The organism is Anaeromyxobacter sp. PSR-1 (assembly GCF_000964525.1).
Taxonomy (GTDB): domain Bacteria; phylum Myxococcota; class Myxococcia; order Myxococcales; family Anaeromyxobacteraceae; genus Anaeromyxobacter.
In genome coordinates, this window is sequence record NZ_BAZG01000013.1 from 1 (window position 1) to 53,013 (window position 53,013).

Annotated in this window: 53 protein-coding genes, 1 tRNA gene and 1 pseudogene; 40 read left to right on the forward strand and 15 right to left on the reverse strand. The window is 71.5% G+C overall.

What is annotated here, in order from left to right; all coding sequences use genetic code 11:
- The 3 genes and pseudogenes from PSR1_RS04090 to PSR1_RS04100 all read left to right on the forward strand — a co-directional run.
- A pseudogene (locus PSR1_RS04090) lies at nucleotides 1-207 on the forward strand (hypothetical protein); the annotation flags it as partial.
- A 16-nt stretch (nucleotides 208-223) separates the two neighbouring features.
- Nucleotides 224-295, forward strand: a tRNA-Cys gene (locus PSR1_RS04095).
- 385 nt (nucleotides 296-680) lie between these two features.
- The gene (locus tag PSR1_RS04100; RefSeq protein ID WP_152643295.1) at nucleotides 681-1,619 is read left to right on the forward strand and encodes a tyrosine-type recombinase/integrase; all 939 of its coding nucleotides are present in this window, start codon (nucleotides 681-683) and stop codon (nucleotides 1,617-1,619) included.
- A 73-nt stretch (nucleotides 1,620-1,692) separates the two neighbouring features.
- Here the strand turns inward: PSR1_RS04100 and PSR1_RS04105 are convergent, their stop codons facing one another.
- Complete coding sequence (locus PSR1_RS04105) at nucleotides 1,693-1,977, reverse strand: hypothetical protein (protein ID WP_059436364.1); 285 nt, start codon at nucleotides 1,975-1,977, stop codon at nucleotides 1,693-1,695.
- 240 nt (nucleotides 1,978-2,217) lie between these two features.
- On the opposite strand from PSR1_RS04105, the gene PSR1_RS04110 reads away from it, so the two are divergent.
- Nucleotides 2,218-3,627, forward strand: coding sequence for a DUF4041 domain-containing protein (locus tag PSR1_RS04110; RefSeq protein ID WP_059436365.1), 1,410 nt, complete (start codon nucleotides 2,218-2,220; stop codon nucleotides 3,625-3,627).
- Here PSR1_RS04110 and PSR1_RS24285 read toward each other — a convergent pair.
- The 6 genes from PSR1_RS24285 to PSR1_RS04125 all read right to left on the reverse strand — a co-directional run bounded on the left by PSR1_RS24285 (nucleotide 3,624) and on the right by PSR1_RS04125 (nucleotide 6,118).
- Entirely contained in the window at nucleotides 3,624-4,076 is a 453-nt protein-coding gene (locus tag PSR1_RS24285; protein WP_202813220.1) for a DUF4177 domain-containing protein, read from the reverse strand. The two genes, PSR1_RS04110 and PSR1_RS24285, sit on opposite strands and share 4 nt — an antisense overlap.
- On the reverse strand, nucleotides 4,073-4,231 hold the full coding sequence (locus PSR1_RS24050) for a hypothetical protein (RefSeq protein WP_160309004.1): 159 nt from the start codon (nucleotides 4,229-4,231) through the stop codon (nucleotides 4,073-4,075). Before PSR1_RS24050 ends, PSR1_RS24285 begins: the two co-directional genes overlap by 4 nt.
- 324 nt (nucleotides 4,232-4,555) lie before the next feature.
- Nucleotides 4,556-4,681, reverse strand: a complete 126-nt coding sequence (locus PSR1_RS24790) for a hypothetical protein (protein WP_272946325.1) — start codon at nucleotides 4,679-4,681, stop codon at nucleotides 4,556-4,558.
- Between the two features lie 11 nt (nucleotides 4,682-4,692).
- Entirely contained in the window at nucleotides 4,693-5,277 is a 585-nt protein-coding gene (locus PSR1_RS04120) for a hypothetical protein (RefSeq protein ID WP_059436366.1), read from the reverse strand.
- A gap of 3 nt (nucleotides 5,278-5,280) precedes the next feature.
- Entirely contained in the window at nucleotides 5,281-5,454 is a 174-nt protein-coding gene (locus tag PSR1_RS24055; RefSeq protein ID WP_160309005.1) for a hypothetical protein, read from the reverse strand.
- 403 nt (nucleotides 5,455-5,857) lie between these two features.
- Entirely contained in the window at nucleotides 5,858-6,118 is a 261-nt protein-coding gene (locus PSR1_RS04125; protein WP_059436367.1) for a hypothetical protein, read from the reverse strand.
- Between the two features lie 207 nt (nucleotides 6,119-6,325).
- On the opposite strand from PSR1_RS04125, the gene PSR1_RS04130 reads away from it, so the two are divergent.
- Nucleotides 6,326-6,679 (forward strand): hypothetical protein, encoded by a 354-nt coding sequence (locus tag PSR1_RS04130; RefSeq protein ID WP_059436368.1) that lies wholly within the window; start codon nucleotides 6,326-6,328, stop codon nucleotides 6,677-6,679.
- A gap of 1 nt (nucleotide 6,680) precedes the next feature.
- Here the strand turns inward: PSR1_RS04130 and PSR1_RS04135 are convergent, their stop codons facing one another.
- On the reverse strand, nucleotides 6,681-7,364 hold the full coding sequence (locus PSR1_RS04135; protein WP_059436369.1) for a hypothetical protein: 684 nt from the start codon (nucleotides 7,362-7,364) through the stop codon (nucleotides 6,681-6,683).
- A gap of 347 nt (nucleotides 7,365-7,711) precedes the next feature.
- Between PSR1_RS04135 and PSR1_RS04140 the strand changes: the two genes are divergently transcribed.
- From PSR1_RS04140 to PSR1_RS04225, 18 genes are all read left to right on the forward strand, one after another.
- A complete protein-coding gene (locus tag PSR1_RS04140) occupies nucleotides 7,712-8,020 on the forward strand; it encodes a hypothetical protein (protein WP_059436370.1) in 309 nt (102 codons plus the stop codon).
- Entirely contained in the window at nucleotides 8,020-9,690 is a 1,671-nt protein-coding gene (locus PSR1_RS04145) for a terminase large subunit (protein ID WP_059436371.1), read from the forward strand. Before PSR1_RS04140 ends, PSR1_RS04145 begins: the two co-directional genes overlap by 1 nt.
- A gap of 57 nt (nucleotides 9,691-9,747) precedes the next feature.
- The gene (locus tag PSR1_RS04150) at nucleotides 9,748-11,328 is read left to right on the forward strand and encodes a phage portal protein (protein ID WP_059436372.1); all 1,581 of its coding nucleotides are present in this window, start codon (nucleotides 9,748-9,750) and stop codon (nucleotides 11,326-11,328) included.
- Nucleotides 11,328-12,002, forward strand: a complete 675-nt coding sequence (locus tag PSR1_RS04155) for a head maturation protease, ClpP-related (protein ID WP_059436373.1) — start codon at nucleotides 11,328-11,330, stop codon at nucleotides 12,000-12,002. The genes PSR1_RS04150 and PSR1_RS04155 overlap by 1 nt, the downstream gene beginning before the upstream one ends.
- 72 nt (nucleotides 12,003-12,074) lie before the next feature.
- Nucleotides 12,075-13,343, forward strand: coding sequence for a phage major capsid protein (locus tag PSR1_RS04160; RefSeq protein WP_059436374.1), 1,269 nt, complete (start codon nucleotides 12,075-12,077; stop codon nucleotides 13,341-13,343).
- A 72-nt stretch (nucleotides 13,344-13,415) separates the two neighbouring features.
- Complete coding sequence (locus PSR1_RS04165; RefSeq protein WP_059436375.1) at nucleotides 13,416-13,958, forward strand: phage head-tail connector protein; 543 nt, start codon at nucleotides 13,416-13,418, stop codon at nucleotides 13,956-13,958.
- A gap of 91 nt (nucleotides 13,959-14,049) precedes the next feature.
- Nucleotides 14,050-14,460 (forward strand): hypothetical protein, encoded by a 411-nt coding sequence (locus PSR1_RS04170; RefSeq protein ID WP_059436376.1) that lies wholly within the window; start codon nucleotides 14,050-14,052, stop codon nucleotides 14,458-14,460.
- Complete coding sequence (locus PSR1_RS04175; protein WP_059436377.1) at nucleotides 14,457-14,879, forward strand: hypothetical protein; 423 nt, start codon at nucleotides 14,457-14,459, stop codon at nucleotides 14,877-14,879. Before PSR1_RS04170 ends, PSR1_RS04175 begins: the two co-directional genes overlap by 4 nt.
- 60 nt (nucleotides 14,880-14,939) lie before the next feature.
- Nucleotides 14,940-15,650: a hypothetical protein gene (locus PSR1_RS04180; RefSeq protein ID WP_059436378.1), complete on the forward strand. Its 711-nt coding sequence runs from the start codon at nucleotides 14,940-14,942 to the stop codon at nucleotides 15,648-15,650.
- 5 nt (nucleotides 15,651-15,655) lie between these two features.
- Nucleotides 15,656-15,964, forward strand: coding sequence for a hypothetical protein (locus tag PSR1_RS04185; RefSeq protein ID WP_152643296.1), 309 nt, complete (start codon nucleotides 15,656-15,658; stop codon nucleotides 15,962-15,964).
- A gap of 11 nt (nucleotides 15,965-15,975) precedes the next feature.
- Nucleotides 15,976-16,161: a hypothetical protein gene (locus tag PSR1_RS04190; RefSeq protein ID WP_059436380.1), complete on the forward strand. Its 186-nt coding sequence runs from the start codon at nucleotides 15,976-15,978 to the stop codon at nucleotides 16,159-16,161.
- Nucleotides 16,162-16,165: 4 nt separating this feature from the next.
- Entirely contained in the window at nucleotides 16,166-17,584 is a 1,419-nt protein-coding gene (locus tag PSR1_RS04195; protein ID WP_059436381.1) for a hypothetical protein, read from the forward strand.
- A gap of 3 nt (nucleotides 17,585-17,587) precedes the next feature.
- On the forward strand, nucleotides 17,588-17,971 hold the full coding sequence (locus PSR1_RS04200) for a DUF2460 domain-containing protein (RefSeq protein ID WP_059436382.1): 384 nt from the start codon (nucleotides 17,588-17,590) through the stop codon (nucleotides 17,969-17,971).
- Nucleotides 17,972-18,073: 102 nt separating this feature from the next.
- Entirely contained in the window at nucleotides 18,074-18,940 is an 867-nt protein-coding gene (locus PSR1_RS04205) for a DUF2163 domain-containing protein (RefSeq protein ID WP_059436383.1), read from the forward strand.
- Between the two features lie 3 nt (nucleotides 18,941-18,943).
- Complete coding sequence (locus PSR1_RS04210) at nucleotides 18,944-22,309, forward strand: phage tail protein (RefSeq protein ID WP_059436384.1); 3,366 nt, start codon at nucleotides 18,944-18,946, stop codon at nucleotides 22,307-22,309.
- A gap of 14 nt (nucleotides 22,310-22,323) precedes the next feature.
- Nucleotides 22,324-22,569: a hypothetical protein gene (locus PSR1_RS04215; protein WP_152643297.1), complete on the forward strand. Its 246-nt coding sequence runs from the start codon at nucleotides 22,324-22,326 to the stop codon at nucleotides 22,567-22,569.
- Nucleotides 22,570-22,579: 10 nt separating this feature from the next.
- Nucleotides 22,580-22,969 carry a hypothetical protein gene (locus PSR1_RS04220; RefSeq protein ID WP_059436386.1) on the forward strand — a complete coding sequence of 130 codons (390 nt, stop codon included), beginning with the start codon at nucleotides 22,580-22,582 and terminating at the stop codon, nucleotides 22,967-22,969.
- 116 nt (nucleotides 22,970-23,085) lie between these two features.
- Nucleotides 23,086-23,646 (forward strand): hypothetical protein, encoded by a 561-nt coding sequence (locus PSR1_RS04225; protein ID WP_152643298.1) that lies wholly within the window; start codon nucleotides 23,086-23,088, stop codon nucleotides 23,644-23,646.
- Nucleotides 23,647-23,658: 12 nt separating this feature from the next.
- Here the strand turns inward: PSR1_RS04225 and PSR1_RS04230 are convergent, their stop codons facing one another.
- Nucleotides 23,659-24,108, reverse strand: coding sequence for a hypothetical protein (locus tag PSR1_RS04230; RefSeq protein ID WP_152643299.1), 450 nt, complete (start codon nucleotides 24,106-24,108; stop codon nucleotides 23,659-23,661).
- A gap of 249 nt (nucleotides 24,109-24,357) precedes the next feature.
- Here PSR1_RS04230 and PSR1_RS04235 point away from each other — a divergent pair, with 249 nt between their 5' ends.
- From PSR1_RS04235 to PSR1_RS04250, 4 genes are all read left to right on the forward strand, one after another.
- Complete coding sequence (locus PSR1_RS04235) at nucleotides 24,358-24,624, forward strand: DUF3892 domain-containing protein (RefSeq protein ID WP_059436389.1); 267 nt, start codon at nucleotides 24,358-24,360, stop codon at nucleotides 24,622-24,624.
- 135 nt (nucleotides 24,625-24,759) lie between these two features.
- Entirely contained in the window at nucleotides 24,760-24,888 is a 129-nt protein-coding gene (locus PSR1_RS24795) for a hypothetical protein (RefSeq protein ID WP_272946326.1), read from the forward strand.
- A 210-nt stretch (nucleotides 24,889-25,098) separates the two neighbouring features.
- Nucleotides 25,099-25,845 (forward strand): bifunctional 2-polyprenyl-6-hydroxyphenol methylase/3-demethylubiquinol 3-O-methyltransferase UbiG, encoded by a 747-nt coding sequence (locus PSR1_RS04245; RefSeq protein WP_059436391.1) that lies wholly within the window; start codon nucleotides 25,099-25,101, stop codon nucleotides 25,843-25,845.
- A gap of 358 nt (nucleotides 25,846-26,203) precedes the next feature.
- Entirely contained in the window at nucleotides 26,204-27,754 is a 1,551-nt protein-coding gene (locus tag PSR1_RS04250; RefSeq protein WP_059436392.1) for a methyl-accepting chemotaxis protein, read from the forward strand.
- Nucleotides 27,755-27,960: 206 nt separating this feature from the next.
- Here the strand turns inward: PSR1_RS04250 and PSR1_RS04255 are convergent, their stop codons facing one another.
- Nucleotides 27,961-29,004, reverse strand: a complete 1,044-nt coding sequence (locus PSR1_RS04255) for an NAD(P)-dependent alcohol dehydrogenase (RefSeq protein WP_059436393.1) — start codon at nucleotides 29,002-29,004, stop codon at nucleotides 27,961-27,963.
- 184 nt (nucleotides 29,005-29,188) lie between these two features.
- Here PSR1_RS04255 and PSR1_RS04260 point away from each other — a divergent pair, with 184 nt between their 5' ends.
- Nucleotides 29,189-29,503 carry a hypothetical protein gene (locus tag PSR1_RS04260; RefSeq protein ID WP_059436394.1) on the forward strand — a complete coding sequence of 105 codons (315 nt, stop codon included), beginning with the start codon at nucleotides 29,189-29,191 and terminating at the stop codon, nucleotides 29,501-29,503.
- A gap of 15 nt (nucleotides 29,504-29,518) precedes the next feature.
- Here PSR1_RS04260 and PSR1_RS04265 read toward each other — a convergent pair whose 3' ends face one another.
- The 5 genes from PSR1_RS04265 to PSR1_RS04285 all read right to left on the reverse strand — a co-directional run bounded on the left by PSR1_RS04265 (nucleotide 29,519) and on the right by PSR1_RS04285 (nucleotide 38,487).
- Entirely contained in the window at nucleotides 29,519-30,541 is a 1,023-nt protein-coding gene (locus PSR1_RS04265; protein ID WP_059436395.1) for an NAD-dependent epimerase/dehydratase family protein, read from the reverse strand.
- Entirely contained in the window at nucleotides 30,538-35,160 is a 4,623-nt protein-coding gene (locus tag PSR1_RS04270; protein ID WP_059436396.1) for an AMP-binding protein, read from the reverse strand. Before PSR1_RS04270 ends, PSR1_RS04265 begins: the two co-directional genes overlap by 4 nt.
- 3 nt (nucleotides 35,161-35,163) lie before the next feature.
- Complete coding sequence (locus PSR1_RS04275) at nucleotides 35,164-36,777, reverse strand: lactate racemase domain-containing protein (protein ID WP_059436397.1); 1,614 nt, start codon at nucleotides 36,775-36,777, stop codon at nucleotides 35,164-35,166.
- Between the two features lie 6 nt (nucleotides 36,778-36,783).
- A complete protein-coding gene (locus tag PSR1_RS04280) occupies nucleotides 36,784-37,461 on the reverse strand; it encodes an HAD family phosphatase (protein ID WP_059436398.1) in 678 nt (225 codons plus the stop codon).
- Nucleotides 37,462-37,524: 63 nt separating this feature from the next.
- Complete coding sequence (locus PSR1_RS04285) at nucleotides 37,525-38,487, reverse strand: NAD(P)-dependent oxidoreductase (RefSeq protein ID WP_059436399.1); 963 nt, start codon at nucleotides 38,485-38,487, stop codon at nucleotides 37,525-37,527.
- A 142-nt stretch (nucleotides 38,488-38,629) separates the two neighbouring features.
- Here PSR1_RS04285 and PSR1_RS04290 point away from each other — a divergent pair, with 142 nt between their 5' ends.
- From PSR1_RS04290 to acnB, 12 genes are all read left to right on the forward strand, one after another.
- Nucleotides 38,630-39,049, forward strand: coding sequence for a hypothetical protein (locus tag PSR1_RS04290; RefSeq protein ID WP_059436400.1), 420 nt, complete (start codon nucleotides 38,630-38,632; stop codon nucleotides 39,047-39,049).
- Between the two features lie 120 nt (nucleotides 39,050-39,169).
- On the forward strand, nucleotides 39,170-41,173 hold the full coding sequence (locus tag PSR1_RS04295) for a molybdopterin oxidoreductase family protein (RefSeq protein WP_059436401.1): 2,004 nt from the start codon (nucleotides 39,170-39,172) through the stop codon (nucleotides 41,171-41,173).
- A 247-nt stretch (nucleotides 41,174-41,420) separates the two neighbouring features.
- Nucleotides 41,421-42,842, forward strand: a complete 1,422-nt coding sequence (locus tag PSR1_RS04300) for a cbb3-type cytochrome c oxidase subunit I (protein WP_059436402.1) — start codon at nucleotides 41,421-41,423, stop codon at nucleotides 42,840-42,842.
- 12 nt (nucleotides 42,843-42,854) lie between these two features.
- Complete coding sequence (locus PSR1_RS04305; protein WP_059436411.1) at nucleotides 42,855-43,874, forward strand: cbb3-type cytochrome c oxidase subunit II; 1,020 nt, start codon at nucleotides 42,855-42,857, stop codon at nucleotides 43,872-43,874.
- Between the two features lie 10 nt (nucleotides 43,875-43,884).
- Nucleotides 43,885-44,166 carry a hypothetical protein gene (locus tag PSR1_RS04310; RefSeq protein ID WP_059436403.1) on the forward strand — a complete coding sequence of 94 codons (282 nt, stop codon included), beginning with the start codon at nucleotides 43,885-43,887 and terminating at the stop codon, nucleotides 44,164-44,166.
- Between the two features lie 11 nt (nucleotides 44,167-44,177).
- A complete protein-coding gene (locus tag PSR1_RS23740; protein ID WP_152643300.1) occupies nucleotides 44,178-44,324 on the forward strand; it encodes a cbb3-type cytochrome c oxidase subunit 3 in 147 nt (48 codons plus the stop codon).
- Nucleotides 44,311-45,540, forward strand: a complete 1,230-nt coding sequence (locus PSR1_RS04315; RefSeq protein ID WP_059436404.1) for a 4Fe-4S dicluster domain-containing protein — start codon at nucleotides 44,311-44,313, stop codon at nucleotides 45,538-45,540. Before PSR1_RS23740 ends, PSR1_RS04315 begins: the two co-directional genes overlap by 14 nt.
- Nucleotides 45,537-46,337, forward strand: coding sequence for a FixH family protein (locus PSR1_RS04320; protein ID WP_059436405.1), 801 nt, complete (start codon nucleotides 45,537-45,539; stop codon nucleotides 46,335-46,337). Before PSR1_RS04315 ends, PSR1_RS04320 begins: the two co-directional genes overlap by 4 nt.
- The gene (locus tag PSR1_RS04325; protein WP_059436406.1) at nucleotides 46,334-47,005 is read left to right on the forward strand and encodes a sulfite exporter TauE/SafE family protein; all 672 of its coding nucleotides are present in this window, start codon (nucleotides 46,334-46,336) and stop codon (nucleotides 47,003-47,005) included. Before PSR1_RS04320 ends, PSR1_RS04325 begins: the two co-directional genes overlap by 4 nt.
- Nucleotides 46,995-49,418, forward strand: coding sequence for a heavy metal translocating P-type ATPase (locus PSR1_RS04330; RefSeq protein WP_059436407.1), 2,424 nt, complete (start codon nucleotides 46,995-46,997; stop codon nucleotides 49,416-49,418). Before PSR1_RS04325 ends, PSR1_RS04330 begins: the two co-directional genes overlap by 11 nt.
- A gap of 15 nt (nucleotides 49,419-49,433) precedes the next feature.
- Nucleotides 49,434-49,634 carry a cbb3-type cytochrome oxidase assembly protein CcoS gene (gene ccoS / locus PSR1_RS04335; protein WP_059436408.1) on the forward strand — a complete coding sequence of 67 codons (201 nt, stop codon included), beginning with the start codon at nucleotides 49,434-49,436 and terminating at the stop codon, nucleotides 49,632-49,634.
- Between the two features lie 170 nt (nucleotides 49,635-49,804).
- Nucleotides 49,805-52,354, forward strand: a complete 2,550-nt coding sequence (acnB, locus tag PSR1_RS04340; RefSeq protein ID WP_059436409.1) for a bifunctional aconitate hydratase 2/2-methylisocitrate dehydratase — start codon at nucleotides 49,805-49,807, stop codon at nucleotides 52,352-52,354.
- Nucleotides 52,355-53,013: the final 659 nt, after the last annotated feature.

Consider the following 53,013-nt stretch of genomic DNA (forward strand, 5'->3'; position numbering starts at 1 on the left):
ATCGAGCTGACGCTCCGCCCCGCCGCCGCGCTCGCGCACGCCGCCCGGGCCGAGCTCCCCGGCCTCGCCGCCGCGCTCCGCGCCCGCGGCCTGCGGGTCGCCCGCGCCGAGGTCCGCGCCCGCCCGGACGCCCGGGCGCCTGCCCAGGCCGACGCGGCCGGATACCGCTCGCCCGCCCGCGTTGACGGCGCAGCGGGGCTCCTATAAAAGGCTGACCCGGCACGGCACCGTCGCCAAGTGGTAAGGCCCGGGTCTGCAAAACCCGTATTCGGCGGTTCGAATCCGCCCGGTGCCTTCAATCAAAACAAGGACTTATGTGGCCCCATCCCTTCGCGGGGGTGGGGCCGTTACATGTAATGGGGTGGGCGCTCCCGGCCTCTGAGGCCTCCTCCACCGATGCCCCCGTGACCAGACACCTGATCGTCGCCGCCAGGAGCCGGACGTCATCTCGGAAGTGCCTCGGCTGATGACCCAGTGATGGCAGGGCAGGCCACGCTCCTTGCCCGAGGTGTGGTCGTGGTCCTCGTTCAACCTCCTTCACCATGCGTCGCATCAGTGGCGCAGATGGCACACCTACCCTGCTGCCGCGTGAGCCGTGACGCATAGTCCGTGCCGAGACTAGGACTAATGGTTACATCATGATCTCACGTTGAGTAAAATGGGCGGCAAGGAGGCGCCACATGGCGTGGGAGAGATGGGGCGGAGGCAGGATCTGGGTATCGGAGAAGACCGGCAGGAGGACCTTCTACGGGGAGGTCAACGGCCGGATGGTCTCCACGCACCGTGACAACGAGCAGGATGCGCTGATCGCCCTGCTCCGGATGAACACGGGCGGCGGCAGCGGACCGCAGCCCCCGCTGAACGACATCTGGGTCGAGGAGTACCTCGCCGACTGCGGCCGACGGGGCATCGACCCTCAGTCGATCAACACGAAGCGTCGCCACCTGGCCGAGTGGAACCGGCTCATCGGCCCACAGCGGATCACATTGCCGGTCCTGAACAGGGTCGTGAAGCGGCTCGGCGGCGCCCGGAACAAGGTCGCCACGATCAAGGCGTACTTCACCTGGCTCCGGCAGCAGGGACGGGTGCGCCGGCAGGACGACCCGACGCTCGACCTGGCCAAGCCCTCGGCGCCGCCGTGCGAGTGGGACCGCCTCGTCCCCATCGACCACCATCGGAAGGTCGTGGCCGCGCTCGAGCCGCGCTGGGGGGACCTGCTCGTCGTGCTCTCGGGCACGGGCTGGCACCTGTCGGAGCTGCTCCGCTTCGCGCGGTCCGGCTCCATCGACGGCAACGTGCTGGTCTGCCCGCGGCACAAGAGCGGGGAGCCCCACCGCACGATGGTCTCGGACACCGTGCTCGGCGCCGCCCGGCGGTCACGGGAGCGGGGCGGCTTCAGCCCGTCGCTGCTCTACCGGACGGTGGCGGGCGCCTGCGACAGGCTCCACATCCCGAGGTTCGGGGTCGGCGGGTACCGGCACACCGTGGCCACGAACGCGGTCAGGAGCGGGGCGTCGCCTGAGGAGGTGGCGCACTTCCTCGGCCACAAGGGCAGCTACATGGTGAAGGCGATCTACGCCAAGGTCGCGGTGCCGAAGAAGATCCCGACGCTCCAGTGACCGATGCGCTCCTGGGCCGACTAGGAAGGAGGACCGGGACCGGTCGACCTGGTCATCAATGCCAGGCGTTCACTTATGTGAACGCCACGGCGTTTTTTTTGAAGACCTTGATGACGAGTGGCATCAAGGCGCCGTTTTTTTGGGAGGGCCCACGGGCCGAACGCCGCGGCCGGCGTGTTGGCACGGAACTTTCGCCCGCGATCGCGGCGCGCATATTTTTTTTCGAGAGCTGCCGCCAGATGGCGACCACGCCCGCCACCATGAGTGCGAACTCGCCGAGCTCCCGGACGTTGGTGATCCCGAGCAGATCGCGGGCGTGTCTGGCCGCCTCGATGATCTGTTGGGCTGCAATGGTCACGGGCCCGCAGCCTAGCAGCAACCCCTGACACCGCGGCTCCCCGGCTCCGATGGCACACCGCACCGCAATGGGCCGGGCGCGGTGTGGCGCCACAGTCATGCGGGCATGTGACTTGGCGCGTACATCACCCGGAGCGAAGGTCCGGTACTGGCAGCCTACCGTGAGCGACGCCGGCGGTGTGTCCGCCCTGAGCGCAAGCTTGGGCACGACGCGTGACGGAAGTCTGGGGAGGGAGTGCTCATGTCGGTGCTGGACGCGGTCCTTGTGGCCGGCCTTGCGATCGTCGCGGGGCTCGCCGTGTACGCCCTCCTGAGGCTCAGGGAGATCCGGGCGAGGTACGCCCCCATCCTCGATGTCGAGGGTGAGGTCGAGCGGGCGAAGAGCGAGCTGACCAGGCTGGCCAACGACAGGGAGGCATTCGCGGCCGCCGAGGCGAAGCGGCGGACGGACCTGGCCACCCAGTACGCCGAGGCAAAGGCGGTCTACGATCACCTCCGGTCCGAGGTGGCGCTCCTCGAGGAGAACATCGAGGACATGTCCTTCGGCCTCTATCGGCCGCACTACTCCTTCACGACGTCGGACCAGTTCAAGGGGAAGTTGAACGACGTCTACGACCAGAAGAAGGAGATGATCCGGGCGGGGACGGCAGCGCGCTGTCCCGTGGAGTGGACGGTCAACAACAGCAAGCGCGAGGGCGCGCGCATGACCAAGCAGAACATCAAGGTCATGCTGCGGGCGTTCAACGGCGAGGTTGACGCCGCCGTCGCGAAGGTCGGTTGGAACAACGTGACGCGCATGGAGGAGCGCATCAAGAGGGCCTTCGAAGCCATCAACGCTTCGGGCACCTCCAGCCAGATCACCATCTCTCCCGAGTACCGGGACCTGGCGCTCGCGGAGCTGCGCCTCACCCACGAGCTCGAGGTCAAGCTGCACGACGAGAAGGAGGAGCAGCGCCAGATCCGCGAGCGGATCCGGGAGGAGGAGCGGGCGCAGCGAGAGTTCGAGAAGGCCAAGGCCGACGCCGAGGCGGAGGAGGCCCGCTACCAGAAGGCCCTAGAGAAGGCGCGGGCCGACGTCGAGAAGGCGAAGGGTGCCGAGCTCGACAAGGTGAACGCGAAGGTGGGCGAGCTGGAGGCCCGGCTGGCCGAGGCCCACGCGAAGCTGCAGAAGGCCACCTCGATGGCGCAGCTCACGAAGAGCGGGAACGTCTACGTCATCTCGAACATCGGATCCTTCGGGTCGGAGACGATGTTCAAGATCGGCATGACCCGGCGGCTGGATCCGATGGAGCGGATCTACGAACTGGGAGACGCCTCGGTGCCCTTCGACTTCGATGTCCACGCGATGATCTACTCGGAGAACGCGCCCGGCCTCGAGAACGCCTTCCACCGCGAGTTCGCCGAGAAGCGGGTGAACCTCGTCAACATGAGGAAGGAGTACTTCAACATCACGCTCGGCGAGATCGAGGCCTTCGCGAAGTCACAGGGCGTCGAGGTGCAGTTCACCAAGCTGGCCGAGGCGCGTGAGTACCGGGAGACGTTGGCCGTTCGTGATGCCAAGAAGAACGGTCACGCGGTACCCGCTGCCCCGACGGGAGGCGCCCCACTGCCCGAGTCCCTCTTCGCCGAGGCGGCGGAGCGCCTTGGCTAGCAACCCTCGATCGTCCTCTCCATGAAGACGACGATCTCCTGGCGCATGCCGCCGCCCAGCGAGCCGAACCACGTCCCGGCGTCGGCCGTCGCGATGCCAACGACCCGCCACCCCTCCGCCGCGTAGAAGTTCACGGCCTCCTCCAGGCGCTCGGGGCTGAACTTCCCCATGAACCACCGGTCACGCTGCGTCATCACCTTGTACTCGTGCGTCCCGCGCCGGGGCGGGGCGACCTTCACCTCGGGGACGACGCCACCGGCCGGGACGAACTTCTCGTCCCTCCACCAGACCTCCTTGCCGGTGGCATCGGCCTGGGCCTGATGCTTCCGCCGCTGCTCCTCGACCTCGACCTCGCGCCGCTCCGCATCCGTCGGAGGGTCGCACCGTGGCCCCGGCTTGCCGTCGGCTCCCATGAAGTGCCACGCCCCGTCCCAGAAGACCTTCCTCATGCCCTGACCTCCTCACGCTTCCGCTCCGGATCCTCCAGGAGCATCCAGAACGGGAACAGGTCCCAGCCGTTCGACCGCGACTCATCGAGCAGGGCCAGGACGGCCGCCTCGACGTGATCGGCCTCGACTCCCTCGTCCATGTTTCCGTCCACCATTGGTAAATTATACCACCTCACCCATCGTGTTGTTCCACGCCGGGCCTCGGGTCCCTTCCCCGGGGTTCGGCGGCGCCCGCGGTCCGCCAACGCCTAAGGCAGGTGAGGTCGCAGACGGCACGGCCGTAGACCCGGATCCCGCAGCCCAGGCACCACCGCGGCTCGCCGGTCGGGGGCCGCGGTTGCTGGTCCTCGTTGAGCGCAGGAAGCGGCCTGGTCCCTCGGTGGAGAGACCGCGGAACGCGGTGACCGGGCCTGGCCCTGACGCCATCGATCGTCCTCACGATGCCCCCGTTCCCGGGGAGCGTGATCCGGCCCCGCACGTCACGGCCCCTCCACGTTCGTGTGCCGCGCCTCGATCCGGTCGAGGGTGGCGTTCGCCCGGCGCAGGCTATCCTTCGCCTGCGCCAGGTCGTTCTTGATCTGCTGCAGTAGTTCACGTCCGGTCATCTGCCTTCCTCCTAGCCGACGCCATACTCGAGGCCGTCGGGGCGCCACGTCTTCGACTCCTGTGCCCACGTGAACGCCGTCATCGCGTCGAGCTTCGGGTCCATCCGGTTGGCCGCCGCCACGTAGTTCCCATCGGTCTCGGTGAGCAGGGCGTCGAACTCTGCCCGGCGGGCATCCTCGACGGTCGTTGCCTCGACGGTCGGCCTCCTCCGCACGAGCCGCGCCTTGGGTGGAACCGAAGGCTCCTCGGCAGCTACCCTGGGGGTGGGCATGAGCCTCGCCTTCATCGCATCGAACCCCTTGCTCGTCTTCGGCTGCTCCTGCCTGGCCTCGTCGGTGCCCACGTAGTAGCCGCGGGCCGCCTGACGACCGACGTGTCCCGAGCCCTCCTTCCAGCCGCCGGCCGTGATGGCCGCCTCGACCTCGCGGGCACTGTCAATGTCCAGCTGCTCACCGACCTTCCGCGCGGTCACCGCGGCGAACCAGCCGTCGCCGGCCCTGCTGGCGATGTGGAGCATGTAGACCTGCACCTTCTGCTCGTTCGTCAGCGGCAGCTCCCTGAGGTAGGCGGCGAGCAGGTTGGTCGGCTTCGCCACGGCTCACTCCTCCACGGAGATGACGTGCAGTCGCAGCGCCGCACCCTTGCGTCGGTTGCACGTGTCGCAGACCGACCGCGGGGATCCCATCAGGTTCCCGGTCCGGGTGTAGGTGAAGTCGTGACCGCACTTCTTGCAGGTGGCCTTCAGTGTGTAGACCTTCGTGTTTTCACTCACGGTTGCTTCCTCCTCAACTACATATGCAGCACTTTCAGTTCGTGCCCTGGGGCCCTGCACTTTTCCGTCCTTGGCCTATCAGACCCTCCAATCCTGTTAGACCTCTCAACCCTTAGAACCCTTCCAATCCCTCCAATCCTTACTGCTACCAAGTGCGATCCAAGGCTTGGATCAAGGCTTGGTCCAAGGGTTGGATTAACCAGTAGAAAGACGTCCATCCTTCAGTGAAGACGGAGACATCAGCAGGTCCAAGGTCTGCGAAGCAGACCGCAGGACCAGACCCAAGACATCCCCATCCCCTCAGGGCCGAAGGCGACTGACCCGTCGCTCCGCGACGAGCTAGTAGATCTGGACTGAGAGCCGGAGATCGCCCGGCATTGGCACGGTCTCCGGCTACGGGCCCCTAGGCCTGCGCCAGCGTGTCGGCCACGATCTCCCGGACCTGACGGTCGCAGGTCGGGCAGAGGCCATCCTTCACCGCGTCCTCACCGTCGTGGCAGTAGCCGGCCCTGAGCGCTTCGGGGCACCGGTTCCGCCTCGTCGGCCAGTTCGACCAGGCCGGGTAGATGCGGTCGGGGTTCGCCGGCATCCCGGGCCTACGCAGCCGTCGGTAGTCGCGGGCCGTCAGGCCGAACTTCGTGATGAAGGCGACGACGTCTCCCATCGGCAGGTACCTCGTTCCCATGTCTCCATCCCTGTCAGGACGCACCCATCCCCTCCGTCCCGAACGACCTCGGGGCGGTGTGTCCGATTGGCGTAATTGCCGATTTCCTATGGATCCTCGTAACCAGTTATAAGTCAAATCGCACGCACCATCGGTCAAAGATGGAGAAGTCAAGCTCGAAGTTCGCGGCGACCGCATACCTATCGGGTGAGACCGTGCCTCGCCCCGAACTGCCCCGCCCTCGTCCACCCGCCCGAGAACCGCTGCCCACGGCACCGTGCCGAGGCCGATGCCAGGTGGGCCCGGCGCGTCGAGGCGCACCGCGACGGACAGGGGTGGAGGGCGTTCTACCGGACGGACGCGTGGCGCCGCCGCCGGGCCGAGCAGCTGGCCCGTGAGCCGACGTGCCGGTCATGCGGCACCGACCGTCGGCTGCAGGCGGCGCACGTCGGCGCGACGCCGAAGGAGTGGGAGGCGTTCATCGCGGGCCCGCTCCAGACGCTGTGCATCGAGTGCCACGCCCGGAGCCGCGCCGCCGAGAACTGGAGGGGCGGGAGGTGAGCTATGTGCGGTCCGTGGAGCGCGCCGCCTCGGCGTAGAACTCCTCGGCGGTCACGCTGTCCTCGAACTCGCCTTGTTTCCCGAACATGTGGAACTCGTGCCAGTCGCCGGGGTAGGTGCTCAGCCCCATGTGCCACGCGCCGTTGAAGAATCGGCAGAAGTACCGTCGTCCGATCGTGATGGGCGAACGTTCGTAGTCGGCGAGCTGCTCCGGCGAGAGGATCTCCTCGTATGCAGGCCGAGCGACCATCAACAGGTATGACGTCTCAATCTCGGTCGTTCGCTTGAGCGCCTTCCCACCGAGGCGGACCGGCTCGACGCGGTAGATGAGACCGTAGGGCTCGCGCTTCGTGGCCAAGCTCGGGAAGATGACGTCGTAGTGGCCCTCGCTCTCCAGGAACGTGATGAACCGGTTCATCCGCTCCAGGTGGTGATCCATCTCCGCCCGCCTGAGGATGGTGTCCTCAACCTTCCGGCCGAAGTGGAATCCGACGAGAAGGAAGATCACGCCACCCGCGACCTCGCCGATGAGGTTGCCCCGCATCCCCGTGAGCCATGGGTGCTCGTCCACCAGGAACACGAAGGCGAGCATCGTCCCAAGCAGCGCCACGGCGGAGATCAGCGACCAGGACCGCCGCTCCGCCCAGAGCCTCACGTCCAGGTACAGCCGCCTCCAGAGTCGCATCCCGGCATCCTGCACCCTCAGTCCGACACGGCAGCCACCGGGAGCCGGTGACGATCGGAGTGGCCCGGGCCGCGGGCCATGGGGAACCAAGGCCTGGGCCGTCCGGGTGGATCGGGGGGCAGCGCAGGGGCCTCGGCGGGTGACCGTCGAAATGTCGGCGGCGTCCTTCTAGACCCCGCATCAGGTCGGGCGCGTGCGCTTACACATCGGGTCAAGAATCGGGGTGACCGGCTATCTACTCCGTGCCGGCACGTCGAGTCCCCACCGAGATCAAGCGCAGGACCGGGACGGTCAACGTCACCCGTGAGGCCTCGCGTCCGCCCGAGCCGAGGGTCGAGTGGGTGCCGATGCCGGACCCGCCCGCGGGCGCCGATGATGACGCGCGCCGCGTCTGGTCCGACCTGAAGACCGTCGTAGATGCGCTCGGCGCGGCCGGCCAGAGCGACGTCCCCGCCTTCAGGAACCTGGTCCGGCTCCAGCTGCTCCTCACGCAGACGTACGCCGCGAGTCCCGTCGACGCCGACCTGGTGCTCCGCATCCAGGCCCGTGTCGACAGGCTCATGGCCGAGTTCGGCCTCACCCCCGCCAGCCGCACGAGGCTGGCCGCGCTGCGGACCCCCGAGGCGGAGTCGGCGCTGTCGAGGCTCTTCAACTGATGTCGGCGCCGAGGCGGAGGAACTGGGTCCGGGTCGCCGAGCGGTACGCCCAGGACGTCATCGGCGGGCGGGTCCCCGCCTGCCCCGAGTTGCTCCAGGCGTGCCGCCGGTTCCAGCGCGACCGCACCAACCCGGAGTTCAGGCTCGACCGTGAGGCCGCGAACCGGGCCTGCACGTTCGTGAACCTCTTCCTCGAGGTCCTCCCGTGGGAGGCCTTCCTCATCGTCAACATCTTCGGCTTCAAGCGCCGCGACACGGGCAACCGCCGCTTCACCTTCGTCAACGTCTGGATCGGCAAGGGCAACGGGAAGTCGGCGCTGGCCGCGGCGCTCGGCCTCTACCTCGCCTTCATGGACGGGGAGCAGGACGCCGAGGTCCTGACCTACGCCTTCAGCCGGGAGAACACGCGGCACGTCTGGGAGACCGCCAAGCAGATGCTGCGGCGGAAGCAGGGCACCGACCTCGACGTGGCCAAGGAGTACGGGATCGAGCTGAACGCGTTGACCCTCTACCAGGGCCGGACCAACTCGGTCTTCAAGGCGAACAGCTCCAACCCCGACGCCCAGCACGGCAGCCGCCCGTCGGCCCTGATCATCGACGAGCTGCACACCGTCCGTGACGAGCTGTGGGACACGCTCAAGGGCGCCATCGTGAAGCGGTCGCAGAGCCTGATGCTGACGCTCTCGACCGGTGGCTTCGACGTCTCCAGCAAGGGCTTCAAGATCTACGAGTACGACCGGAACATCCTCGGGGGCCAGGAGCAGGACGACGACACCTTCGTGCTGATCTACACGGCGCCGACGGACGACATCTCCGACGAGGGCAACTGGCGTAAGGCGAACCCCAGCCTCGAGGCCGGGATCATCGACATCCGGAAGTTCAGGGCGACCGCGCACCAGGCCCTCAGCGTGCCGGGGCAGCGGGGCCAGTTCCTCGCGCTCCACATGAACCGGTGGACCGGGGCCGCCGAGGGGTTCGTGGACGTGGCCCGCTGGGACGGCTGCGCCTCGACGCTCACCATGCAGGAGTGCATCGACCGCGGCCTGCCGTGCGTCATCGGCCTCGACCCCGCCGACACCAACGACATCTTCGGCGTGGCGGTGGTCTTCTTCGAGGAGCCCGCGCCGATGCAGCGGCGATACCACGCCTTCTTCCAGAACCACCTCTCCGAGGGCGGCGTGGCCCGGCACCCGCGGTCCTCGCTCCTTCGCGACTGGTCGGGCCAGGGTCACCTCACGATCCACCCCGGCCACAGCCTCAGGATCGAGGACGTGATCCGGCCGCTGGTGGAGCTGTGGAGCGGCCTCGCCCGGGCCGAGTTCATCTGGGACCCGAAGTTCGCCAAGGCTGGCGTGGACGCCCTCCTCCGCATGTCGGGCGTCCCCGAGGAGCAGTCCGTCCAGCAGCCGATGACGCCGGCCGAGATGACCGTGCCGCTCCGCGAGTTTGCCTCCGCGGTGAACGAGGGCCGGCTGCTCCACGATGGGAACCCCTGCGTCTCATGGCAGGTCGGCAACCTGCTCGTGGAGAGCCGGGGCGCGATCCTGAAGCCGGTGAAGCAGTCCGACACGGCGAAGATCGATGCCCCGATGGCCCTGGTGACCGCGTTGAAGCGGGCCTCGGTGATCCCGGTGGAGGCGGACTCCGACCTGTACTGGGGCGTCGGTTGAGCGTCGTCCGGCCTGGAACTCACCGTCACGCCTATCTACGGGTGAGGCACCTCACCCATGGCGAACTTCTGGCGTCGGATCCTCGGTCGCGCCAGGACCGAGGAGACGGCCACGTGGACCCCGATCGGCGGTCCGTTCCAGTTCCTGATCCCAAACGTCGGCGTCCCGGCCGACCTGCGCCTGTCGCCCATCGAGCAGCTCCGGGTCGGGGCCGCATGGGCGTGCATCTGGGCGATCGCGAACGACCTGGCCAGCCAGCCATGGCGCGTCGTCCGGGTGGACAGCTTCGGCCGTGAGACCCCGGTCGCCGACCACCGCCTCGACTCCGTCCTGAACCGCCGTCCGAACCCCCTGTCGATCGCCCACTCGGTGAAGACATCGCTGGTCGTTCAGGCAGCCATGCACGGGAACGGCTACGCCGAGCTGGCTCGGAGCGACCTCGGGGTCGCCGAGCTGTGGCCGCTCCGCTCCGACCTCGTGACGCCGAGGCTGGAGGACGGCGTCCTGGCGTTCGAGTACCGGCTCGGCGTCGACACCATCAGGTTCGCCGGCTCCGAGGTGATCCAGGTCCGGGCCCCGCTCAGCATCGACGGCCTCTTCGGCGAGAGCCCGCTGGCCGCCGCCTCCCGCGCCGTGGCCGCCTCGGTCGCCGCGGAGCGCTTCGGCATGGCGTACTTCTCGAACGGCGCCCAGCCCAACCTGGCCATCACGATGGGCCGGCCGTTCAAGGACGAGGACGAGCGCGAGGGCTTCCTGAGGCGGCTGCATCGCGCGAACGGCGGGCTGGCCAACTCCTTCAAGAGCATCACCATGCCGCCCGGCTCCTCGATCGAGGTGCTCTCCAGCAACGCCGAGCAGGCGCAGCTGGTGGAGGTCCAGCGGGCGAACGTCGAGGCGGTGCTCCGATACTTCGGCGTCCCGGGCCACCGGGTCGGCGTGGCCGCCGCCTCCCAGGGCTGGGGCAAGAACCTGGCCGAGATGAACACGAACTACGTCCGCTCGACGCTCACCCCGTGGGCGCGCTCCATCGAGCAGGAGCTGGACGTCAAGCTGTTCGGCGGCGAGGGGCCGCTGAGCATCCGCATCAACCTGAACCCGCTCACCAAGGGTGACGACGAGTCCCAGGCCCGTGCCACGACGATGTACGTCGGCGGCCCGGTGAAGACCGTCAACGAGGGCCGGGCCGAGCTGGGCCTGGAGCCGCTCCCCGGTGAGGAGCACGACACCATCGGCGGCCCCGCCGCTGCCCCACCGAGGCCGCTGGAACCGGGGGAGGAGGAGGCCGGGGCCGGAGACGGGGAGGCCCAGCCGACGTCACCGACCGCTCAGGCGGCCCAGGTGTTCTACGCCGCCGCCCTCCGCCGCCACGCGACCAAGCTCGGCAACCGGGAGCGGGACCTCCGGGCGAAGCACCAGAACGGCGTGCTCGCCGACAAGCTGGAGCTGGCACGGCAGGAGCTCCGCTCCCAGGCGATGGCGGACATGCACCAGGCGGACGGTCTCGCCGTGGTGCTGTGCCGCTCGGTCCGGGACCTCGATGCCGTCTACGGCGCCGCGGTGGTGGCCGCCGAGACCTCCGATCCGAACGTGATCGCCGTCTCGCTGGTGGAGGAGCTGGGCACGGAGGCATCGGCGTGATGAACGACTTCAGGATCCACATGGCCGGGAAGGCGGCCTCGCTCCGGCGGCTGAACCCCGAGGGCCTCGTGCAGATGCGTGGCGACACGGCGCAGCTGTTCCTCTACGGCGACATCGGCCCCGTGTTCGGCGGCATCGGCGCGCAGCAGGTCGCCGAGGAGCTGGGGAAGGTGAGGGCGTCACAGCTCGACCTCTTCATCAACAGCGACGGCGGGGACGCGTTCGAGGGCGTCGCCATCTACAACGTGCTCAGCCGCTTCGGCGGACGGATCACGGCGTACGTGGACGGCCTCGCCGCCAGCATCGCCTCGGTCATCCTCCAGGCGGGCCACGAGAGGGTCATGATGCCCGGCAGCCAGGTCATGGTGCACGGGCCGTGGATGGGCGTGATGGGCAACTCCGCCGACCTCCGCGCCGCCGCCGACAAGCTCGACCTCACCGCGAAGAGCGTCGCCTCGATCTACGAGGAGCGCACCGGACAGCCCTCGGAGAGGGTCGGCTCCTGGCTCAGCGGGGAGCACTTCTTCTCGGCCGAGGACGCGGTGTCCAACGGCCTCGCGGATCGGATCTCCGGCGCCCCGACGGCGCCCACGAACAAGGCTTCCCGGCCCCAGCGGGCGGGACTCACGTCCTGGCAGATCGCGCAGCTGCGCAGCCAGGGACGCAGGCAGTGAACGGTCAGGCCCCGGAGGCCCGACCACCACCCCGGAGGTGGAGCACGAAGCACTGAACAGGAAGCACACCACATGAAGAACGCAGTCCAGCTGCTCCAGGGGCAGCTCACCGAGACGATGGTCGCCATCGAGGCGATCGAGAACGAGGCGGGCGAGGTCCTGACCGAGGAGCAGGTCACGAAGATGGAGGAGCTGACCTCCACCGCCACCGGCATCCGGCGTCAGCTCGCGGCCCGGCAGTCCGCGGAGGACCTGAAGAGCGGCGCCTCCAAGCCACAGTCGAAGGTCGGCGCGAAGGGAACCGTCCCGGCGCTCTCGGCCGTCCGCGACACCACGAAGTTCAGCCTCGGTGAGACCGCCATCGCGATGCGGGCGCAGAAGCTCGGCCAGCGCCTCACCGACCGCCAGATGAACGCGCTCTCGGTCTACGCGAACGAGGGCACCGACGCCGACGGCAAGCTCGCGGCACCGCCCGAGCTGCGGACGACCATCGAGCGGTATGTCTACGGGCAGACCTCGCTGCTCAGCTACGCGACCAACATCCCTCTGTCCGGTCGGTCCGTGACCTTCCCGGTCGACGACACCACCCCGTGGGCCGCGTTCTCGGGCACCGGCAAGGTGACGAAGAAGGGCGAGGCCGCGGCGCTCGACCAGGTGAAGCCTGCCATCGGCAGCCTGACCATCACGCCCGACAAGTACGGCGTGATCGTCCCCGTCACCGAGGAACTGCTCGAGGACGCCCCCGCCTTCGGCGCGTACATCACGGCGAAGGTCGGCGAGAGCATGGTCTACGAGCTGAACCAGGCCATCATCTCCGGCTCGTCCTCTGGCCTGAAGTCCATCCTCGGCTCCAGCGCCCTCAAGACCGTCGCCTCGGCCTCCGGCCAGCCGGTGGGCACGGTCGTCGCGAAGAACGTGATGGACCTCTACTTCGGCATGCTGCCGGAGAGCCGCATCAACGGCGTGTGGCTGGTCAACCCCGCGGTGGAGCCCCAGCTCTACGGCATGGTCATCAGCGGCACCACCACGGCGGCGTACGTCCCGGGTGGCTCGATGGCCAACGCGCCGCACAGCCTGCTCCTGGGCCGTCCGGTGCTCCCGCTCCCGAACATGCCCGCCCTCGGCGCCGTCGGCGACATCGTGTTCGCCGACCTCTCGAAGTACTGGGCGGTCACGAAGGGCGGCGTCCGCGCCGACGTCTCGGTCGACTTCTACTTCGACCAGGTCGTCGACGCCTTCCGCTTCTACATCCGCGTCGGCGGCGACACCCGTCGGCAGACGGTGACCACGCTTCCCGGCGGGCTCACCCAGTCGGCGTTCGTCACGCTCGCGGCCCGCTGAGCCTGACCAGCTGATCTGAACGGGAGGCCGATCCCTCCGTGGATCGGCCTCCTCCTTGAGGCCAGACTGACCATGCCGCTCGCCACGCTCACAGACCTGAAGAACTACCTCGGCATCACGAGCACGGCCGAGGACGCCCTGTTGTCCCGGCTGCTCTCGGGGTCCTCGGACCACTTCGAGGCGCTGACCGGCCGCACGTTCGCGTCGTCGGGCCACACCGGCTCGTTCGACGGGGACGGCTCCCGCCTGCTCTTCCCGGGGCACACGCCGATCATCTCGGTGTCGTCGCTCACGGTGGACGGGGAGCCGATCCCGGAGCGGACGTCCTGGTCCGGCGATGGGTATGTCGTCCGGCCGTACTACGTCGAGCTATCGGCCGGCCACACGTTCACGCGCGGCCTCGGCAACGTGGTCCTGGCGTACGGGGCCGGCTTCGTGGCCGTGCCGAACGATGTCCAGCAGGCGGTCATCACGCTCGCCGGCCTCGCCTACAAGGAGCGGACCCGGCTCGGCGTGCTGAGCAACACCGTCCAGGGCGAGGCCTTCAGCTACCAGACCCTGACGCTCCCGCAGTCGGTGCAGTCGGTGGTCGAGGCGTATCGGTCACTCCGATGACGTCGGAGGGCCCGGCGACCCCGGGCCAAGGCGAACCAGGGGCCGGGGGACCGGAGGGTCCCCGAGTGACACGGGGAGGTTCGAGGGGGACATGGCAGGCAGGGTGACGGTCAACGGTGGGTGGATCGATGCGGAGCGGCACCTGCTCCGCGTCCCGTCCGAGCTCGTCCGCGAGACCAAGGAGCTGGTCTCCTCGGAGATGAAGGCGGCGGCGGGCGACATGCTCGCCAACGTCAGCGGGGGTGTGCTCGGGACCGTGAGCGGCAGGCTCGCGGCGTCCGTGAAGGGGAGCGCCCGCGTCCGGCAGGGCTACACCGTCAGCGGACGGGCCGGCAGCCGGTACTTCATCGGCCGGTTCTGGGACGACGGCTTCAGCCGATTCGGCCGCACCTACCGGCGTCCCTGGGCGACGCCGGTCGTCAACGCCCGGGCCCAGGCCATCGCCGACAACATCGAGCGGCTGATCGATCGCGTCTACACCGAGGGGGGATACGTCCGGTGACGAACTCACACGAGCAGATCTACGCGGCCCTGTTCGCCCGGCTCTCGGGCGCGCTGACCGCGGCCGTGACGTCGGGGCGCCGGGTGAGGAGCTGGGAGGAGGTCGGTCCCGAGGCGCAGCCGGCGTTCTTCCTCGAGCAACTCGGCGCGACCCTAGAGAACACGCCACCCGGCCCGAGCCGTCAGACGGTCCGTGCCAGCGCCCTGCTCTACGTCCACGCGGACACGCCCGGGGGGCCGATGCCGCTGCTGAACTCGCTGGTGGCGGTCGCGACGGGGAGCCTCATCGAGGCGAGGGGGATCCCGACGACGCTAGACGGGCTGGTGGCATCCGCCCGACCGACCGAGATCGCCTACGGCGGCGGCAACGTCGGTGCCCAGGGGATCGCCTCGATCACCATCGAGTTGAGGACGGCCTGACCCGGAACGGGCCGACACCGCTAGTTAAGCCGCCGGCGGCGGCAAGGAGACGAACGACACATGGCTTCGATCACATACGGCTCGGGGAAGCTGTTCTTCAAGAACCCGACCACCTCCCAGGTCTACCAGGTGATGGAGATGACCGACGTGGAGCTGAGCTACGAGGGCTCCACGAAGGAGTACTACGGCTCGCGGCAGTTCCCGATCCTGAGCGTGACCGGGCAGAAGAAGGTCAGCGGGAAGGCGGGGACCGCCTTCATCGACGGCAGGCTTCTCTCCGTCATCCTGAGCGGCACGACCACGGCCGGCCGGGAGGTCCTGAACGAGATCAGCGTGACCGGCTCCTCGGCGACCGTCTCGCCGACCGGCACGTCCTTCGCCGCGGACTACGGCGTCGTCGACGCCGCCCGGAACCCGATGAGCGTCACGTCCTCGGCGCCCGCTGTCGGCGCGTACGCGGTCAGCACCGGCACCGGCGCGTACACGTTCAACGCCGCGGAGCCCGACCCGAAGGCGATCACGTACTCGTACAACACCGGCTCCGGCTCCACCTTCACGATGAAGAACGCCGTCCAGGGCGTGCAGACCGGGTTCACGCTGTTCCTCCAGCAGCGCGGCGCCGACGGCGAGCTGTTCGGTGTGAAGCTGAACTCGGTCGTCATCCCGGGCCTGTCCTTCGCGTTCAAGGCCGAGGACTTCTCCGTCACGAACCTCGACTTCGTGGCGCAGGTCGACGCCGCGGGCGACCTCGGCAAGGCCTTCACGGAGTGATCGCCATGGCCGACGCCGTGACGATCGGTGGCCGCGAGCTGCGGCCGGCGCCCCTGACGCTCCGGGGGATCCACGCGCTGATGAGGGCGGGCCACGTCTCCAAGCTGCCCAGGTACGCAGAGCTGCCCGACCACGAGCAGCTGACGCTGATGGTCGGCTTCGTGGCGGCCGCGCTCGGCATCGAGGAGCCCTGGCTCTGGGACAACGTCGGCGTCGCGGACTTCGACGCGCTCCGACGGTTGTTCGAGGCGGTGCTGGAGGCGAGCAGGTTGGTCGGGGAGAAGCCCGAACCGGGGGAAGCGGTGAGCCGCTGACCGAGGACGGGTTGGCGGCTCTCGTGGTGATGCTCATGTCCGACCTCCACTTCACGTGGGACCGGGCCTGGGAGCTGACCTGGCCGGACGTCCTCCTCATCGACCGGGGCAACCGGTACCGGAGCAGGGCCGCGGAGCGCGCGCCCAGGGCGGACAAGAGGGGTCACGCCGAGTTCATGAAGTTCATCGGGGGCTGACGACATGGCGAAGCAGATCGGCCTCGGCGTGGTCATCGACTTCGCCGACGCGAAGCGGGGCCTGGAGCAGGTCAGGGGCGGGATGGAGAAGGCCCGCTCCTCGGCGCAGACGTTCGGCAACGCGCTCGGCTCGCTCAGCTCGGAACTGGGCTCGGCGGGTCGCGCGTTCGGTGGCCTCGCCTCGGCGCTGGCCGCCGGGTCGCTCGCCGGAGCGGCCTCCGCGGCCTTCATGACCATCATCGGCTACCTGAAGGACGTCCAGAGGGAGACGGCCGAGACCGCTAAGGCGTTCGACGAGAAGCTGAAGGGGAGCCTCGAGAAGCTGACGGGCTACGTCGACGCGGCCCGCGCCGCGCGGCAGGAGGCCCAGGGGATGGACCCGAAGCTGATCGAGTTCGGGAGGGAGCTGGTCGCGGTCCAGCAGAAGATGCAGGAGCTCAGGAGGGTCGCCCGGGAGAAGCAGGGCGGCAACCTGTTCCCCGAGCAGTTCCGCGAGATGGAGGAGCTCCGGAAGCAGTACGACAGGGTCATCCAGGCCCGGCGGCAGTACGTGCAGGAGACCGCCGCGGGCGCCTCGGCGAAGGCCGCCACGAAGGCCGCGCAGGACGCCAGGCGCGCCGACCAGGACGCCACGAGGGAGGCCGCGCGGCAGGAGGACGAACGCGCCCGTCAGGGCCAGGCGGCCCTCGACGCCCGGGCCCGCGCCTACGAGAGGTCGCAGAGGCAGCGCCTCGACGACGCCAAGAGGCAGGCGCTCGCCGAGGCCGAGGCGATGACCGGCTACGAGGAGGAGGGCGCCCGGGCCCCGGAGTACCAGGACCTCAAGGCGGGTGACTTCGCCGCCGACCAGCGCCGGTACAACGAGGAGCTGGGCCGGAGCATCGCGCTGAGCCAGCGGTGGGGCTCGACGGTCGGCGACGTGTTCGGCCAGCTCGCGACGGGCCAGATGAACGCCGCCCAGGCGGTCGCCGCGATCGGCCAGCAGATCATCCAGACCGTCACGCAGACGGCGATCGCCTCGGTCACCGCCGATGCGACCCGGGCCGCGGCCGGTGCCGCCGCCTCGCAGGCGGGGATCCCCGTCGTCGGCCCGGCGCTCGCCATCTCGGCCATGGGCGCGATGCTCTCGGCGGTACTGGGCCTCCTCGGCAACATCGGTGCGAGGGCCAAGGGCGGCCCCGTGTTCTCGCGGTCCCCATACCTCGTCGGCGAGCGCGGCCCGGAGCTGTTCGTCCCGGGCATGGCCGGGACCATCGTGCCGAACGGAGGGCTCGCCGCGGCCGGGGCCGGCGCCGGCCAGTCGGTCGTCAACAACTACGTCATCCAGGCCATGGACACGCGTTCGTTCTACGCGGCGCTCAAGAGCAACGACGGCCAGCTGATCCGGGTGCTGAACGAGGCGGCCAAGGACGGGAGGTTCTGATCGATGTCCAACGACGTGTTCCCCGACCTTCCGGGCCTGGACGTCGAGGTCGACCGGACGACCCTCTACCGGACCAGCATCTACGAGACGGCCGGCGGCAAGGAGCAGCGGGCCGCGTGGTGGTCGTCGCCGAGGTACCGGTACCGGCTCCGCTGGAACGTCCTCCGCGCCGACGTGGCCGCCGCGGCGCCGTGGGCCGCGTACAGCGAGGCGGCCGCCGTCCAGAGGTTCTTCGATGTCCACCTCGGCGCCTGGGACTCGTTCCTCATGGTCGACCCGTACTCGGGCGCCCAGGTCCGCGTCCGCTTCGTCGAGGACAGCCTCCGGTTCGCCCGGGAGGTCCCCGGGGTCTGGGCGGCGGAGGCCGAGGTCATCTCGGTGAAGTGACCAGGTCACCCAGGATGACGTCGGAGTGACCCGGATCCCCGGGCCACCAATACCTATGGGGTGCACGCTCCGTCACATCGGAGCCCATCGGAGGAGCCCAGGATGAAGTCGATCGGTGACCAGCTGCAGTCGACGCTCTACGGGGCGGACGTCCACCTCATGGCGGAGCTGTTCACGTTCGAGTTCGGGGAGGTGACGCAGCGCTGGACCTCGGCGGACACGGACGTCGTCTCCGGAACCACCACCTGGTCGTCCTCCGGACCTGGGATCACGAAGGGGAGGTCGAGGACCAGGACCGGCCTCCAGGTGGACACGATCGACATCACCCTCATCCCGGGCGCCGCGACGCTGGCCGGCACGCCGATCCTCCAGGCCGCCCTCCAGGGATCGTTCGATGACGTCCGGGTCCTGGTGCAGCGGGCGTACTTCTCCGGCAGCTGGGGGACGGTGGCCGGGGTGGTCACCGACTTCGACGGCCGGGTGGTGAACGTCGAGCCCGGCTCCACCCGGATCGACCTCACGGTGAAGTCGCTGGTCGCCTCGATGTCCAGGGCGTTCCCGCCGAGGATCGTCCAGGTCCCGTGCCCGTACCTCCTCGGCGACGGCCCGTGCGGGGCGGACCTGGCCCCGCACACGTTCGGCCGGGTGGCATCCTCGGGCTCGACCACGACCGTGGTCAACGTCGGCGCGTCCACCTTCACGACGGACGACCTCAGGATCGGGACGCTCTCGGTCACCACGGGGCCGATGAGCGGCAGCGTGCGGACGATCGTGTCCAACTCCCAGGCCGCCACCGGGATCACGGCGGTGGAGGTCACCCCGGCGCTGCCACAGGTCCCAGCCTCGGGGACCGGGGTGGTCCTGCGCCGTGGCTGCGACCACACGCTGCTCCGGTGCAGCGGAACGTTCTCGAACATCGCTCGGTTCGGAGGGTTCCCGTTCGCCCCGAGCACAGACGCAGGAAGCTGACAGATGGCGACCAGGATCGATCAGGACAGGCCGGCGGCAGGAAGCGAGGACCAGCACCCGCCGTACATCCCACCCAAGCCGGCGCTGCCCCCGCAGACCAGGCTCGGCGAGCCGCTGGCCAAGGTGTACGGCAACGCCCGGGTCACGGCCCGGGCCGTCCACACCTCGGGGAGGACGGCGGCGTACCTGACGGCGTCAGGCCAAGTCCCGACGCTCTACAGCGGCAACTACCGGGGCCAGACGCTCGCGATGGTCTGGGCGATCTGTGAGGCGCCGGTCGCGGGAATCGTCAACGCCTACCGCGACGGGGACCTCGTCCAGCTCTTCCACCTGGTCGGCCAGGGAGGCTGGTACGAGGTCATCACCGGCAGCGCCGCCCCGACGTGCAGCTTCGTGACCTACGGCTCCGGTCCCGGCCCGACCTTCGCCGGCACCGCCCAGTTCCGGTCCAACATGTTCGGCACTCCGGAGGGCAAGGTCCCGCGGATCGAGTTCGGCGTCATCGGCATGCTCAGCCATCCGGCCGACGTGCTGGTGGACCTGGTCGCCTCCGGATCAGGCATCCCTGCCTCGGCGGTCGAGACCGGATCCTACCGGGCCTACTGCGATGCCATGGGCTTCACGCACGTGGACCGGGGAATCGACGACGCCACGAACGTCGCCGACCTCATCGACGAGCTGATGCGCGACACCGACAGCACGATCGTCTGGTCGAACGGTGGTCTGCGGGTCATCCCCAACGGCACGTTCGCCACGGGGTCGTACACGCCGCCGACCGCCTCCGTCACCCTCGACGCCGACGAGCTGCTTCGGACGGAGGGCGAGGACCCGGTCACCGTCGAGCGGGTCCCCGAGGACGAGGTCTTCAACGAGTTCCCGATCAGCATCCAGAACAACGACGCCAACGGCTCGACCGACACCTACTCGCTGCCCGACGCCGGGCACCAGGCCGCCCACGGCCAGCGCCGCGCGCCGACCATCACCAGCGCCTGGATCAAGAACCCGAGGCAGGTGATGACGCTCAGCGGCCTCATGGCCCAGCGGTCGATCACGCGCCGCAACCGGTACAGGTTCCGCGTCGGTCCCCGCTGGTCCGCCCTGGAGCCCGGCGACCTCCTCGGCCTGACCGAGCCGATGCTCGGCCTCAACGATCGGACGGTCCGCATCACCTCCATCGAGGAGGAGGACGACGGCGGCCTCCGGATCGAGGCGATCGAGTGGCCGCACGTGGCCTCGGTGGACGTCACCCCCCAGGCCCACGACGGCTACGACGACGGCCTCGTCAGGCTGTACGCCCCGCTGGTCGTTGAGAACGTGTCCGTGACCGCCAGCGACGCGCTGAGCACCGGGACCATCGCCCTCGGCTCCGCCTCCGCTGCCCAGGCCACGGCCAGCCAGGCGTTCACGACGGCGTCTGCCGCCTTCACGACGGCCTCATGGGCCCTCGGCACCGGCACCGTCGCGCTGAACAGCGCCACGGTCGCGTTCAACACCGCCTCCATCGCGCTGACCTCGGCATCGCGGGCGCAGGCCACCGCCTCCAACGCCCTCGCCATGGGATCGGCAGCGCTGACCACCGCGTCCCTCGCGTTCACCACCGCCTCATGGGCCCTGAGCACGGGCACGGTCGCCCTTGGCAGCGCGTCGCAGGCCCAGGCGACTGCGAGCCAGGCGTTCAGCTCCGCCTCCGCGGCGTTGTCCGGACTCGCCGGGAAGGTCAGCACCGACCTCGGCAACCTGCCGCCGGGCACGATCACGGGCATCCACGTTGGCTCGGGGACCCTGAGCGGGACGCACATCGCGGCGGCGACGATCCAGGGGGCCCACATCTCGGGCTCGACCATCACGGGTGGGAACATCGTCGCCGGCACGATCAGTGGCACGCACGTCGCCTTCAGCACGCTGACCGGTCAGCACATCCAGGCGGCCAGCATCAGCGGCAGCGACATCGCGGCGGGCACCATCTCCGGCACCAACATTGCCGCCGGGACGATCCTGGGTACCCACATCTCCGGCTCGACCATCACGGGCGGACACATCCAGGCCGGCACGATCTCGGGCACGCACATCGCCGCCGCGACCATCAGCGGCACGGACATCGCCGCCGCCACGATCTCCGGCAGCCACGTCGCCTTCGGCACGCTCACGGGCGATCACGTTAGGGCGGGGACGATCTCAGGGACCGAGATCGCCGCCGGCACGCTCACCGCGAGCCACCTCGCCGCGAACATCATCAGGACGAGCAACTACCTCGAGGCCACGGGAACGCTCTACCCGGCCGGAACGACCGGGCCCTACGCGAAGTCCGGGTCGATGATGTTCAACAACTCCAGCACCCCGATGCGCATCGCCGCCGGCGGTGCGTACGTCGGTCAGTGGCTGCTGGACGAGGTGGCGGTTCGGTCCGTCAACGCGGTCGACTTCGACCTGGCCAAGAGCGCCTCGTTCTACCGCGGGGAGAGCCGGGCGGCCCCCGTCATCTACGACGCGACCAACGGGGATCGGCTCACCGTCTATCAGCGGGGCGGGCTCTGGGACGGGACGGTCCTCCACAACCAGGCCACCTGGGACTTCGTGCTCCAGCCGAAGTCGGCCTCGGACGGCTTCGACGGCCTCCGCTACCTGGAGGTCACGGTCTACAACAGCGCGCCGAATAACATGGGCACCGTCTACGTCCCCGTCCCGGATCGGAAGTACCAGAACGCCCTGCTGACGTCGGCCGACAACTCGATCAAGGTCACGTACACGTTCCACAAGCACACCGACGGTAACCAGTACGTCTACAGCGCGGCCCCCAACAACTGGAACGGCTACCTCCGGGTCAAGCTGCACAACGTCTACGGCTACTCACCGACCCGTGACTTCCAGTCAACGAACACGGCCGGCGGGGCGCTGACGGCCGGTGCCTACGCGCTCGGCGGTTCGACCGGCTCGGGCGGCGGTGGAGACACGTCACCGGACCCGATCGGCTGTCCGGTCCCGGAGACCCCGGTCCAACTCTGGGACAAGAGCTGGAAGCTCGCCCGTGATGTTCAGGTCGGTGACCTACTCTGGTCGTTCTCCGAGGAACGGCAGGAGTACGGCTGCTTCCCGGTCGTCTATGTCGGCCGCGGCGAGCTGGACCTGTATCGCCTTACCACCGAGGACGGGCGCTCGCTCCGGGTCTCGGTGGGCCACCGGTTCATGACGCCCTCGGGCTGGGCGCTGGTCCAGGACATGAGGCCAGGGGCCGAGATCCTCGGTCAACCGGGCGGCGTGGTCGCGAGCGTGGCGCCGGACGGCCGCGGCGAGACCTGCCGCCTCACGGTCCGGGATGCCCACACGTATCTGACCGACGGGCTGCTCAGCCACAACGCGACGAAGCTGTGATGGAGGAACGGAAGATGGGAACGATCTACCGGGTCAGCTGGATGGCCCGCCAGGAGGACCAGGTGCAGCTCCAGGTCGACGTCGTCGACGACACGACCTCGGAGGTGATCGTCCGGGACTGGATCTTCGTCCCGGTCACGGCAACCCAGGCCGACGCCGCCGCCGCGGTGTCCGCCGCGGCCCAGCGGGCCTACCAGCTCGACCAGGAGCGGCGGAGCGCCGAGGCCCTGTTCATGGGCCTGTCCGGCAGCATCGGGTGAGGGGCGCGTGATGTCCGAGGACTCCCTCATCCGGTTCGTCACCGAGAACCCGGCCCTCAGCGCCGCCCTCGGCGCGGTCGGCCTCCACCTGTACCGGATCCGGCGGCAGCTGCTCGCCGATCGGCGGGAGGACACCCAGGCCCGGCGTGAGCAGCTGCACGAGGACCTGAAGCTCTTCTTCGGCAACGGGGGAGGGGAGCTCATCCGCCGGATCGTCCGCGACGAGAACGCCAAGCAGACCGAGGGGCAGGCGGAGGCGGTCCGCGTCGCCATCCAGCAGCACGAGGAGCGGACCGACCTCAGGATCATGCGGTCGGTGGAGGAGCTCCGGCTCCAGGTGAACGACCTCGAGGACCGGATCGACGGCCTGGACCGGCCCCGGGTGGCCCGTCCGAGGTGACGGCGGGCCCGCCGTTGGGCCCGGGACCGGAGGTAAGGGGAAACCATGGCCGGCGGACGGGGTCACTCCGATCGTCACGGAGGGTGTCAGGTGGCCATGGTCAAATGCAGAGGACCGTGACCTTCAACGAACAGGTGCTCATCGAGGCCATCAAGGGTTTCACCACGATCATCGCCGTACTGATCGGCGGCTGGTACGTCAGCCGAGGACTTGAGAAGTTCAAGGCGGAGCAGATGGTGTCCGTCGAGATGCGGAAGCGGCAATACGACGCCCTGGTCCAGGTCTACGGAGCACTTGGGCGGGTGGAACGTCTGTTGTTCGAGATGGACGAACGACGCGTTGGAATTGAGGATTTTGAGGCGGAGAGCGCTCGCACCAGGGGAGTCATCAGCGCGGCGAGCCTTCTGCTAGGCGTTGATCTTACTTGGGCCTGCACACGTCTTCTCGATCTCTACCACCAGCACGCGGTCGGCATCGCCGACGGTGAGATGAAGCCGTTCCACGAGAGTTCATGGGGCATCTGGCACCAGATCGATGCGTGGAAGGAGCCGCTCATGGCCTTCCTGGCTCCGCTCAAGCCTCAGCAGGAAGTGTCGGACGATTGGATCGATAACGTCGACTACGGGTCTGAATCTCCGAAGACAACTCAGGCCCCAAGGCCGAAGCCCGGGGCCTGACGGTGAGGCGCGCTACCTCAGCCCGGCGAGGGCGGCCCTCACGGCGTCCTTGATGATCGCGTCCGTCTGCCGGTCCAGCCAGAGGATGCCCCGCACCGACCCGAGGTGCCGCCGCTTCGCCTCGGCCTCCGAGATCGCCTCGACGCCCTCGTGCTTCAGCTCGAAGCCGGACAGGTGGACCTGCGGGCTCTTCACGCCGACGTAGAGGCGGCGCCTCTCCTTCCCGGCCACCTTGTGCCAGGAGGTCTTCTTCTCGACCTTCAGGCCGGCCTCCTTGATCAGCCGCAAGACCGCCTCCCGGGAGCGCTCGACCTGCTTCTGGATGGCGGTGCGTTCGGCCTCCTTCGTCGCGGCCTTGGGCGGCCTGTCCTCCTTCACCGCCGGCTTCCCGACGGGCTTGGTCTCGGCGGTGATCTTCGACTCGGCCTTCGGGGCGGTCAGCTTCGTGGTCTTGGTCGTCATGTCCTTCTCCCTGCCCACTTGACTGTGGGTCAAGATGCACTATAAGTGGAATCATCGAACCCGTACACCCAAACGGGATGTCACGTTCCATGGAATGACCGTTCACGACATGGATGTCATGGGTTGTAGGGCGTTGATGTCTCATGGACTTAAGAATATCAGCTGGTTGCCGTCCGGTTCGAGAGCTGTCAGACCATCCAGATAGACCTGTGGTGGATCGGGGATGGACCCGAGAACGGAGGGCGAACGATGGTCTACGTCATTGCGGTGCACATGGAGGGTGGGACGCAACACGAGCACATCGCGAGTGTGCGCTGGAGGGACCCTGCCGACGGGAAGTCGGATGTCGCCACTCGGGCGACGATGGTCGACTGGATCAAGAAGGGAGGCGACGCCCGGGTGAACGACGGGCGCAACGAGGTGCAGGTCGGCGTCGTGGACGGGAACCCGCCATACCTCCGCACCTTCGCCGACGGGAAGCCGACGGACAACCTGCTGGCGCTCCCCAGGTTCTAGGCGGACGCGATGGCTCGTCCCACCTGCCCCGCGTGCCAGAATTCGCGATTCGAGGCTGTGAACTTCGAGCCCAGCGGTTCGAAGTTCAAGTTTGTGTCCGTCCAGTGCGCCAGCTGCGGTGCCATCGTCGGGGTCATGGACTACACGAACATCGGCGCTGAGCTGGGTTCCCTCAGGAAGGACGTGAAGAGGCTCTCGGATGCCGTCGAGCAGACGAAGAGCTACGTCCTGGACGTGCACCGCCTCGTCCAGCGTCGCTCGTGAGCCGGACCGGGAAACCGTGTAACGGTGTAACGGGGCCACCCCAAGCCATGGACATCCTTGGCAGGGTAGGTGCCTGCAAAACCCGTATTCGGCGGTTCGAATCCGCCCGGTGCCTCTCGAACATCACGAGGAATCCAGGAGGGCGCCCGTCGGGCGCCCTTCGTCGTTGGGGCAGGTGGGAGCAGCCGTCGACGGCCCCGGAGCAGACCCATGGCCGAGAACAAGTACGACGACGCCGTCGTGTTCACGAACTACAGCCGGATGCCCCGGTCCGTCGGCGGCCTGGCCGAGGCCGGCGAGTGGCCGGCGTTCCGGGCCCTGCTGCCGGAACTCCGGGGGAAGCGGGTGCTCGACCTCGGCTGCGGCTTCGGGTGGCACTGCCGCCATGCGTTGGAGCAGGGCGCGAGCGCCGTGGTCGGCGTCGACGTCTCCGAGCGGATGCTCGAGCGCGCGCGGGCGCTGGGCGCCGACGCCAGGCTCAGCTACGTGCAGGCGGCCATCGAGGACCTCGAGCTCCCGCCCGCGTCCTTCGACGTGGTGATCAGCTCGCTGGCGCTCCACTACGTGGCCGACCTGCCGAAGGTCCTCGCGCAGGTCCGCGCGTGGCTTCGCCCGGGGGGCGCGCTGGTGTTCTCGGTGGAGCATCCGATCTTCACCGCCCGCGCCGAGCAGGACTGGTGCCTGGGGCCGGACGGCGCGCGGCGCCACTGGCCGGTGGACGGCTACCAGGACGAGGGGCCGCGCACGACGACGTGGATGGGCGCGCCCGTCGTGAAGCACCACCGGACCGTCGCCACCTGGGTGGACTCGGTGCTCGAGGCCGGGTTCCGCCTGGAGCGGCTGGTCGAGCCCCAGCCGCCGCCGGAGCTCCTGGAGCTGCACCCGGACTGGAAGGACGAGCGCCGGCGCCCGATGATGCTGCTCGTGTCGGCCCGCGGGGATGCGCACGGTGAGTGAACTCGCTCGCAGGTCTTGAAGCACCCGGGCCGTCACCACCTGGGTGAGCCAGGTTCGCGGCGCCGGGCTTCGCCGGGTGCGGCTGCTCGAGCCTCGGCCGCCGCCGGAGGGATCTCGCCGCGCGGAGGGCGCTTCGTGGCGCGTCCCGAGGCCCTGTCTGCGGCAGGCGGCCGCGCCCGCGAGGAACGCAGACGTCGCCGGGTCGCCGGCGGCCGCTCACACCGGTCCCGGCGGCGCACATCGCCGGTCGCCCCCGGACGCTCCGCTCGCCGACCTGGTGCGTCGACACGCTTCCTGCATGAACGCATGCACGGGGGCCGGGTGGACCGCACGCCGAGGCTCCTCACGGGATACCGACATGCTCGCCAACCTGAAGATCCGCACCAAGCTCGCCCTCCTCGTCGTCGTGGCCTCCCTCGCGCTCCTCGCCGTCGCCTCCGCCGCGCTGGTGCAAGGGCGCGCGAGCGACGCCACCATCGGCCGCATGGCCGGGAGCGACCTCGATCTCCTGGTCGGCCTCGAGTCGATGTACTCGGCGGGCCTGCAGACCGGGCAGGCGACCCGCAACGTCCTGCTCAACCCGGCCGACGGCACCGCCAAGAAGAACTACCGGGACGCGCACGAGGCGTTCTCGAAGACCCTCGAGGACGCGCGGCAGCTCGCGCCTCCCGAGCTGAAGGCCCGGCTGCAGGACGTCGACCGCCTCTGGGCCGCGGACCACGTGCTCAAGCAGGAGGTGATGAAGCTCTCCGAGGCCGGCGACCGCGACGAGGCCGTCGCGCTCCTGGTGGGCAAGGAGACGCCGGCGTGGCGCGAGGTGAAGCAGGTCATCCTCGAGCTCCGCGACGAGCAGCGGCGCGCGTTCTCGAGGAGCGAGGAGGCTGCCCTCCGCACGACCGCCGTGGTGAGGCAGGTGGTGATCGCCACGATCGTCGCGGCCGCAGCGGTCTTCGTCCTCCTCTCCGTGGTCCTCGCGCGGAGCATCGCCGCTCCACTGCGGGAGGCCGTCCGGGTCGCGGCGGCGATCTCGCGCGGCGACCTGACGGTGACCGTCGCGGCCGATCGTCGCGACGAGGTCGGTCAGCTCCACGCGGAGCTGGGCGCCATGGCGCAGAAGCTGGCCCAGGTGATCGGCGAGGTCCGGAGCGGCGCGGAGGCGCTGGCCGGCGCCTCGCAGCAGGTCTCCGCGACGTCCCAGGCGCTCTCGCAGGGCACCGGCGAGCAGGCGAGCAGCGTGGAGGAGACGACGGCGTCGCTCGAGGAGATGAGCGCGTCGATCACCCAGAACGCGGAGAGCTCCCGGGCGACGGAGGCGGCCTCGAACGAGAGCGCCGCGAACGCGGAGGAGGGCGGGAGGTCGGTCCGGCAGACCGTCGGCGCGATGAAGGCGATCGTGGAGAAGATCTCGATCATCGAGGAGATCGCCTACCAGACGAACCTGCTCGCCCTGAACGCGGCCATCGAGGCCGCGCGGGCGGGAGAGCACGGCCGGGGGTTCGCCGTGGTGGCGACCGAGGTCCGGAAGCTCGCGGAGCGCTCGCAGAGGGCCGCCCAGGACATCGGCGGCCTGGCCGGGTCGAGCGTCGCGGCCGCCGAGCGCTCGGGCGAGCTCGTCGAGACGCTGGTGCCGGCGATCCGCAGGACCGCGGCGCTGGTCCACGAGGTGGCGGCGGCCTCCCGGGAGCAGTCCGCCGGCGTCGGGCAGGTCTCGAAGGCGATGGCGCTCGTCGATCAGGTGACGCAGCGGAACGCGTCCGCCGCCGAGGAGCTCAGCTCCACCGCCGAGGAGATGGCGTCGCAGGCGGAGGGGCTGCAGCAGCTCATCTCGTTCTTCCAGGTGAAGCGCGAGGGCGCTCGCGCCGCGGTCGCCGCGCAGCCGCCGCAGCACGTGCCAGCCTCGGGGCGGTGACTGGAGAGCCCCGGGCGCAGGGGGAGCAAGAAGTGGCTGGGGGGTTGCCTGCAACTCGCAGGGCCCCTGCGCGCCGGGAGGACGAAACCTAGTTTACTCAGCGTCCTCGCGCAAGGATTCGCACGCGCGGACGCGCGAATTGTCGTGGAGCACACGCGCGCACATCACGCCGGGTGACACGCACCCGGCGTGACGGCGGCGCACGGCTACAGCGAGGCGAGGTCGATGACGAAGCGGTACCGCACGTCGCCGCGGATCATCCGCTCGTAGGCCTCGTTGATCTTCTCGATCGGGATGACCTCCACGTCCGAGACGACCTGCTTCTCGGCGCAGAAGTCCAGCATCTCCTGCGTCTCGGCGATGCCGCCGATCAGCGAGCCGGCCAGCGTGCGGCGGCCGCCGATGAGCGAGTGCGCGTGCAGGGGGGTGCGCTCGGGCGGCACGCCCACCAGCACCATCGCCCCGTCCACCTTCACCATCCCCAGGTACCTGTCGTAGTCGTGCGGCGCCGAGATGGTGTCGAGGATGAAGTCGAAGTGGTTGTGCAGCCGGCGGAAGGTGGCGTCGTCGCGGGTCAGCGCGAAGCCGCTCGCGCCCAGGCGTCGCGCGTCGGTCTCCTTGCCCGGCGAGGTGCTGAGCATGGTGACCTCCGCGCCCATCGCCGCGGCGAGCTTCACCGCCATGTGGCCGAGGCCGCCCAGGCCGACCACGCCGACCTTCTGGCCCGGCCCCACCTTCCAGTGGCGCAGCGGCGAGTAGGTGGTGATGCCGGCGCAGAGGAGCGGCGCGGCCGCGGCGAGGTCGAGCGACGGCGAGACCTTCAGCGCGAAGTCCTCGGTCACCACCACCTGCTTCGAGTAGCCGCCGTGCGTCGGCGTCCGGCGGTCCATCTCGGTGCTGTTGTAGGTCCAGGCCGGGCCGCGCTCGCAGAACTGCTCGAGGTCGCGCCGGCACGGCTCGCAGGTGCGGCACGAGTCCACCAGGCAGCCGACGCCGGCGTGATCGCCGGGCCGGAAGCGCGTGACCTTCGCGCCGACGCGGGCGACGCGGCCGACGATCTCGTGGCCCGGCACCATCGGGAAGGTGGCCCCGCCCCACTCGTCGCGCGCCTGGTGGAGGTCCGAGTGGCAGACGCCGCAGTAGGCGACGTCGATGAGGACGTCGCGCTCGCCCACCTCGCGGCGCTCGATGGCGTGGGGGACGAGGGGCGCGCCGGCGGCCGGCGCGGCCCAGGCCTTGACCTGAGTCATGTGGTGTTGCCTCCTGTAGACGATCTCGAGGGGGACGGTTCTAGCGCCGGGCGCCCGCGCCGCAGCGAAATTCGCGCGCGGGCGCGGCGGGACGGTCGGGCTCGCCCGTCGGCGTGCGGCCGCCGGTCGCGCCGCCGGGCCGGGGAGGCTGGCCGGCGCGGGGAGGCGGCGTTAGACGACGGGGATGGCCACCGAGCTGTGCCAGTACTGCGGCGTCGATCTGGACGAGGTGCCGCCCGCGCAGGAGACCGGCTGGCTGTACGGGGTGGAGTGCAGCCGCTGCCCGGCGGATCGCCGCCGCTCGCTGGTGCTGCCCCGCCGCGAGCGCGCCACCGAGCTGACGTGCCCGGGCTGCGGCGCGCGGCTCGCGCCCGCCGAGCAGCACCCGGACGTGCTGGTGGTGAAGCAGGTGACCTACGAGATCTGCAGCGCCTGCGGCGAGCGCTGCGGGGTGGCCGCCATCCGCAAGGTGCGCGACGTGAGCGGCGGCACCATGTAGCGCCGCCGCGCGCGCTCACCGCCCGCGGAGCAGCTCGGCCACGGTCTCCGGCGCCTTGCGCGCGCGGACGTTCTTCTCCAGCCACTGCACGGTGTCGAAGAGCGTCTCCTGCGGATCGCGCGCCGAGAACCCGAGCGCCTCCTCCGCCTTGCGCGAGTCGCAGTACCAGAAGTGCTCGCCCATCTCGACCGAGGGCGCGTCGATGGGCGCCTCGGCGCCGCGCCACCCGGAGAGCTTCTCGAGCAGCCGCGCCCCGGCGACGTTCAGGCCCCCCGGCAGCGCCAGCCGCGGCGCGGGCACGCCCGAGAGCCGCTCCAGGCGGCCGAAGAAGTCGCGGAAGCTCAGGTTCGCGCCGCCGAGCAGGTACCGCTCGCCGGGCCGCCCGCGCTCGAGCGCCGCCGCGAACGCGCGCGCCGCGTCGCGGACGTCCACGAAGGAGAGGCCGCCGGTGGGCATCGCCGGGATGCGCCGCTCCAGGAACTTGAACACGACGTCGGTGGAGGAGAGGCGGGTGTCGCCCGGGCCGAGCAGGAGCGACGGGTTCAGCACCACCAGCGGGAGCCCGGTGTCGCGGTGGATCCGGAGCGCGGCCTTCTCCTGGAAGATCTTGGAGAGGTAGTAGGGCCAGCCCGCCACCGCGGCGATGGGGTAGGGGTCGGCCTCGGTGGCGACCCGCTCCTCCTTCGACACGGCGATGGTGCCGGAGGTGGAGGCGAGGACCACGCGCCGCACGCCCGCGGCGACGCAGGCCTCCAGCAGCCGGCGGGTGCCCTGCACGTGCAGCTCGTACAGGCGCGCCGGCTCGGCGGGATCGAAGTCCACCTGGCCGGCGAGGTGGAACACCGCGTCCACCCCGTCGAGCGCGGCCCGGACCGCCTCGGCGTCCTCGAGCGCGGCGCGGCGCACGTCGGCGCCGAGCGCCTCGGCCTCCGGCGCGGCCGAGCGCTGCAGCAGCCGGAGGCGGTGGCCGGCCCGGGCGAGCAGCGGGACGAGCGCGGCGCCGAGGAACCCGGTGCCGCCGGTGACGAGCAGGTTCACGCGTCCTCCGGGTGCCCGGGGCGGTGCCGCGGCGCCGGGCCGGCGCCCGGGGCGGCGGGCTCGGCGGGCTCGGCCGCGGCGGCCGGAGCGCGCGCGGCCGGCGCGGCGGACCCGGAACCGGTGCGCTCGCCCGCCGGGGCGGGCGGCGCCGCCCCGTGCTCCTCGAGCCAGGCCTGGCGAAGCCCCTTCACCGCGGCCTCCATCACCTGCGTGGCGGCCCGGTACGCGTCGCCCCGCGCCAGGCCGGCGGTCTGCGCGCGCAGGTCGTCCACGCGGATGGGCTCGCCGAAGCGGACCTCGAGGTCGGCGCGGCGCGGCAGGGCCCGGCCCGGCGGCAGCGCCTCGTGCGTGCCCGCCAGGTAGATCGGGAGCACGTCCACGTCGCACTGCAGCGCGAGGTAGCCGGCGGTCGGGTAGAACGCCCGCATCGCGCCGTCGCGGGTGCGCGTGCCCTCCGGGAAGATGAGCAGGTGGTAGCCGCGCCGCAGCGCCTCGGCCGCCGCGCGCAGGCTGGCCTTCAGCGCGCCGTCGCGCTCCATGGGGATGAGGTTGGTGAAGTTCTCGAAGTAGGCGCGCTTCAGCGCCGTGTCGAAGAAGTAGTCCTTCGCCGCCAGCGCCGCGAGGCGCTTCCCCTCGTCGCCGAGCGCCACCTTCACCAGGCCCATGTCGAGGTGGCTGGCGTGGTTCGCGACCACCAGCACGTTCCGGTCGTGGGGTACGTGCGCCGCGCCGACCACCCGCGCCCGGTAGAGGTCGCGGTAGAGCGCGCGCTGGCCGGCGGAGAGCACCCGCCGCCCCAGGCGCGCCACCGTCGCGGGCACCGGGATCTCCCCGTCGTCCTTCGCCGCGCCGGGCGCCTTCGCGGCGGTCGCCTCGCGCGCCGGGGGCCGCTCGGCGCCGCGCCGGGCCGCGCCGCCCACCGCGCGGGCCAGCTCGCCCGCCGTCTGCACCGCGTGCAGCCCCTCCAGCGCCGCCGGCGGCACGCCCGCCTCCTCCAGCGCCGCGGACAGCTCGGTGAGCATGAGCGAGTCCACCCCGAGCTCCGCCTGCAGGCGCGAGTCGGGCCCGATCTCGGCGCGCGGGCGCCGGCACACCTCGGCCAGCAGGTCGAGCACCCAGCCCTCGCCCTGCGCGTCGCGCGCCTCCTCGCGCGCGCGCCGGCCCCGGGCCGCGGCGGCCTCGAGCCGCATCAGCTCCTCGCGCACCAGCGGCCGCTTCACCTTGCGGGTGGAGGTCTTCGGGAGGTCGCCCTCGAAGACGTGCCACACCTTCACGCGCTGGGGGAACGGGAGCGAGGCGGAGACCGCGCGCACGTGCGCGTCCAGCTCGGCGCGGACCTCGGCCCGGTCGCGCTCGCCGTACTCGGGCACCACGATCATCGCGACCTTCTCGGCCGCGCCGTCGGGCAGCCCGACCACGCACAGCTCCTTCACCAGCGCGTCGTCGCGGTAGCGCTCCTCGACCTCGTCCGGGTAGACGTTCTTCCCGTTCGCGTCGATGATGACGTCCTTCTTGCGCCCGACCAGCGTGAGGTTGCCGTCGGCGTCGAGCCTGCCGAGGTCGCCGGTGCGGAGCCAGCCGTCCTCGAGCACCTGCCCGCTGAGCGCCGGGTCCACCCCCGCGCCCTGGCCGCCCGGCGCGGCGCCGCGCCAGTAGCCCAGCATCACGTTCGGCCCGCGGGCCAGCACCTCGCCCACGCCGCTCGCGTCGGGGTCGGCGATGCGCAGCTCGATCCCGGGGAGCGCCGGCCCCACGCTGCCCGCCGGCGCGTCGCCGCCGGGCTTCGAGACCGCCAGCACCGGCGCGGCCTCGGTGAGGCCGTAGCCCTCGTACATGTCGAAGCCGAGCGCGCGGAACGCGTCCTGGACCTGCGGGTCGAGCGCCGAGCCGCCGGACACGAGCAGCCGCAGGCGCCCGCCGAAGCGGCGGTGCACCGGCCAGAACAGCGCCTTGCCCAGGTTCCACGCGAGCGCCGAGTCGCGCAGCGCCGCGTTGCCCTTCATGAGCCCGCGGAACGCCTGCTCCACCACGCCCGGCTTCGCGGCCAGCTCCTGGGTGATGCGCCGGTGCAGGAGCGCCCACAGCGCCGGCACGCCGATCATGGCGGTGACGCGGCCCGAGCCGAGCGCGTCGCCGATCCGGTCGGCGGTGAGCTCGTCGAGGTACTCCACCTCGGCGCCGCGCGAGAGCGGCACGAGCAGGCCGCAGGTGAACTCGAAGGTGTGGTGCAGCGGGAGCACCGACAGCATGCCGTCGCCGGGGCCGAGGTCGAACACCGTGACCAGCTTCGCGACCAGCGAGGCGAAGTTGCGGTGCGAGAGCATCACGCCCTTGGGCGTGCCGGTCGTGCCGCTCGTGAAGATGAGCGAGGCGAGGTCGTCCGGCGACAGGCGGATCGACGGCACCGCGGGGCCGCCGCGCAGCGCCTCGCCGAGCGCGACCACCCGCGCCTCGGGCACCGCCGCGGCGGCGAGCGCGCCGAGGCCGGGCAGCGCGTCGGCGGCGTCGTCGGAGAGGAGCGCGAGCCGGGCGCCGGCGCTCCGCCAGAGGTTGGCCAGCTCCGGCTCGGACAGCTTCGGGTCCACCGGCACCGCCGCGGCGCCGGCCCGCAGGATGCCGAAGTAGGCCACCGCCCACTCCGGCCGGTTCTCGCTCGCGAGCAGGACCCGGTCGCCCTTCGCCACGCCGGCCGCGGCCAGGAACGCGGCCACGCGGCCGGAGAGCGCGTGCAGCTCGCCGTACGTGAGGCGGTCCTTGGCGGCGCCCTCCAGGCGCAGCGCGGTGCGGTCGCGCCAGCGCTCGCAGGCGGAGTCGAGCAGCTCGAGCAGGTCGCGGTGCGCCTTGGGCGCGTGGACCCGCTTCTCGGCCTCCTCCTCCAGGCCGGGGAACACCCACTCCTCCATGCCCTTCAGGTGGACGTCGAGCCAGTAGGCGCGCCAGTCGAGCGCCTCGGGGTCCCACGGGATGCGCGCGCGGTCGGCGGGCGAGAGCCGCGCGCGCAGCTCGCGCATGCCCGCGCAGCGGAACACGTAGCGGTTGTCCCAGGTGAAGGGCAGGTACATCGCCCAGATGGCCTCGGTCTTCTCGAGCTGGCTGGTCAGCTCGTCGAGCGCCTCGCCCGCCCGGTGCGCCAGCGCGGACAGCCGCGGCGCGCCCCAGGACGGCGCCCGCTCGCGGAGCAGCTTGCCGGCGCCGCGCGCCAGCGCCGCCAGCGCGGGCGCGGAGAACGCCTCGTACTGGGCGCGGGTCACCGGGTACGGCTCGATGCGCGAGAGCAGCCGGTTCCAGGTGCGGTTGCCCTCCTCGCGCTCGCGGTAGAAGCGCCGCCGGTACAGCGCGGTCAGCTCCACCGCGCGCCGGGCCCAGAGCGGGTTCACGTCGCCGGAGGCGAGGTGGTACACGCGGCCGGGCGCGGCGCCCGGGGTGCCGCGGCGCTCCTGCAGCTCGGCCGCGGCCGCGACGATCCCGGCGCAGACCAGGTCCACCGGGACGACGTCCAGGATGGCCTTCTCGGCGGCGGGGAAGGAGCGGTGCCCCTTCAGCCCCATGAACGCGAGCGGTGCGCTGGTGGTGAACCCCTCGTTCCAGCCCGGGAACGGGTAGCGGAGCGCGCTCTCCACGATGGAGGGGCGCACGATCGCGTACGGCACGCCCGCCGCGGCGATGGCCTGCTCGCCGAGCGACTTCGTGTACGTGTACGTGTTGGGCCAGCCCCAGTGCAGCGCGCGGGTCCGGCCGATCTCGACGAGCTGCTGCGAGACCCAGAGCCGCTTCTCGCGCCCGACGGCGAGCCGCAGCGCCTTCTCGTCGGCGGCGGCGCGCCCCTCCTCGCGGAGCCGGTCCAGCGCGCGCTCGCGGAACTCCGACTGGCGCACCCGGTCGTCGGCCAGCGCGCGGACCTCGGCGATGCGCCGGGCCGCGTCGGCGAGCTCGGTCTCGAGCGAGAAGTCGGCGCCGTCCAGCGCGGCGGCGCGCGGGCGGCCCTCCACGCCCTCGCGCCGGGGGAAGTAGCCGGCGATCTCCTCGTCCTCGAACACCACCCCGTCGCGGTTGCCGGCCACGAAGCAGGTCGAGACGTGCACCAGGCCGGCGCCGGTGCGGCGGCTCAGCTCCGCCGCGTGGCGCGCGCCGTCCACGTTGACGCCGAGCGCGAGCTCCAGGGACGCGTCGAAGTCCACCAGCCCGGCGGAGTTGATCACCAGGTCGAGCCCGTCGAGCCGGGCCAGGTCGGCCTCCGACAGCCCGAGCAGCGGGTCCGACACGTCGCCCGCGAGCGGCACGCACTTGTCGCGCAGGAACGCGTCGAAGCCGGCGCCGTGGCGGGCGCGGAGCGGGTCGAACGGCCGGCTCGGCGCCACCTTGCCGAAGAAGCGGCCCTCGGCGGTGCCGCCCGCGCCCGGGCGGACCAGCACGAACACGCGCCCGACCTCGGGGTAGCGGTCGAGCAGCATCGACAGCGCCACCTTGCCCACGAAGCCGGTGGCGCCGGTGACGAGCACCCGGCGCCCGGCCAGCAGCGCCGCCACGTCGAGCGCGGGGGGGCCGGCCGGCGCGCCGCCGGGAAGGGCCGGGTGCGGGTGGCCGTGGGGGCCGCGCGTCCTCTTGCCGTGGCCGCTCATCGCTCAGCCCAGGTTCTGCGTCATGACGATGGGCGGGTGGTGCATCATGGTGACCTGGGCGCCGCGGCCGTGCTCGGAGCGGGCCATGTCGATGGCCTCGGAGAGCGTCTCGGCGGTGTCCCAGCCCATCAGCCGCGGCACCTGCGCGTTGTCCGCGCCCACCGCGATGATGCGGCCCATGTGCTGGCGCCCGTTCTCGCCCCAGTACCACATGAAGAACGGGTGGGCCCCGTGGTACGCGTGGCCGGTCCGGTACAGGTGGACGTAGGTCGGGTTCTCGGCGAACTCGCGCTCGTACTTCGCCTCGAGCACCTTCGCGTCGCGGGTCTCGGGCAGCAGCCGGTGGAAGAACTCGATGTAGCTCGGGTGCGCCACCGGGTCGAACACGTCGGAGCAGGGGTGCGCGAGGATGAGCGTGCCGCCCGGCTTGAGCAGCGGCTTGCCGCGGTAGAAGTTGAAGAAGTACCCGCAGGCCATCACCTGGACCAGCAGCGGGTTCAGGATGGAGTTCACGTTGTACGGGGAGACGAACGGGATCCCGTACACCAGCACGTCGGCCTGGTAGTCCACGTCCACCGCGTACTGGGCCCAGCTCGCCTTCAGGATCTTCGCGTGCGTGGGCTCGGTGACGCCGGCCGCCACCGCGATGATGTCGTAGGCCGCGGGCACCGCCTGGAAGATCTTCCGCTTCGCCGCGGCGGGCAGCCCCTTCAGCGCGGCGCGCAGCGCGGCGAGCTTCAGCCGGTCGGTCTCGCCGTACGCCTCCTCGCGCTTCATGAGGAAGTCCATCGGCCCGTCGAACATGCGGTTGTTGACGGTGGTCTCGATGTGGAAGACCTTCAGCGACCGGTCGATGTAGCGCCCGATGCGGTCCACCGAGCGGTGCATCTCGGAGCGCTCGGGGTCCATGTACGAGTGGCTCTTGCGGATGTGGTGCGGCGTGTGGTGCGCCTTCACGCCCTCGTAGTTCGTGAGCCCGGTGCCGACCGACTTGTGCCCGCCGTCCATGGGCACGAAGTTCACGTTCACGTAGATGAGCAGGTCGGACTCGGCGGCGCGCCGGTTGATGATGACCTTCTCGCCGTGCTCGGTTGTGCCGAGCGTCACCAGGCCGTCGGGGTCCTCGGCGTCGTGGTTGTAGTAGCGGTCCGGGTAGAACGCGTCGAAGATCTCCGCGCCCACCATCCGCTTCATCTCCGCCTCGGTCATGTGGCGGTGCAGCGCCACCGCGACGACGAGGTGCACGTCGTCCACGCCGGACTCCGCCAGCAGCGGCAGGATCACCTCCAGCACCTGCTGGCGCACGTCGGGCGTGCGCATGGGCGGCAGCGGCAGCGAGATGTCGTCGAGCGCGATGGTGACCTTCATGCCGGGGCGCAGCATCGCGTGGAGCGGCTCGCACCCCTCCGGCCGGTTGATGGCGCTCCGGATGGCCGCCTTCACGTTGGGCAGCCCCTCCACCGGCGGCTTCGGGTAGATCACCCGCGTCCCGACCGGCAGGTCCTCCACCAGCAGGTCCTCGCCGGAGAAGAGCACGCGCGGCGGCGAGTCCCGGTCGATGGTGACGATCTGCTCGGTCGCCTCGTAGAAGCGGGAGAGGCTCCGGGGCTCGCGCATGGTGTCTCAACCCTCCGTGGTGCGCAGGACGGGCCACTCGTAGGCCCGGGCCACGCGGGCGAGCCGCGCGTCCGGGTTGACCGCCGCGGGGTGGCCCACCACCGCGAGCATGGGGTAGTCGGAGAAGGAGTCCGAGTACGCGAAGCTCTTCTCGAGCGCCACGCCGTTCCGCACGCACCAGTCGCGGATCACGAGCGCCTTGTGCGCGCCCTCGATGATGGGCGGAATGACACGCCCGGTGGCGACCCCCTGCACGAAGCGCATCCGGTTGGCGATGAGGTCGTCGGCGCCGAGGTGGTCGGCCAGGCGCCGCACCGTGAAGTCGAGCGCGCCGGTGACGAACACCACCCGGCAGCCGGCGCGGCGCGCCTCGTCCACCAGGCGCCGCGAGCCGGGGTGCACCGCCGGCTCCAGCACGTCCTCGAACAGCTCGGCCGCGAGCGTCTCCAGCCGGTCCTCGCTCTGGCCGCGGTAGTACCCGTAGAACAGCTCGTTGAACGCCTTCCGGTTCACCCGGTCCGCGGCCATGAAGAGGGGCACGGAGAGGAGGGTGCGGGCGGTCTGCCAGGCGGTGCCGAGGATCGTCCCCTGGTTCATCGCGTAGAACGCGAACGCGTGCACGATGTTCGTGCGCACGAGCGTTCCGTCGATGTCGAAGAACGCAGCCTTGCCGGGATCCGCCATGACCCGCGAGGCATACGCAATGGACGACCCGGTTGGCAAGGGCGTAGCGGGGGCTGCGAAGGCCTACAGCCACCCGGCGGCGCGGTACCAGGCGGCCGCCCGGGCCATCGACGCGGCGAGTGAAGTCGTCGCCTCGAAGCCGAGCCGCTCGCGCGCCTTCGACGCGTCGCACACCCAGCCCGGCGCGAGCACCTGCGCGACCAGCTTCGAGCCGACCGGCAGCCGCCGCCCCAGCGCGCGGCCCACCGCGTCACCGGCGCGCCCGGCCCCGCGCAGCAGCGCCTCGGGGACCGGCAGGCGGCGCGCCCGCACGCCGAGCGCCCGCGCCGCCTCCTCCATCAGCCCTCGCGCGGTGACCGGCTCCGGCGCCGCCAGGAAGAACGCCTCCCCGCGCGCCGCGTCGCGATCGGCGAGCAGCAGCAGCCCGCGGGCGCAGTCGTCCACGTCGATCCAGGACAGCGGGCGGTCGCCCAGGTCGAGCGCGAGCCGGGCCCGGGCGATCCGGAAGAAGAGCAGGTTCTCGCGGTCGCCGGGGCCCATGATGCGGGGCGGCCGCGCGATGGCCACCGGGACCTGCGCCGCGAAGGCCAGCGCCTCGCGCTCCGCCTCGGCCTTGGACGCACCGTACGGCTCGACCGGCGCGAGCGGCGCGTCCTCGCGGATCGGCTCCCGCGACGGCGCGCAGGCGGCGCGCGAGCCGGCCAGCACGAAGCGCCGGAGCCCGGGCGCGCGCTCCACGCACGCCTCCAGCGCGAGCCGCGTCGAGCCGGCGTTCACCCGCAGGAACTCCGCCGGGTCCGCGGCGCGCCGCACGCCCGCGAGGTGGAACACGAGCTCCTGCCCGGCCACCGCGGCGCGGAGCGCCCGCGGGTCGGTGACGTCGCCGACCATCACCTCGGCGCCGGCCGCGGCGAGCGCCTCCGACGGGCGGCGGACCAGCGCGCGCACGCGGTCGCCCCGGGCGGCCAGCGCGCGCACCAGCGCCATGCCGAGGAAGCCGCCGGCGCCGGTGACGAGGGCTCGCATGGACGCCCGGATGTGAACCACGCGACCCGGCGCCCGTCAACCCGGCCGAGGGGCGGCGCCACCCCCTTGTCCCCCGGCGGTCGCGCGCCCCAGCTTGATTCGAACCCGGACGGGAGGTCCGTCGGGAAAGGGGGGAGGGGCGATGAGATACCTGAGGGCGCTGGTGGCGGTGGTGGCGCTGGCGGTGGGGGTCCAGGCCGCCCGGGCGGACGACGACGTGTACGTGCGACGGCACGCCAACCCGGTGGGCACGGTCGCGCGCGACACGATCGCGGGCGGCGTGGCCGGCTCCGCGGTGGCGGGCGGGATCATCCTCTACAACATGGGGATCCAGGACCACTCGAACTACGACTGGGGTCGCACGCTGGCCTGGGGCGCGCTGATCGGCGCCGGCGTCGGCCTGCTGTGGGGCGTCGTGGACGTGGCCACCGCGCCGGACTACGCGATGCGGACCGCGGTGGCGCGGGCGCCGGTGCGCGACGGCCAGTCGTTCACCATGGACCTGCGCCGGCGGGACCAGTCGAGGCAGGAGACGTTCGGGCTGGTGGCCGGCAGGTTCTGAGCCGTCGCCGTCGGGCGCGGGGGCGGCAGGGCAGGCGCCCCCGCGCCCGACGCGCGATCCGCCGCCCGGCCGCACGACGGGTCGCGCCGCCGGCGGCGCTCGATTATCCTCGCGCGCGCCATGCCCACGCTCGCGCGCTCCGTCTGCCCGTTCGACTGCCCCGACGCCTGCGGCCTGCTCGTCGAGGTCGAGGACGGGCGCGCCGCGAAGGTCCGGGGCGACCCGGAGCACCCGTACTCGCAGGGCACCCTGTGCCCGAAGATGAACGGCTACGACCGGACGGTGCACTCGCCCGACCGGCTCACCCATCCTCTGATCCGGACCGGCCCGAAGGGCGCCGGGGCGTTCCGGCGCGCGACCTGGGACGAGGCGGTCGCGCTCGTCGCCGGGCGCTGGAAGGAGATCCTGGCCGCCGAGGGCGGCGAGGCGATCCTGCCGTACTCCTACGCGGGCTCGATGGGCCTGGTGCAGCGGAACGCCGGCTTCCCGTTCTTCCACCGCCTGGGCGCGTCGCGGCTGGCCCGCACCATCTGCACGCCGGCCCAGGACGCCGGCTGGACCTCGGTGATGGGCGCCACCCCGGGCCCGGACCCGGACACGGTGCTCGGCTCGGACCTGGTGGTGCTCTGGGGCATCAACGCGGTCGCGACCAGCATCCACTTCGCCCAGCGGGCCCGGGAGGCGCGGCGGCGCGGCGCGCGGGTGCTGCTGGTGGACACCTACCGGAACGACACCGCCGCCCTCGCGGACGAGGTGATCCTGGTCCGGCCCGGCTCGGACGGCATGCTCGCGCTCGGCCTGGTCCACGTGCTCGCGCGCGAGGGGCTGGCGGACGAGGCGTTCCTGGCGAGCGAGACGGTCGGGTGGCCGGAGCTGAAGGCGGTCGCGCTCGCGGAGTGCCCGCCGGACGCGGTCGCGGCCGCGACCGGGCTCGCGCCCGAGGCCATCGTGGCGCTGGCGCGGACGCTGGCGCGGGCGCGCGCGCCGTTCTTCCGCATCGGCGGCGGCCCCTCGCGCTACGGCAACGGCGCCATGACCGTCCGCAGCGTGGTCGCGCTCGCGGCGGTGCTGGGCGCGTTCGGCCGCGCGGGCGGCGGCTGCCTCACCTCCACCGCCTCGTCGCAGGCGTTCGACCTCTCGCCGGTGCGCCGCGAGGACCTGCTCCCGCGGCCGGTGCGCGAGGTGAACATGAACCGCCTGGGCTGGGCGCTGAACGAGCTGCGCGACCCGCCCATCCGCTCGATGTACGTGTGGTGCTCGAACCCGGCCGCGGTCGCGCCCGACCAGAACGCGGTGCTGCGCGGGCTCTCGCGCGAGGACCTGTTCCTGGTGGTGCACGAGCGCTTCCTCACCGACACGGCGCGCCACGCGGACGTGGTGCTGCCGGCGACCACCTCGCTCGAGCACCTCGACGTCTACCGCTCCTACGGGCACTACTCGATCCAGCGCGCCGCCGCCGCGATCCCGCCGGTCGGCGAGGCGAAGCCGAACTGGGAGGTCTTCCAGCTCCTCGCCGCGGCCATGGGCTTCGACGAGCCGGTGTTCCGGACCAGCGCCGCGGAGATGGCGGACCAGCTGCTCGCGCAGCGGTCGGCGTGGTGGGACGCGGTGGACGGCTCGCGGCTGGCGGAGGGGAAGGCGGTCCGCATCGCGCCGCCGCCGGGGCCGCGCTGGCGCACCGCCTCCGGCCGGATCGAGCTCGCGAACCCCGCGCTCCGCGAGCCGGTGCCGCGGCCGCGCCCGCCGCACGCGGACGGCGATCCGCTGCCGCTGAAGCTCGTCACCGCGCCCGCGCTCTACACGCTCAACTCCACGTTCCAGGAGCGGCCCGAGCTGCGCGCCAAGGCGGGCGGGATGCTGCTGAAGCTCGCCCCCTCGGAGGCCGCCGCGCGCGGGCTCTCCGACGGGCAGGGGGTGGTGGCCTGGAACGGCCTCGGCGAGGCGGCGTTCGTGCTGCGCGTCGAGGACGGCGTGCCCCCCGGCGTCGCGGTGGCCGAGGGGGTGTTCTGGCTCGCGCACGCCCCGGGCGCACGGAACGTGAACGCGCTCACCTCGCAGCGGCTCACCGACGAGGCGGGCGGCTCCACCTTCTACGACAACCGCGTGGACGTCCGGGCGGCCTAGGCCGCCCGGGGCCTCGACCCCGTCCCGAACCGCTCCGCCGCGCGCCGGCTCTCGCCCGGACGGGCGAGCCGCGCGCCGGACCGGGAACGTGCGGGGGCGAGACCTTGGGCCGCGGATGTTCTCGCGGGCCTTTGTGGTTTCATGAGCGGCACCAGGAAGGGTAGCTGCTCCCCATTTTTGCCGATCGGACGCCCTCTCCTGTATCTTGCGCGCGATCATTTCCCGTTTCTCGGGAAGGAATGGGCACATGAACGACTATCGGTACGACTACCAGACCGTCCAGGGGTTCATCCTCTCGGCGATGTTCTGGGGCGTCGTCGGGATCCTGCTCGGGCTCCTCATCAGCGTGCAGCTGTGGGCGCCGGCCGCGAACTTCGCGCCGTACCTGACCTACGGCAGGCTGCGCCCGGTGCACACCAACGGCCTGATCTTCGGCCTGGGCGCGGGCGCCATCTTCGGCCTCTTCTATTACATCACCATGCGGCTCTGTAAGCGGCCGCTGCTGTTCCCGCGCCTCGCGCGCGTGCAGCTCTGGCTGTTCAACGCCGGCATCGTCGCCGCGGCGGTCTCGCTGCTGCTCGGCCAGACCCAGTCGCTCGAGTACGCCGAGCTGGAGTGGCCGCTCGACCTCGCCATCGTGGTGCTGTGGGTGATGCTGGCGGTGAACGTCTTCGGGACGATCCTGAAGCGGCGCGAGGAGCAGATGTACGTGTCGCTCTGGTACATCGTGGCGACCGTCATCACCATCGCCATCCTCTACATCGTCAACAACCTCGCGGTGCCGGTGAGCCTGGGCAAGAGCTACCCGCTGTTCGCCGGGGTGAACTCCGCCAACGTGCAGTGGTGGTACGGGCACAACGCGGTCGGCTTCCTGCTCACCACGCCGATCCTGGCGATGTTCTACTACTTCCTCCCGAAGTCCACCGGGCTGCCCATCTACAGCCACCGGCTCTCGATCGTCGCGTTCTGGTCGCTGATCTTCGCGTACCTGTGGACCGGCGCGCACCACCTCGTCTACACGCCGCTGCCGGACTGGATCCAGACGCTCGCCATCGTGTTCACGATGTTCCTCATCGCGCCGTCGTGGGGCTCGGTGGTGAACGGCTACTACACGGTGGGCCAGGACTGGACCACGATGCGGTCCAACTACCTCACCAAGTTCTTCATCCTCGGCATCACCTTCTACGGCCTGCAGACGGTGCAGGGGCCGACGCAGGGCCTCCGCGTCGTGTCGCAGCTCATCCACTTCACCGACTGGGTCCCCGGCCACGTGCACATGGGCACGATGGGCTGGGTGACCATGATCATCTGCGCGTCCATCTACTACGTGGTGCCGCGCATCAACGGGACCGAGCTGTACTCGGAGAAGCTCGCCAACGTGCACTTCTGGCTGGTGCTGGTGGGCCAGCTCCTGTTCTCGATCACGATGTGGATCACCGGCATCCGGCAGGGCTGGATGTGGAAGGCCACCGACGAGGCCGGCAAGCTCAAGTACACGTTCATGGACGGGGTGATCGGGAACTATCCGTACTGGCACACGCGCACGCTGGCCGGGATCATCTTCGCCGCGGGCATGGTGGTGTTCGTCTACAACGTGCTCATGACCATCCGGAAGGGGAAGGCCGCGCAGGCGGCGGCCGGCTCGGCCCCGACCACGGTGGCGGCGTAGGAGGGGATGACCATGAGTGAATCCAGCATCTACCGCAAGCCGGTGGCGTTCGCGGTGCTCGCGACCGTGGTGGTCCTCGCCGGCACCATCGTCACCATGGCGTACCCGATGCTCCGCCCCGAGCTGCACCCGAAGGTCGAGGGGCTGAAGCCGCTCTCGCCGCTGGAGCTGGCGGGGCGCGACGTCTACCAGCGCGAGGGCTGCGTGAACTGCCACACGCAGACGGTCCGCCCGCTCAAGAGCGAGGTGGTCCGCTACAAGGGCAACCGCGCGCCGGAGCCGTCCGGCCAGTACTCGCTGGCCGGCGAGTTCGCCTACGACCACCCGTTCCTGTGGGGCTCGAAGCGCACCGGCCCGGACCTCGCGTTCGAGGGCTGGATCAAGCCCTCCAAGGACTGGCACTACGCGCACTTCGAGGACCCGCAGAAGGTGGTGCCGCGCTCCAACATGCCGAAGTACGCGTTCCTGCGCGGCAACGCGCTCGAGGCCGCGAAGGTCCAGGCCAGCATGCGCGGGCTGCGCACGCTGGGCGTGCCGTACGGCGACGCCGACCTCGCGGCGGTGCCCGCCGCGGTCGAGGGCAAGACCGAGATGGACGCGCTGGTCGCGTACACCGTCTCGCTCGGCAAGGCGGTGAACCGCGCCGCCGCCGGCGGCGGCGACGTGGACCTCGAGGCGCCGAACCCGTTCGCCACCGACGTGGCCGCGATCGCGAAGGGCAAGACGCTGTTCGACGCGAACGCCTGCTCCGCCTGCCACGGGGACGAGGCGCAGGGCCAGGAGGGCGTGGCCCCGAACCTCATCGACGACCAGTTCCTGGGCGCCTCGCCCGACCTGCCCGACGCGGCGTACTTCGCCATGATCAAGGGCGGCAGCGACGCGAAGAAGGCGCTCGGGCGCCCCGGCGTGCCGGACGGCGGCATGGCGGCGTTCGGCGGCGACCTGTCCGACGACGACATCTGGGCGATCGTCGCGTGGCTCCGGAACCAGAAGGCGCACGAGGCGGCCGAGGGCCACCCGGGCGGCCACTAGGAGACCCACCATGTCCGAAGAGCTCGACGACCTGACGAAGTTCGAGGCGAAGGACACGTCCCACCACCTGCCGGTGGGCTGGCTGGCGCTGTTCTGGGGCCTGATCGTCTGGGGCGCCTACTACTACTGGGCGTACTCCCCGGCCCTGGGCGGCTGGTCGCAGGCGAAGGACCTGGAGACCGGCGGCGCCAGCTCCGGCGCCAACCTGCTCTGGACCATCGCGTTCACCGCCATCCCCGCGCTGGTGGCGATCTGGATGGGCCTCACCCAGAAGAAGAGGAAGGCGCGGTAGCGGAGGGCCCGATGGGAAGCCAGGAGCTCGCCTACACGATCTTCGGCGGCACGATGTGCGTGGCGCTGCTGGGGATCATCGTCTTCTACTACTCGCGGAGGCGGAAGGACCGGGTGGAGGAGGCGAAGTACAAGATGCTCGAGGATGACGACGGCTAGGCGGTTCCAGAGGTGGCGGCGCATCGCGGGGGCAGCCCAGGCACTCATCGTGCTCGGGCTGCCCTTCGTGTCCGTCGGCGGCGAGAGCGCGCTGCGGCTCGACGTGCCGGGGGGCCGCCTGCACGCGTTCGGCGCCTCGTACGCGGTGGACGAGATGTTCGTGGTGCTCGCGGCCACGCTCGCGCTCACCGCCGCGCTCCTGCTCGTCACCCTGCTGTTCGGCCGCGTCTGGTGCGGGTGGTCCTGCCCGCAGACGCTGCTCGGCGACCTCACCGCCTGGGTGGAGCCGGAGCGCCGCAAGCGCCCGCGCCGCTGGCGGCGGCCGCTCGGCTTCGCGGCGGTGGCGCTCGTGTCGGCGGTCGCCTCGGCCAACCTGGTCTGGTACTTCGTGCCGCCGGGGGAGTTCTTCCGGCGGCTCGCCGGCGGGGCCCTCGGCCCGGTGGTGGCCGGCTCCTGGGCGGCCGGGTTCGCGGTGCTGTTCCTCGACCTCGCCTTCCTGCGGCAGCGCTTCTGCGCCACCGCCTGCCCGTACGCGAAGCTGCAGGGCGTGCTGTTCGATCGCAGCACGCTGGTGGTGGCCTACGACGCGCGCCGCGCCGCCGACTGCGTGGACTGCGGCGCCTGCGTGCGGGTGTGCCCCACCGGCATCGACATCCGGCACGGGCTGCAGATGGAGTGCATCGCGTGCGCGGCCTGCATCGACGCCTGCGAGCCGGTCATGCGCCGCCTGCGCCGCGCGCCCGACCTCATCGGCTATTTCTACGGCGAGCCCGGCGGGCGGCCGCGCCTGGCGCGCCCCGCGGCCCTGCTGCTCGCCGGCGTCACCGCGGCCACGCTGGCGGTGCTGGTCGCCACCGTGGCCGGGCGGGCGCCGCTCGGCCTCACCGTGCTCGGCGACGAGGCCTACGCGCCGCGCCGCACGCCCGACGGCCGCGTGCTGAACGCGCTCTCCGTCGGGGTCGAGAACCGCGGCCGGCGGCCGGTGGAGGTGGAGCTGGCGCTGGAGGCGGGCGCCGGCGCCGAGGCCGAGCTCCGCCCGGCCCGCGTCGCGCTCGCGGCCGGGGAGCACCGCCAGGTGCGCGTGCTCGCCGCCGTGCGCGGACTGCCGGAGGGGCGCAGCGCCGCCCGCGTCGTCGCCCGCCCGCGGTCCGAGGACGGCGCCGCCGGCGAGCCCGCCGCGGCCGCCGTCTCCCTCGTCGCACCGGAGGTGAAGTGAAGCCCGTCATCGCCCTCGCCGTCCTGGCCGCGCTCGGCGCGGTGGGCGGCACCATCTGGATCGGCAGCCTGGTCCGCGAGGACACCGTGGTCGCCCAGCCCTACGAGGAGGGGCTGGAGTACGACCGCGAGCGGCGCGGGCGCGAGGCGCTCGGCTGGAGCGTGGAGGTGGCGCCGGCCGTCGCCGGCCCGGGCGCGCTCGCGTTCGCGCTCCGCGACGGCGCCGGGCGCCCGCTCGACGGCGCCGAGGTCGCGCTCACCGTGGGCCGGCCCGACAGCGGGCGCGGGCAGTGGACCGCCGCCGCGCGCCCGCGCGAGGGGGGCGGCTACGCCGCGGACCGGGCCTTCCCGGCGCCGGGGCCGTGGGAGATCCGCTTCGACGTGCGCCGCGGGACGGATCGCGTGCGCCTGACGCGCACGGTGGACGTGCCCGCCGCCGCGCCCGCCTGCGACCTCGCCGCCGGGCCGTGCACGGTCGAGCTCGGCGGCGCCGCGGTCACGCTGGAGCTCTCGCCGCGCCCGCCGCGCGCGCTCGCCGAGCTCCGGGTGCTCGCCGACGTCCGCGCCGGCGGCGCGCCGCTCGACGGCGCGGAGCTCTCGGTGCGCTTCGGCATGAAGGGCATGGAGATGTTCCCGGCCGAGGCGCGGCTCGCGCCGGCCGGGCCGGGGCGCTACCGGGGTCAGGCCGTGCTGGTCCGCTGCCCGAGCGGCCGCACCGATTGGACCGCCACCGTGTCCCTCGCCCGCCCCGGCGCGCCGGGCGCCACCGCGGAGCTGGGGTTCAAGGCCGCCGAGTGACCGCCGCGCTCGCCACCGCGCTCGCCACCGGGCTCCTCGGCGGCTTCGGCCACTGCCTCGGCATGTGCGGGCCGCTGGTGGGCGCGTTCGCGCTCGCGGCCGGGCCGCGCGGCACCGGGCGCGCGCTGCAGGGGCAGCTCGCGTACCACGCCGGCCGCATCACCACCTACGCGCTGGTGGGCGCGGTGATGGGGCTCACCGGCTCGTTCGTGAACCTGGCCGGCCGGCTCGCCGGCGTGGCCGCGGTGGCCTCGGTGATCGCCGGCGTCCTCATGATCGCGATGGGGCTGGGCGCGGCGGGGCTGAGCCTGACGGTGAAGCGGCTCGAGGCGCGCGCGGCGGGGCGGGTGTCGGCGCTGGCGCGCGGCCTGCTCGAGGGCGGCGGCGCGGGGCGGCTCTACCCGGTGGGCCTGGTGCTGGGGCTGCTGCCCTGCGGCCTCTCCTGGTCGCTGTTCGTGGGCGCGGCCGGCACCGGCAGCGCGGGGCAGGGGTTCCTGCTCGCGCTCGCGTTCGGGGTGGCGACGCTCCCGGCGCTGCTGCTGGCCGGGGCGGCGGCGACGCTCGTCGGCGCGCGCGCGCGCGGCGTCCTCTACCGGGCCGGCGGCGTGCTGGTGATCGCGCTCGGCGTCCTCTTCCTGCTGCGCGGGCTCGGCGTCGATGCGCTGTGATCACTGCCTGCTGGAGTTCCCCGAGCGCGAGGCGGTGCGGGCCGTGGTGGCCGGGGCGCCGCGGGTGTTCTGCTGCGCGGGCTGCCGCGGCGTCTTCGAGCTGATCCAGGGCGAGGGGCTGGGCGCGTACTACGACAGCCGCCGCTGGACCGAGGTGGGCCCGCAGGCCGCGGCCGCGCTCGACCTGGCCGCGTTCCGCGAGGCGGTGCGAGAGGCGCACGGCGCGGCCGAGCTGGACGTGGCCATCGACGGCATCCGCTGCGCGTCCTGCGTCTGGCTGAACGAGAAGCTGCTGCAGCGCACGCCGGGCGTGCTGGCGGCCCGGGTGAACTACGCCACGCACCGGGCGCGGATCCGCTTCGACCCCGCCGCGGTCGGCCTGGAGCGCGTGCTCGGGCGCATCCAGGCCGCCGGCTACCAGCCCAAGCCGTGGTCCGACGCGGAGCAGCTCCAGGCGCGGCGAGCCGAGGCGAAGGACCTGCTGGTCCGGCTCGGGACCGCGCTGTTCCTCGCCTCGCAGCTCATGATCTACCAGGCGGCCCTCTACGCCGGGTACTTCCAGGGCATCGACGCGCCGACGCGACGGCTGATGGAGTGGATCTCGCTCGGCCTCACGCTGCCGGTGGTCTTCTACTCCGGCGCCCCGTTCCTGCGCGCCACCGGGCGCGGGCTCCGCCACCTGCGCTTCAACATGGACTCGCTGGTGGTGATCGGCTCGCTCGCCGCGCTCGCCTACAGCGTGTACGGCATGCTGCGCGGCGGCGAGGTCTACTTCGACACCGCGGCCATGATCCCGACGCTGGTGCTGGTCGGGCGCTACGTGGAGGCGGCGGCGAAGGGGCGCGCCTCCGAGGCGGTGGCGCGGCTCGCCAGCCTGGCGCCGCGCGAGGCCCGCCGGCTCGAGCCCGGCCCCGGCGGCCGCGCCGAGCGGCGGGCGGTGCCGGTCGCGGAGATCCGGCCGGGCGAGCGGATCGAGGTGATCCCGGGCGAGCGGATCCCGCTCGACGGCGTGGTGCGCGAGGGCGCCTCCGAGGTGGACGAGTCGCTCGTCACCGGCGAGTCGCGCCCGGTGGCGAAGGCCGCGGGCGCGGCCGTGATCGGCGGCACCGTCAACCAGCACGGGGCGCTGGTCGTCGAGGTCACGCGGGTGGGCAAGGACACGGTGCTCGCCGGCATCGTCCGCGCGGTGGAGGAGGCGCAGGCGCAGAAGCCGCGCATCCAGGCGGTGGCGGACCGGGTGGTGGGCGGGTTCGTGCCGGCCATGCTGGTGCTGGCGGCGCTCACGGTGGCGGCCTGGCTGGCGCGCGGCGCGCCGATCGAGCGGGCGCTCATGACCGGCATCTCGGTGGTGGTGATCGCCTGCCCGTGCGCGCTCGGCCTCGCCACGCCCATCGCGGTGCTGATCTCGACCGGCCTGGCCAGCGCGCGCGGCCTGCTCGTGAAGGGCGGGGACGTGGTGGAGCGCGCGGGGCGCGCCACCGACGTCCTGCTCGACAAGACCGGGACGGTGACGCGCGGGCGCCCGGCGCTCCGGGCGCTCGTGCCGATCGCTCCCGGCATCGGCGAGGACGAGGTGCTGGCGCTCGCGGCGGCGGTGGAGCGGCGCAGCGAGCACCACGTCGGGCGGGCGGTGGCCGAGGCCGCGCGGGCGCTCCCGGCGGGCGCCGAGCCGGAGGCGGCCGGGTTCCGCGCGGTGCCCGGGCGCGGGGTCGTCGCCGAGGTGGGCGGCGTCGAGGTGCTGGTGGGCAACCGCGCGCTGCTGGCGGAGCGCGGGGTGGCGCTCGCGCCGGGGGCGGACGCGCGGGCGCGGGAGCTGGAGGCGCGCGGCGACACGGTGGCGTTCCTGGCCCGCGCCGGCCGCCCGCTCGCGCTCGTGGCGGTGGCCGATCCCATCCGCGAGGAGGCGCCTGCGGCCATCGCGGCGCTGCGCGCGCTCGGGCTGCGCGTCGCGATCGTGAGCGGCGACGGCCGGGTCACCACCGGCGCGGTGGCGGCGGCGCTCGGGGTCGAGGCGGTCGCCGAGGCGTCGCCGGTCGAGAAGCGCGAGGCGGTGGCGGCGCGGCAGCGGGCCGGCCGGCGGGTGCTGTTCGCCGGCGACGGCATCAACGACGCGCCCGCGCTGACCCAGGCCGAGGTGGGCGCCGCCATGGGGCGCGGCACCGACGTCACCATGGAGAGCGCCGACGCGGTGCTGGTGCGCGACGACCTCCGGCTGCTCCCGGACCTGGTGCGCCTGTCGCGCCGGACCTACGCCGTCATCCGCCAGAACGTGTTCTGGGCCTTCTTCTACAACGCCGTCGCGATCCCGCTCGCCATGGCCGGCCTGCTCCACCCCATCGTCGCCGCGGGCGCCATGGCCGCCAGCTCGCTGTTCGTGGTCGGGAACTCGGCGCGGCTCCGGCGGGCCCTGTAAGAGGAGGGAGCGCGCATGGGCACCATCGGCTTCCTCATCGTCCTGTCGCTGTCGCTCGGGGTGGCCGCCTGGCTGTTCTTCCTATGGTCGGTGAAGAGCGGCCAGTACGACGATCCGGAGGGTCCCAAGTACCGGATGCTGGACGACGACGACGAGCCGCCCGCCCGGCCGGCGCCCCCGGCTCGCGAGGCGGGCGGGCCGGACCGGGAGCGCTAGCGGGCGCCCGCCCGCTCCCGCTCCCAATGTGGACCGGTCAGGTCCCGAAAAGCGACGTCCTTCCGCGATGTTCGGCGGGTGGGCGCGGCTGACACCCGCATGCGGTCGTGCTATACGGCATCGCTTTTTCCGATCTTTCCACCCGCACCCAGATCCGAAGGAGGAGCCCTGTGATCGAGGCGTACCTGAAGCACGAGGCCGAGCGGAAGGCCCAGGGGATCCCGCCGAAGCCCCTCGACCCCGAGCAGACGAAGGGGCTGGTCCAGCTCCTCGAGGCGCCGCCCAAGGGCCAGGAGGCGTTCCTCCTCGGGCTGCTGCGCGACCGCGTGTCGCCCGGCGTGGACCCGGCCGCCGAGGTGAAGGCGAAGTTCCTCGCCGACGTCGTCTCCGGCGCGAAGAAGTGCCCGCTCGTCTCGCGCGCCGAGGCGGTGGAGCTGCTCGGCACGATGATGGGCGGCTACAACGTGCCGCCGCTCGTGGCCGCGCTGAAGGACCCGGAGCTGGCCGCCGCGGCCGCCAAGGCGCTCTCGCACACGACCTACGTCTACGGCGCGTTCGACGACGTGCTGGCGCTCTCGAAGACCAACGCCGCCGCGAAGTCGGTGGTGGAGGCGTGGGCCAAGGCCGAGTGGTTCTCCTCGCGCCCCGGCGTGCCCGAGACCATCAAGGTCAAGGTCTTCAAGGTGGACGGCGAGATCAACACCGACGACTTCTCGCCCGCCGGCGACGCCTCCACCCGCCCGGACATCCCGCTCCACGCGCTGGCCATGGGCAAGACCCGCTTCCCGGGGGGCCTGAAGACCATCGCCGAGTTCCGCGCCCAGGGCTTCCAGGTCGCGTTCGTGGGCGACGTGGTCGGCACCGGCTCCTCCCGCAAGTCGGCCTGCAACTCGGTGCTCTGGGCCATCGGCGAGGACATCCCGTTCGTGCCGAACAAGCGCCGCGGCGGCGTGATCATCGGCGGCGTCATCGCCCCGATCTTCTTCAACACCGCGCAGGACTCGGGCGCGCTGCCCATCCGCACCGACGTCACCAGGCTGAAGACCGGCGACGTGGTGGTGATCGACACGAAGAAGGGCGAGGTCCGCACCGAGCAGGGCGAGGTGCTCTCCACCTTCAAGCTCGAGCCGGTCACCGTGCCGGACGAGTTCCGCGCCGGCGGCCGCATCCCGCTCATCATCGGGCGCGCGCTCACCGACAAGGCGCGCAAGGCGCTCGGGCTGAAGGAGATCGACCTGTTCGCGGTGGCGAAGAACCCGCAGCCGAAGGCCGGCCAGGGCTACTCGCTCGCGCAGAAGATGGTCGGCAAGGCGTGCGGCATCGCCGGCGCGCTGCCCGGCGGCTACTACGAGCCGAAGATGACCACGGTCGGCTCGCAGGACACCACCGGCCCCATGACCGCCGACGAGCTGAAGGAGCTCGCCTGCCTGAAGTTCCAGGCGCCCATGGTGATGCAGTCGTTCTGCCACACCGCGGCCTACCCGAAGCCGGCCGACGTGAAGATGCACGGCTCGCTGCCCTCGTTCATCCAGCAGCGCGGCGGCGTGGCGCTCCGGCCGGGCGACGGCGTGATCCACTCCTGGCTGAACCGCCTCCTGCTCCCCGACACGGTGGGCACCGGCGGCGACTCGCACACCCGCTTCCCCATCGGCATCTCCTTCCCGGCCGGCTCCGGCCTGGTGGCGTTCGGCGCGGCGCTCGGCTTCATGCCGCTCGACATGCCGGAGAGCGTGCTGGTGCGGTTCAAGGGCAAGCTCAACGCGGGCATCACGCTCCGTGACGTGGTGAACGCGATCCCGTACTGGGCCATCAAGCAGGGCCTGCTCACCGTCCCGAAGAAGAACAAGAAGAACGTCTTCAACGGCCGGATCCTGGAGATGGAGGGCCTGCCGGACCTCACCGTCGAGCAGGCGTTCGAGCTGACCGACGCGGCGGCGGAGCGCAGCGCCGCGGCGGCCGCGGTGGACCTCTCGGAGAAGAGCGTCGCGACGTACCTCCGCTCCAACGTGGCGCTGATGCGGAAGATGATCGCCGACGGCTACGGGGACAAGGCGGCGCTGGAGGCCCGCATCGCCGCGGTGGAGGCCTGGCTGGCGAAGCCGGCGCTGCTCCGCGCCGACAAGAACGCCGAGTACGCGGCGGTGATCGAGATCGACCTGGCCGAGATCACCGAGCCGATCCTGGCGTGCCCGAACGACCCGGACGACGTGAAGCTGCTGTCCGACGTCCAGAACACGAAGATCGACGACGTGTTCCTGGGCTCCTGCATGACCAACATCGGCCACTTCCGCGCGGCCGGCGAGATCTGGAAGGGCCAGAAGAACACCGGCCTGGTCCGCACCTGGCTCTGCCCGCCCACGCGGATGGACCAGCAGGAGCTCCGCGACGAGGCGTACTTCTCGGTCTACAGCCAGATCGGCGCCCGCATCGAGATCGCCGGCTGCTCGCTGTGCATGGGCAACCAGGCGCGCGTGCCGGACGGCGTGAACGTCTACTCGACGTCCACCCGCAACTTCGACGACCGCATGGGCAACGGCGCCCGCGTGTTCCTCGGCTCGGCCGAGCTGGGCGCGGTGGCGGCGAACCTGGGGCGGCTGCCGACGGTGGCCGAGTACTTCGCGGTCTACAACGAGAAGATCGCGCCGAAGGCCGGCCAGGTGTACCGCTACCTCCAGTTCGACGAGCTGGCGGAGTACAAGGGCCTGCGCGTCGTCGCCTAGCGCACGGCACGGCCGTCGCCGTCCTCGAGGCCCCTCTCCCGCGGCGCGGGGGAGGGGCCTCGTCGTTCGCGCGCCCAGCGGGGCGGTGGCGCGGCCGGAGGGGCAGGCGGTCGCGCCGGGAGGGGCGAGGTGGGCGCCGGCGGGGGCGGCGGGCGTGGTCTCCGATCGGCCGCCGGAGGGCGCGCGCGCACGCGCACGAATGCGCTTGACGGCTCCGGCGCCCGAAGGTAGAAGACGCGCCCCGTCGGACGAAGGGCAGCACGAACGCAGGAAGAACGAAGCGATCTTCCTGGTTTTCTTCGCTTGACGGGACCCGGCGGCGGGGGCTAGAAGACGCCCCGCCTGGCACCGAGACGCAGCGGAAGGAAAGCGGCGCCGCGGGGTTGACGGGAAAAGGAAGCCGGTGTAGAAACCGGCCTCCTTGCGCCACGGAAGATTCGGTGGCGCGAACGGGTGTGGCGGCAGGAGGCTGCACCCATCCTTGAGACGGAACGGTTGTCCTCGCGACTCCGCGACGTTCAAGGCTCGGCCCGGTGCGGTTGGATCGGGAACGAGGGGTGGCGTTCGGTCTTTGAAAACTGAATAGCAAGCCTACTAAGGATGCGGAAACCGCATTCCTTGAGTTTGCAAATCATTCCGAAACACACCAATGCCAGGCT

Coding starts and splice junctions, on each gene's coding strand:
- PSR1_RS04100 (WP_152643295.1), top strand. CDS start 681: ATGGCGTGGGAGAGATGGGGCGGAGGCAGGATCTGGGTATCGGAGAAG.
- PSR1_RS04110 (WP_059436365.1), top strand. CDS start 2,218: ATGTCGGTGCTGGACGCGGTCCTTGTGGCCGGCCTTGCGATCGTCGCG.
- PSR1_RS24285 (WP_202813220.1), bottom strand. CDS start 4,076: ATGAGGAAGGTCTTCTGGGACGGGGCGTGGCACTTCATGGGAGCCGAC.
- PSR1_RS24050 (WP_160309004.1), bottom strand. CDS start 4,231: ATGGTGGACGGAAACATGGACGAGGGAGTCGAGGCCGATCACGTCGAG.
- PSR1_RS24790 (WP_272946325.1), bottom strand. CDS start 4,681: ATGACCGGACGTGAACTACTGCAGCAGATCAAGAACGACCTGGCGCAG.
- PSR1_RS04125 (WP_059436367.1), bottom strand. CDS start 6,118: ATGGGAGACGTCGTCGCCTTCATCACGAAGTTCGGCCTGACGGCCCGC.
- PSR1_RS04135 (WP_059436369.1), bottom strand. CDS start 7,364: ATGCGACTCTGGAGGCGGCTGTACCTGGACGTGAGGCTCTGGGCGGAG.
- PSR1_RS04140 (WP_059436370.1), top strand. CDS start 7,712: ATGCCGGACCCGCCCGCGGGCGCCGATGATGACGCGCGCCGCGTCTGG.
- PSR1_RS04145 (WP_059436371.1), top strand. CDS start 8,020: ATGTCGGCGCCGAGGCGGAGGAACTGGGTCCGGGTCGCCGAGCGGTAC.
- PSR1_RS04150 (WP_059436372.1), top strand. CDS start 9,748: ATGGCGAACTTCTGGCGTCGGATCCTCGGTCGCGCCAGGACCGAGGAG.
- PSR1_RS04155 (WP_059436373.1), top strand. CDS start 11,328: ATGAACGACTTCAGGATCCACATGGCCGGGAAGGCGGCCTCGCTCCGG.
- PSR1_RS04160 (WP_059436374.1), top strand. CDS start 12,075: ATGAAGAACGCAGTCCAGCTGCTCCAGGGGCAGCTCACCGAGACGATG.
- PSR1_RS04165 (WP_059436375.1), top strand. CDS start 13,416: ATGCCGCTCGCCACGCTCACAGACCTGAAGAACTACCTCGGCATCACG.
- PSR1_RS04170 (WP_059436376.1), top strand. CDS start 14,050: ATGGCAGGCAGGGTGACGGTCAACGGTGGGTGGATCGATGCGGAGCGG.
- PSR1_RS04180 (WP_059436378.1), top strand. CDS start 14,940: ATGGCTTCGATCACATACGGCTCGGGGAAGCTGTTCTTCAAGAACCCG.
- PSR1_RS04185 (WP_152643296.1), top strand. CDS start 15,656: ATGGCCGACGCCGTGACGATCGGTGGCCGCGAGCTGCGGCCGGCGCCC.
- PSR1_RS04195 (WP_059436381.1), top strand. CDS start 16,166: ATGGCGAAGCAGATCGGCCTCGGCGTGGTCATCGACTTCGCCGACGCG.
- PSR1_RS04200 (WP_059436382.1), top strand. CDS start 17,588: ATGTCCAACGACGTGTTCCCCGACCTTCCGGGCCTGGACGTCGAGGTC.
- PSR1_RS04205 (WP_059436383.1), top strand. CDS start 18,074: ATGAAGTCGATCGGTGACCAGCTGCAGTCGACGCTCTACGGGGCGGAC.
- PSR1_RS04210 (WP_059436384.1), top strand. CDS start 18,944: ATGGCGACCAGGATCGATCAGGACAGGCCGGCGGCAGGAAGCGAGGAC.
- PSR1_RS04215 (WP_152643297.1), top strand. CDS start 22,324: ATGGGAACGATCTACCGGGTCAGCTGGATGGCCCGCCAGGAGGACCAG.
- PSR1_RS04220 (WP_059436386.1), top strand. CDS start 22,580: ATGTCCGAGGACTCCCTCATCCGGTTCGTCACCGAGAACCCGGCCCTC.
- PSR1_RS04230 (WP_152643299.1), bottom strand. CDS start 24,108: ATGACGACCAAGACCACGAAGCTGACCGCCCCGAAGGCCGAGTCGAAG.
- PSR1_RS04235 (WP_059436389.1), top strand. CDS start 24,358: ATGGTCTACGTCATTGCGGTGCACATGGAGGGTGGGACGCAACACGAG.
- PSR1_RS24795 (WP_272946326.1), top strand. CDS start 24,760: ATGGACTACACGAACATCGGCGCTGAGCTGGGTTCCCTCAGGAAGGAC.
- PSR1_RS04245 (WP_059436391.1), top strand. CDS start 25,099: ATGGCCGAGAACAAGTACGACGACGCCGTCGTGTTCACGAACTACAGC.
- PSR1_RS04250 (WP_059436392.1), top strand. CDS start 26,204: ATGCTCGCCAACCTGAAGATCCGCACCAAGCTCGCCCTCCTCGTCGTC.
- PSR1_RS04255 (WP_059436393.1), bottom strand. CDS start 29,004: ATGACTCAGGTCAAGGCCTGGGCCGCGCCGGCCGCCGGCGCGCCCCTC.
- PSR1_RS04260 (WP_059436394.1), top strand. CDS start 29,189: ATGGCCACCGAGCTGTGCCAGTACTGCGGCGTCGATCTGGACGAGGTG.
- PSR1_RS04270 (WP_059436396.1), bottom strand. CDS start 35,160: ATGAGCGGCCACGGCAAGAGGACGCGCGGCCCCCACGGCCACCCGCAC.
- PSR1_RS04275 (WP_059436397.1), bottom strand. CDS start 36,777: ATGCGCGAGCCCCGGAGCCTCTCCCGCTTCTACGAGGCGACCGAGCAG.
- PSR1_RS04280 (WP_059436398.1), bottom strand. CDS start 37,461: ATGGCGGATCCCGGCAAGGCTGCGTTCTTCGACATCGACGGAACGCTC.
- PSR1_RS04285 (WP_059436399.1), bottom strand. CDS start 38,487: ATGCGAGCCCTCGTCACCGGCGCCGGCGGCTTCCTCGGCATGGCGCTG.
- PSR1_RS04290 (WP_059436400.1), top strand. CDS start 38,630: ATGAGATACCTGAGGGCGCTGGTGGCGGTGGTGGCGCTGGCGGTGGGG.
- PSR1_RS04295 (WP_059436401.1), top strand. CDS start 39,170: ATGCCCACGCTCGCGCGCTCCGTCTGCCCGTTCGACTGCCCCGACGCC.
- PSR1_RS04300 (WP_059436402.1), top strand. CDS start 41,421: ATGAACGACTATCGGTACGACTACCAGACCGTCCAGGGGTTCATCCTC.
- PSR1_RS04305 (WP_059436411.1), top strand. CDS start 42,855: ATGAGTGAATCCAGCATCTACCGCAAGCCGGTGGCGTTCGCGGTGCTC.
- PSR1_RS04310 (WP_059436403.1), top strand. CDS start 43,885: ATGTCCGAAGAGCTCGACGACCTGACGAAGTTCGAGGCGAAGGACACG.
- PSR1_RS23740 (WP_152643300.1), top strand. CDS start 44,178: ATGGGAAGCCAGGAGCTCGCCTACACGATCTTCGGCGGCACGATGTGC.
- PSR1_RS04315 (WP_059436404.1), top strand. CDS start 44,311: ATGACGACGGCTAGGCGGTTCCAGAGGTGGCGGCGCATCGCGGGGGCA.
- PSR1_RS04330 (WP_059436407.1), top strand. CDS start 46,995: ATGCGCTGTGATCACTGCCTGCTGGAGTTCCCCGAGCGCGAGGCGGTG.
- ccoS (WP_059436408.1), top strand. CDS start 49,434: ATGGGCACCATCGGCTTCCTCATCGTCCTGTCGCTGTCGCTCGGGGTG.